The 57,671-nt window shown below is 42.4% G+C and carries 48 protein-coding genes and 2 tRNA genes; 46 read left to right on the top strand and 4 right to left on the bottom strand.

Annotation, left to right across the window (positions count from 1 at the left end; all coding sequences use genetic code 11):
* From WC848_06110 to hypE, 18 genes are all read left to right on the top strand, one after another.
* On the top strand, positions 1-243 hold a 243-nt coding region (locus WC848_06110; protein MFA5962229.1), incomplete at its 5' end, for a hypothetical protein.
* Positions 244-270: 27 nt separating this feature from the next.
* Positions 271-687 (top strand): hypothetical protein, encoded by a 417-nt coding sequence (locus tag WC848_06115; protein ID MFA5962230.1) that lies wholly within the window; start codon positions 271-273, stop codon positions 685-687.
* A gap of 137 nt (positions 688-824) precedes the next feature.
* Entirely contained in the window at positions 825-2,405 is a 1,581-nt protein-coding gene (gene argS / locus WC848_06120) for an arginine--tRNA ligase (GenBank protein ID MFA5962231.1), read from the top strand.
* A 62-nt stretch (positions 2,406-2,467) separates the two neighbouring features.
* Positions 2,468-4,846: a beta-propeller domain-containing protein gene (locus WC848_06125; GenBank protein ID MFA5962232.1), complete on the top strand. Its 2,379-nt coding sequence runs from the start codon at positions 2,468-2,470 to the stop codon at positions 4,844-4,846.
* A gap of 101 nt (positions 4,847-4,947) precedes the next feature.
* Complete coding sequence (locus tag WC848_06130; GenBank protein MFA5962233.1) at positions 4,948-5,697, top strand: dolichyl-phosphate beta-glucosyltransferase; 750 nt, start codon at positions 4,948-4,950, stop codon at positions 5,695-5,697.
* A 161-nt stretch (positions 5,698-5,858) separates the two neighbouring features.
* Complete coding sequence (galT, locus tag WC848_06135; protein MFA5962234.1) at positions 5,859-6,878, top strand: galactose-1-phosphate uridylyltransferase; 1,020 nt, start codon at positions 5,859-5,861, stop codon at positions 6,876-6,878.
* 7 nt (positions 6,879-6,885) lie between these two features.
* Positions 6,886-7,368: a small multi-drug export protein gene (locus WC848_06140; GenBank protein MFA5962235.1), complete on the top strand. Its 483-nt coding sequence runs from the start codon at positions 6,886-6,888 to the stop codon at positions 7,366-7,368.
* Between the two features lie 51 nt (positions 7,369-7,419).
* Entirely contained in the window at positions 7,420-8,181 is a 762-nt protein-coding gene (tpiA, locus tag WC848_06145) for a triose-phosphate isomerase (protein ID MFA5962236.1), read from the top strand.
* Positions 8,182-8,192: 11 nt separating this feature from the next.
* Complete coding sequence (locus WC848_06150; protein MFA5962237.1) at positions 8,193-9,056, top strand: class II fructose-bisphosphate aldolase; 864 nt, start codon at positions 8,193-8,195, stop codon at positions 9,054-9,056.
* 117 nt (positions 9,057-9,173) lie between these two features.
* A complete protein-coding gene (locus tag WC848_06155; GenBank protein ID MFA5962238.1) occupies positions 9,174-9,626 on the top strand; it encodes an NAD(P)H-dependent oxidoreductase subunit E in 453 nt (150 codons plus the stop codon).
* 197 nt (positions 9,627-9,823) lie between these two features.
* On the top strand, positions 9,824-11,080 hold the full coding sequence (locus WC848_06160) for an NADH-ubiquinone oxidoreductase-F iron-sulfur binding region domain-containing protein (GenBank protein ID MFA5962239.1): 1,257 nt from the start codon (positions 9,824-9,826) through the stop codon (positions 11,078-11,080).
* Between the two features lie 88 nt (positions 11,081-11,168).
* Positions 11,169-14,324, top strand: a complete 3,156-nt coding sequence (locus tag WC848_06165; protein MFA5962240.1) for a hypothetical protein — start codon at positions 11,169-11,171, stop codon at positions 14,322-14,324.
* Between the two features lie 32 nt (positions 14,325-14,356).
* Entirely contained in the window at positions 14,357-14,902 is a 546-nt protein-coding gene (locus WC848_06170; GenBank protein MFA5962241.1) for a hypothetical protein, read from the top strand.
* Positions 14,903-15,009: 107 nt separating this feature from the next.
* Positions 15,010-16,059 carry a 2Fe-2S iron-sulfur cluster-binding protein gene (locus tag WC848_06175; protein ID MFA5962242.1) on the top strand — a complete coding sequence of 350 codons (1,050 nt, stop codon included), beginning with the start codon at positions 15,010-15,012 and terminating at the stop codon, positions 16,057-16,059.
* A 9-nt stretch (positions 16,060-16,068) separates the two neighbouring features.
* Positions 16,069-16,293 (top strand): HypC/HybG/HupF family hydrogenase formation chaperone, encoded by a 225-nt coding sequence (locus tag WC848_06180; protein MFA5962243.1) that lies wholly within the window; start codon positions 16,069-16,071, stop codon positions 16,291-16,293.
* Between the two features lie 13 nt (positions 16,294-16,306).
* Positions 16,307-17,344, top strand: coding sequence for a hydrogenase formation protein HypD (gene hypD / locus WC848_06185; GenBank protein MFA5962244.1), 1,038 nt, complete (start codon positions 16,307-16,309; stop codon positions 17,342-17,344).
* Between the two features lie 36 nt (positions 17,345-17,380).
* Positions 17,381-17,758, top strand: coding sequence for a four helix bundle protein (locus WC848_06190; protein MFA5962245.1), 378 nt, complete (start codon positions 17,381-17,383; stop codon positions 17,756-17,758).
* A gap of 26 nt (positions 17,759-17,784) precedes the next feature.
* The gene (gene hypE, locus WC848_06195; protein MFA5962246.1) at positions 17,785-18,768 is read left to right on the top strand and encodes a hydrogenase expression/formation protein HypE; all 984 of its coding nucleotides are present in this window, start codon (positions 17,785-17,787) and stop codon (positions 18,766-18,768) included.
* Between the two features lie 10 nt (positions 18,769-18,778).
* Here the strand turns inward: hypE and WC848_06200 are convergent, their stop codons facing one another.
* Positions 18,779-19,525, bottom strand: a complete 747-nt coding sequence (locus tag WC848_06200) for a helix-turn-helix domain-containing protein (protein MFA5962247.1) — start codon at positions 19,523-19,525, stop codon at positions 18,779-18,781.
* A 218-nt stretch (positions 19,526-19,743) separates the two neighbouring features.
* Here WC848_06200 and WC848_06205 point away from each other — a divergent pair, with 218 nt between their 5' ends.
* Entirely contained in the window at positions 19,744-20,883 is a 1,140-nt protein-coding gene (locus tag WC848_06205) for a hypothetical protein (GenBank protein ID MFA5962248.1), read from the top strand.
* Positions 20,884-20,938: 55 nt separating this feature from the next.
* Here WC848_06205 and WC848_06210 read toward each other — a convergent pair whose 3' ends face one another.
* On the bottom strand, positions 20,939-22,273 hold the full coding sequence (locus WC848_06210) for a hypothetical protein (protein MFA5962249.1): 1,335 nt from the start codon (positions 22,271-22,273) through the stop codon (positions 20,939-20,941).
* A 93-nt stretch (positions 22,274-22,366) separates the two neighbouring features.
* Here WC848_06210 and WC848_06215 point away from each other — a divergent pair, with 93 nt between their 5' ends.
* The 16 genes from WC848_06215 to WC848_06290 all read left to right on the top strand — a co-directional run bounded on the left by WC848_06215 (position 22,367) and on the right by WC848_06290 (position 39,835).
* On the top strand, positions 22,367-23,269 hold the full coding sequence (locus WC848_06215) for a hypothetical protein (GenBank protein MFA5962250.1): 903 nt from the start codon (positions 22,367-22,369) through the stop codon (positions 23,267-23,269).
* Complete coding sequence (locus tag WC848_06220) at positions 23,266-24,216, top strand: matrixin family metalloprotease (GenBank protein ID MFA5962251.1); 951 nt, start codon at positions 23,266-23,268, stop codon at positions 24,214-24,216. The genes WC848_06215 and WC848_06220 overlap by 4 nt, the downstream gene beginning before the upstream one ends.
* A 21-nt stretch (positions 24,217-24,237) precedes the next feature.
* Complete coding sequence (locus WC848_06225) at positions 24,238-25,887, top strand: hypothetical protein (protein MFA5962252.1); 1,650 nt, start codon at positions 24,238-24,240, stop codon at positions 25,885-25,887.
* A 63-nt stretch (positions 25,888-25,950) separates the two neighbouring features.
* Positions 25,951-27,528, top strand: coding sequence for a hypothetical protein (locus WC848_06230; GenBank protein ID MFA5962253.1), 1,578 nt, complete (start codon positions 25,951-25,953; stop codon positions 27,526-27,528).
* Positions 27,529-27,576: 48 nt separating this feature from the next.
* Positions 27,577-29,259, top strand: coding sequence for a hypothetical protein (locus WC848_06235; GenBank protein MFA5962254.1), 1,683 nt, complete (start codon positions 27,577-27,579; stop codon positions 29,257-29,259).
* Positions 29,260-29,298: 39 nt separating this feature from the next.
* Entirely contained in the window at positions 29,299-30,846 is a 1,548-nt protein-coding gene (locus WC848_06240; GenBank protein MFA5962255.1) for a hypothetical protein, read from the top strand.
* Between the two features lie 44 nt (positions 30,847-30,890).
* Complete coding sequence (locus WC848_06245) at positions 30,891-32,150, top strand: Ni/Fe hydrogenase subunit alpha (GenBank protein MFA5962256.1); 1,260 nt, start codon at positions 30,891-30,893, stop codon at positions 32,148-32,150.
* A gap of 82 nt (positions 32,151-32,232) precedes the next feature.
* Positions 32,233-32,607: a desulfoferrodoxin gene (locus tag WC848_06250; GenBank protein MFA5962257.1), complete on the top strand. Its 375-nt coding sequence runs from the start codon at positions 32,233-32,235 to the stop codon at positions 32,605-32,607.
* Between the two features lies 1 nt (position 32,608).
* A complete protein-coding gene (locus WC848_06255) occupies positions 32,609-32,881 on the top strand; it encodes a hypothetical protein (protein MFA5962258.1) in 273 nt (90 codons plus the stop codon).
* A gap of 19 nt (positions 32,882-32,900) precedes the next feature.
* Complete coding sequence (gap, locus tag WC848_06260; protein ID MFA5962259.1) at positions 32,901-33,905, top strand: type I glyceraldehyde-3-phosphate dehydrogenase; 1,005 nt, start codon at positions 32,901-32,903, stop codon at positions 33,903-33,905.
* A 95-nt stretch (positions 33,906-34,000) separates the two neighbouring features.
* The gene (locus WC848_06265; GenBank protein ID MFA5962260.1) at positions 34,001-35,572 is read left to right on the top strand and encodes a D-aminoacylase; all 1,572 of its coding nucleotides are present in this window, start codon (positions 34,001-34,003) and stop codon (positions 35,570-35,572) included.
* 4 nt (positions 35,573-35,576) lie between these two features.
* On the top strand, positions 35,577-36,980 hold the full coding sequence (murD, locus tag WC848_06270) for a UDP-N-acetylmuramoyl-L-alanine--D-glutamate ligase (GenBank protein ID MFA5962261.1): 1,404 nt from the start codon (positions 35,577-35,579) through the stop codon (positions 36,978-36,980).
* Between the two features lie 67 nt (positions 36,981-37,047).
* Entirely contained in the window at positions 37,048-38,850 is a 1,803-nt protein-coding gene (locus tag WC848_06275; protein MFA5962262.1) for a chitobiase/beta-hexosaminidase C-terminal domain-containing protein, read from the top strand.
* A 247-nt stretch (positions 38,851-39,097) separates the two neighbouring features.
* Positions 39,098-39,171: transfer RNA gene (locus tag WC848_06280), tRNA-Ile, on the top strand.
* A gap of 28 nt (positions 39,172-39,199) precedes the next feature.
* Positions 39,200-39,272 (top strand) — tRNA-Ala (locus tag WC848_06285).
* Between the two features lie 305 nt (positions 39,273-39,577).
* Complete coding sequence (locus WC848_06290; protein MFA5962263.1) at positions 39,578-39,835, top strand: hypothetical protein; 258 nt, start codon at positions 39,578-39,580, stop codon at positions 39,833-39,835.
* A 91-nt stretch (positions 39,836-39,926) separates the two neighbouring features.
* Here WC848_06290 and WC848_06295 read toward each other — a convergent pair whose 3' ends face one another.
* On the bottom strand, positions 39,927-43,463 hold the full coding sequence (locus WC848_06295) for a DNA polymerase III subunit alpha (protein MFA5962264.1): 3,537 nt from the start codon (positions 43,461-43,463) through the stop codon (positions 39,927-39,929).
* 585 nt (positions 43,464-44,048) lie between these two features.
* Here WC848_06295 and WC848_06300 point away from each other — a divergent pair.
* The 3 genes from WC848_06300 to WC848_06310 all read left to right on the top strand — a co-directional run bounded on the left by WC848_06300 (position 44,049) and on the right by WC848_06310 (position 46,580).
* Positions 44,049-44,753 (top strand): ribonuclease HII, encoded by a 705-nt coding sequence (locus WC848_06300; protein ID MFA5962265.1) that lies wholly within the window; start codon positions 44,049-44,051, stop codon positions 44,751-44,753.
* Between the two features lie 165 nt (positions 44,754-44,918).
* Positions 44,919-46,085 (top strand): glycosyltransferase family 1 protein, encoded by a 1,167-nt coding sequence (locus WC848_06305; GenBank protein ID MFA5962266.1) that lies wholly within the window; start codon positions 44,919-44,921, stop codon positions 46,083-46,085.
* Between the two features lie 183 nt (positions 46,086-46,268).
* A complete protein-coding gene (locus WC848_06310; GenBank protein MFA5962267.1) occupies positions 46,269-46,580 on the top strand; it encodes a rhodanese-like domain-containing protein in 312 nt (103 codons plus the stop codon).
* 73 nt (positions 46,581-46,653) lie between these two features.
* On the opposite strand, the gene WC848_06315 is transcribed toward WC848_06310, so the two are convergent.
* The gene (locus WC848_06315) at positions 46,654-47,028 is read right to left on the bottom strand and encodes a hypothetical protein (protein ID MFA5962268.1); all 375 of its coding nucleotides are present in this window, start codon (positions 47,026-47,028) and stop codon (positions 46,654-46,656) included.
* Positions 47,029-47,190: 162 nt separating this feature from the next.
* Here WC848_06315 and WC848_06320 point away from each other — a divergent pair, with 162 nt between their 5' ends.
* From WC848_06320 to WC848_06355, 8 genes are all read left to right on the top strand, one after another.
* A complete protein-coding gene (locus WC848_06320) occupies positions 47,191-47,640 on the top strand; it encodes a hypothetical protein (GenBank protein MFA5962269.1) in 450 nt (149 codons plus the stop codon).
* 11 nt (positions 47,641-47,651) lie between these two features.
* Positions 47,652-49,454, top strand: coding sequence for a hypothetical protein (locus WC848_06325; GenBank protein MFA5962270.1), 1,803 nt, complete (start codon positions 47,652-47,654; stop codon positions 49,452-49,454).
* Between the two features lie 65 nt (positions 49,455-49,519).
* Positions 49,520-50,989 (top strand): hypothetical protein, encoded by a 1,470-nt coding sequence (locus WC848_06330; protein ID MFA5962271.1) that lies wholly within the window; start codon positions 49,520-49,522, stop codon positions 50,987-50,989.
* Positions 50,990-51,004: 15 nt separating this feature from the next.
* Complete coding sequence (locus WC848_06335) at positions 51,005-51,421, top strand: hypothetical protein (protein MFA5962272.1); 417 nt, start codon at positions 51,005-51,007, stop codon at positions 51,419-51,421.
* Positions 51,422-51,906: 485 nt separating this feature from the next.
* On the top strand, positions 51,907-54,765 hold the full coding sequence (ileS, locus tag WC848_06340; protein ID MFA5962273.1) for an isoleucine--tRNA ligase: 2,859 nt from the start codon (positions 51,907-51,909) through the stop codon (positions 54,763-54,765).
* Between the two features lie 178 nt (positions 54,766-54,943).
* The gene (gene rfbC / locus WC848_06345; protein MFA5962274.1) at positions 54,944-55,498 is read left to right on the top strand and encodes a dTDP-4-dehydrorhamnose 3,5-epimerase; all 555 of its coding nucleotides are present in this window, start codon (positions 54,944-54,946) and stop codon (positions 55,496-55,498) included.
* 17 nt (positions 55,499-55,515) lie between these two features.
* Positions 55,516-56,523 (top strand): dTDP-glucose 4,6-dehydratase, encoded by a 1,008-nt coding sequence (rfbB, locus tag WC848_06350; GenBank protein ID MFA5962275.1) that lies wholly within the window; start codon positions 55,516-55,518, stop codon positions 56,521-56,523.
* A complete protein-coding gene (locus tag WC848_06355) occupies positions 56,513-57,379 on the top strand; it encodes an SDR family oxidoreductase (protein ID MFA5962276.1) in 867 nt (288 codons plus the stop codon). Before rfbB ends, WC848_06355 begins: the two co-directional genes overlap by 11 nt.
* Positions 57,380-57,671 lie beyond the last annotated feature (292 nt).

The following is a 57,671-nucleotide window of genomic DNA, read 5'->3' on the forward strand; positions in this document are numbered from 1 at the left end:
AAAGATTCTACGAATGGTTCCTTTACCTGCACCTACGACAAAAACGGCACCTATGCTCCTAGTCTGAAAGTGACCGGACCAAGCTGTCTGGCAACTCCAGTTGCTAAGATTAATGTCAATAATACTGCCAAAGATTGTCGCCCGGATGCTCCCGACTGTGCCTCCTATACTTGCAAGGATGTTTCTTGCAATGATGGTTGTAATTTGCAGGTGGGGGAGAAGGATTGTGTGGGGAGGAGATAATAATAATAATAATAATTAAAAAATAATATGAATAAAAAACAGGTCGTAGTTCTCAGTTTAGCGCTAGTGGTTCTATTTGGAAGCATCTATTTTGTTGCCAGAAAGATAAGCGATGGAAATCGGTCAATTAATCCGAAAAATATGACCAACGATAAGAAAGAGATTCCTGTAAATATATTTAGTCAAGATGCGAATAACCAGCAGTCGAGTGCGAATGATGTTTCCGGCAATATAGAAAAAATTGCAGAAAAAACTCTTACTATAAAAAATTCCAGGGAGTCAGTCAGTGTCAATATTAATGGCGCCACTCCAGTGATGATTTCTGTGAATGGTAATAATACAGTACTTGGTCAAATAGCTGATATTAAAAAGGACGATGTGGTCAGAGTGACTTATGATGTAGCTACAAAAAATGTTAAAATGATTTTAGTGATACGGCCATAGATGCTTGAAAGAATTAAGTAGCTATCTAGCGTTAAAGAATAAAAAAACCAGAATGAGTCTGGTTTTTTTTATTGAAAATGGCCTAAGAAGGATGGAACTATTGATTTTATCCTATTTTCCCTTTATACTAGCTGCATATGCGAGAAGTTTTAATTGAAAAATTACACAGCATTTTTAGCCGGATAAGTCCGGATTTTTCGCTTTCTGAAGGGGAAATCGAAATTAATTATCCGCCGGAAGAGTTTGGGGATTATTCGACAAATTTAGCGCTCAAGCTGGCAAAAAAACTGGGGAAAAATCCGCGAGAAATTGCGGAACTGCTGAAAGCTGAATTGGAGAAGGGGGATTTGGATGAGGGACTAATTTCCAAAATTGAAGTGGCAGGAGCGGGCTTTTTGAATTTCACTTTGTCATCAGGAGCGCGCGGGAATGAAATTGGGAAAATAAATTTGGCTGGTGGAGAGTATGGCACAGGGAATTCGGGGAAAGGCAAAAAAATCCACTTGGACTTTGTCAGCGCCAATCCGACCGGACCGATTCACTTGGGGAATGGTCGGGGGGGGCCATTGGGAGATGTGTTGGCGAATGTACTGATAAAGAATGGTTTTTCTGTTTGGCGAGAATATTATGTCAATGATTTTGGCAATCAAATCAAGGTGTTGGGACATTCGATTCTCAAAGACGCAGAGGCGCAATACCGGGGAGAATATATTGATAAGTTAGCAGAAAAAAATAAAGAAACCGATCCATTTTTAGTTGGACAAATTGCGACCAAAACAATCCTGAAAGAAATGATTAAGCCGGCAATGGAATCATTGGGAATACGTTTTGATGAATATTTTCGTGAGAGTTCACTTCATCAAGACGGCGAAGTGGAAAAAGCTTTTTCGCAGTTGAGAGAAAAAGATCTGCTCTATGAAAAAGATGATGCACTGTGGTTCCGAGCGGAAAAATTTGGTGATGAAAAAGATCGGGTGGTGAAAAAAACAACTGGCGAAATCACCTATTTCGGCGGAGATATCGCCTATCATTTGAATAAATTGCAGACGCGAAAATTCGATCTGGCAATTGATATCTGGGGCGCTGATCATCATGGGGATGTCGCGCGCGTGCAAGGAGCTATGGAGGCATTAGGTTATCCTGGAAAAGTAAAAGTGTTACTTACGCAAAATCTTACTGTGCTTAAAAATGGCGAGGAATTTAAGATGTCAAAAAGAAAAGGACAATATATTTGCCTAGAAGATTTAATTGATGAAGTGGGGAAAGACGCCGTACGTTTCATTTTCTTAGCCTATTCTGCAAATTCTCCGATGATTTTTGATATTGATCTAGCCAAAGAAAAGTCCAATAAGAATCCGGTTTTCTATGTCCAATATGCTTATGCACGGCTCTCTGGAATTCTCAGAAAAACAGAAAAAGAAGCGGCAGGCGTGGCTGATTTTTCAATGCTCACTAATGAAAAAGAGATTGAACTTGTGAGGCACTTGATGCGTTTTCCTGATTTGATTGTAGAAATCGCCGAGAACTATGAAGTCCATCGCTTGACGCACTACGCAATAAAATTAGCGGATAAATTTCATAGTTTCTATCACACCTCGCGAATCTTGGACGAAGAAAAATCTTTGGCTTCTGCGAGAAGGGAGTTGGTCAGCGCGACAAAAGTTGTCTTGGGTGAAACATTGCGGCTGGTGGGGATTAGTGCGCCGGAGAAGATGTGACAGGCACAGCTTTTTAGGGCAGGCACAAAATTTTGAAATAAAAAATTAAATTTTAAAACAAAATGGAACCACAAAATAATGTGGAAGATGAAACTGCTCCGGTTGAGGTGAAAAAAGATCATCGGATCAGAATAATTTTGCCAGCTTTGGCTTTTTTATTTTTTGCGCTTCTGGTGGTGCAAAACTATTTCTATATCAAAAACGGAAGAGAGGCCAAGAAAGATAACCAAACAAATGGCGCGACTGAGCAGGCCGGGATGCTTGCGGAAAAGTTAGCTGATCAATCTAAGATTAAGAAATTTTCCAACTATCAGGAATTGCAAGATTTTGTAGAAAATAATTCCGGAGGAGATAATTTCAGTGGAAGGATCATGTCAAATATGGAGTGGACAGACGCGGCTGTGCCGATGGCGGAAAAAAGCGTCCAAGCGACTTCCGGGTTGGGGGGAGTGGATTATTCCCAGACGAATGTGCAAGTGTCAGGCGTGGATGAATCTGATCTGGTGAAGACGGACGGCGAATATATCTATTCTGTCGCGGGCAATACGCTTTTTATCACGCGGGCCAATCCGGCTGATAGCGCGGAAGTTGTGTCAAAAATTGAGTTTAAGTCAGTCCCGCAAAGCCTCTATCTCAAAGGAGATCGGCTGGTGATTTTTGGTGGCGATCAAGGCATTATGACAATGGATTATTATGCTCGTTTCAAGCGCAAATCGCCATATTCTTTTTTTAAGGTATTTGATATTACAGACAAGAAAAATCCGAAGCAGCTACGTGATTTAGATTTTGAGGGAAATTATTTGGAATCGCGGATGATCGGCAATTATGTCTATTTCCTTACCTCGACTTACACGCAATATTATGCTGGAGAAATTCCCGTGCCAAGAATATTGGACGATGGAAAGGAATTATATGACAGTCAAGATTTGGCTAAGTGCCCAAATTGTCCTGATGTTTACTATTTTGATATGCCCTACGATTCGGTCAACATGGTCAATGTCTCTGCGATTAATATTGATGACGAAAATGAAAATTTGACCAATCAGGTTTATCTGCTTTCCGGACAGCAGAATTTTTACGCGTCGCAAAAAAATCTCTACATCGCCTATACGAAATATTTGAGCGAGTACGATCTGTTTATGGGAGTGGCAAAAGATTTTCTATTAACGCGCCTGAGCGAGAAGGAGCAAGCGCAGATCCAAAAAATTGAGGCGGTGGATGATTCAATTCTTTCAAAACGGGAAAAAATGAGCAAAATCAACGCTGTTGTGGAGCGCTACTTGGCATCGTTGCCTGATGATGAGAATCAAAAAATAGAAAAAGAGCTGGAAGATGAAATGCAGAAAAAATACGCGGATATTTCCAAGGAATTAGAAAAAACGGTCATTCATAAAATTGCGATCGAAGGGGGTAGGATTGAGTATAAAAATTTTGGAGAAGTGACTGGGTCAGTGCTCAATCAATTCTCGATGGATGAGGACGAAAAGGGGAATTTTAGAATAGCAACAACTAAGAATCAGACATTTTCGCCACTGAATTTTTTTGGTGGATTTGGTGGGATTGGCGGTATGGAGAAAATGGCAGGCGATACAGCTCAAGATATTAAAGCTCAGCAGAATCAATCTTATAGCAATCTTTATGTTCTCGATGGGGATCTGAAAACAATCGGTGCGGTGGAGAATTTAGCCAAAGGGGAGCGGATTTATTCGGCCAGGTTTATGCAAGACAGGGCGTATCTTGTGACGTATAAGCAAACCGATCCGCTGTTTGTAGTTGACCTCGGGGACGCAAAAAATCCTAAAGTATTGGGTGAGCTAAAAGTGCCAGGTTTCTCCAGTTATTTGCATCCTTATAATGACACGACACTGATTGGTCTGGGGAAAGAAGCGGAAGAAAATAGTTCCGGTGGGGTGACGACGAGAGGGCTTAAGCTTTCCTTGTTTGATGTGAGCGATGTTTCTCAGCCCAAAGAGGTTGATAAGTACGAGCTTGGTTCGGCCGGTAGCAATTCACTGGCTCTTGATGACCACAAAGCATTCCTTTTCTCTCGTGAGAAGAATTTGTTAGTGATTCCGGTGACGCTGACCGATGACTTGGTCAACACTTCAATGCCTTGGCAGGAAGTGTTCAACGGAGTGGCAGTTTTCAAGGTGGACAAAAATGGTTTTACGCTTCAAGGAAAAATCAGTCAAAATAATAAAACCGGTACACAGTTAGGTTATGATTATTACAACAATGGCTTAAAAAGGGCATTATATATTGAAAATAATCTTTATACTGTTTCAGATCAATATTTGCAGATCAACAAATTAGACGGCCTGGATCTCATAAAACGTGTACCGCTCAAAGGCGAGCAAGATTTTCGGGTCGTGCCCAATCCGGAGCCAGTAATGACGCCGATGTTCAAACCATCAAATTATGAAGGTGATTTGGCCGAATGAACCCGGTTTGGATTTTTTAGGGAAAAGAGGCTTATTTCGTCTTTGAATTTTTTGTGCTACAATAAACATAATCAAATTAACCAATAATTTTCATAAAAAGCATGAGTGAAAAAATCTATCTTTCTGTTGTGATTCCGGCGTACAAAGAAAGCAAGCGGATTGGAATAAATCTGGAAGAATGTGAAAAATACTTCAAGGATAAAAAATATAGCTATGAGATTGTCGTTGTCGTAGACGGATCGCCGGATGATACTGCGGAAGTGGCGCGCAGTTATGCCAGTAGATTTGAAAATTTTAGAGTAATTGAAAACAAGGATAATCACGGAAAGGGTTATGTTGTGAGACAAGGGCTCTTGGAAGCAGTGGGAGAATATCGTTTATTTTTCGATGCAGATGGTTCAACGTCCATCAATCATCTGGATGCATTTTTGCCAGAATTTGAAAAAGGATATGACGTAGTGATGGGTTCGCGTGACATTGAAGGAGCGCATATTCAAGTCCATCAGGCAAAGTGGAAGGAATTATTCGGAGACACGGGAAATTGGGCGATTAGAATTACGTTGGGACTTTGGGGTTATCCAGATACACAATGCGGGTTTAAGATGCTCAGCGCTAAGGCGGCCGAGGCGGTGGCGAGTCGGATGGTGGTTGATCGTTTTGGATTTGATTTTGAACTGGTAATGCTTGCGAAGAAGCTGGGCTTCAAGATTAAGCAAATGCCAGTGAGCTGGATGAATGAAGCTGGATCAACGGTAAGCCTTACCGGACCAAATGGCTATTTTCAGGTACTTTGGGATTTATTTAAAACAAGGATGAGACTCTGGGGTGGAAAATACAAAATCAAAAAATAACATCAACCTGCTTACGTATTGGCCTTAAGAAAATTCTTTATAGCGCGGTTTTCTCTTTTTGTCTGGCCTTGCGCCGGTCTACTAAGGATTTGGATGCTAAAAAAGTCGAACGTCAAAAATTTTCTTAAGGCCGATAAGTAAGCCTCAATAAATAAAATTTTTTGGAAAACGAAAAAAACAAAACAAAACCAACAGAGTTGCGCCAAGATTTGATCACCGGGGATTGGGTGGTGGTTTCGACGATCCGTGCTAAACGGCCGGATGAGTTTGCCAAGAAAGAAGCGGACGGCGAAAGTGAATGTGATGTCGCCAACTGTCTCTTTTGTGACCCAACTGCTTCTGGTCAAGAAAAGGACGTTTTGCTCTATGGAAACAATGAGAATGATTGGAGTCTGCGTGTTTTTCCCAACAAGTTTCCGGCATTTTCTCGGCCGACTGGCGGACAAATTAATCACAAAGAAGAAGGCCCTTATTTCAAGATGGATAGTGTGGGTTATCACGAAGTGGTTGTGACCAGAGATCACAAAAAGCACATCGGGCGGATGGATCCGATTATGGTAGCGGAAGTGCTCGATGCCTATCAATCACGTTACATTGATCTGATGAATAAAAAGTCGGTCAATTACGTCGACATTTTTCACAATCATGGGAAGAGGGCGGGCGCTTCGATTCCGCATCCACATTCGCAACTGATGGCTATCCCGGTCGTTTCTCCCTATGTAGATTCGGAGCTGGATGGAGCGGAAATTTATTACAAGGCGAATAAACATTGTGTCTATTGCGCTATGCTAGAATGGGAGCGGGAACATGGGAAGCGGATTGTGTTTGAGAATGAGGAATTTATCGTCTTTTGTCCCTTTGCCTCACGGTCTAATTTCGAAATGTGGGTGATACCTAAAAAACATAAACCCTATTTTGAAAGAACGACGGAAGAGGAGAAAATGGCGGGAGGAGAGGCCTTACAAAAAGCAATTTATAAGTTAGACAAAGCACTAAACAATCCTGATTTTAATTTTTATATACACACATCACCGTGTGACGGAAAAGATTATCCGCATTATCATTGGCATATCGAAATTTTGCCGAAACTGAATATCTGGGCGGGATTCGAAATTTCAACCGGGATTGAGATTGTTACGATTACGCCGGAAGATGCCGCGGAATACTTAAGGGGAATGTAAAAACTTTATGCACGAAATGATTATTGGCTGGTTTACCGGCTTTCCTAAGGAACTGGCAATATTTCTTATCTCGGCCATTCCTGTGACTGAACTGCGTGCGGCGTTGCCATTGGCTTATACTGTCTATGGAATGGGTGCTTTTTGGTCTTGGTTCTATGCCGTGGCGGGCACCTTTTTTACTATGATAGTGATTGTTTTAGCACTTGATCCGATCGCAAAAGTTTTATCCACGTACATAAAATTATTTAAAGTTTTTTTTGATTGGTTGTTTGAGCACACGCGAAAGCGTGCCGGGGGAAAGATGGAAAAATATGGAGCTTGGGCGATTTTTATTCTGGCGGCCACTCCAATCCCGCTGCTTGGCGGAATGACAGGGGCGTTAGCTGCTTTCATTTTTAATGTTCCATTGAAAAAATCATTGCCCCTTTTACTTTTTGGCACGATGGTTTCCGGTGCGATTATTTTAGGAATAACTGTTTATTTTAACTAAAAATACAGCAGAGACGAGGCAGTGCCTCGTCTCTACGGGCTATATCGTATTATGAAAAGAATAATTATAGGTAATCTAAAAATGAATATCGTTTCTATTCAGGAACGAGACCAATATTTGAAATCGTTTAAAAAAGAATTGCTGGAAAAGAAGTTAGTCAATACGGAAATTGTGCTTTGTCCGCCAGTAATTCATCTGGAAAGTTTTAAAAAAGTGCTTGGTAAAAAAGTTATTCTAGGTGGTCAGAATTGTTTTTGGGAAGATAAAGGCTCATACACTGGAGAGATTTCTCCTTTGATGCTCAAGAATTTTGATTGTGACTACGTAATTATTGGGCACAGCGAACGGCGGAAATATTTCGGGGAAAATAATCAATCAATTAATCAAAAGATTTTGGCCAGTCTCAAAAATGGCCTTAGCCCGATAATCTGTGTGGGCGAAACGAAAGCGGAAAGGCAGTCTGGTGAAACGATGCGCGTGATTACCAAACAAGTCAAGGAAGCGTTCGCGGGAGTGGCTTCGGGAAAGTTGGAAAAAATAGTCGTAGCCTATGAACCAGTTTGGTCCGTTGGGTCAGATGCGATTCCAACCAGCAATGAAATTATGGAAGCGAAAGTTTTGATCCAAAAAATTCTTTCACAGAATTTTTCCAAGGGCTATGTTGAAAAATTAAGAATAGTCTATGGCGGATCGGTCAGTGCGAAAACCGTTAAGCAAGCTTGTGTCGACAGTGGAATGGAAGGAGCACTGATTGGGAGAGAGTCATTGACACCGAGGGATTTTTTGAAAATAGTAAAAATAATAAACGGATAATTGAAAAATATATGATTACATCAGTCAAGGAAATCCTAACTAAAGCCAAAAAGGGTGGGTATGCCGTGGGTGCCTTTAATACAGTAAATTTGGAAACGACGCGGGCGATTGTGGAGGCGGCTCAAGAGATGCGTTCCCCAGTCATTATCCAAGTTACGGAAAAAACGATGGAGTATGCGGGAGGTCGGGGAATTTTTCATCTGATAAAAAATGATGCACAGTTTTATGCGCCGGAAATTCCAATTGGAATCCATCTTGATCACGGAAAAAGTTTTGAAATAGTCGAGCGGGCAGTGGCGATCGGGTTTACCTCTGTGATGTATGACGGTTCGCGCAAGGTTTTTGCGGATAATTTGGAAGTTACTAGGAAAGTGGTCGGCTTTTGTCATGAAAATGGCGTGGATGTTCAGGGTGAATTGGGTAATGTGCCTTATTTAGGTGAAGCGCAGATGGGGGAAATTGATTGGGACGAGTATATGACTGATCCGATGCAGGCAAAAACGTTTGTGGATGAGACAGGAATTGATGCTTTGGCAGTGGCAATCGGTAATGCACATGGATTTCTCAAGGAAAGAGCGCAGCCGGATTTTGATCGGATGGAAATGATAAATAAGAATATCAACATCCCTTTTATTTTGCATGGAGCGTCGGATTGGGAAAATGGACGAGTTGTGAGTGCGATTAAAAATGGTATCAGCTGTTTTAATGTGGACACAGCCATTCGAATCGCCTTTGTGAATAATCTGATCAATTCGGTCAATGAGCAAGGAGAACTGGGTTTTGATCTGCGAAAGCTGTTGGGTGGTGCGAGGGACGCGGTGAAGGAAACAGTGAAATATAAGATTAAAATTTTTGGCAGTGATGGGAAGGCCTAAGTCAAGATGCAATAGGCATCAAACAGGAAACAGGAGGAATGTAAAAAATAAAACATTCAAGATAAAAAACTGAAAATTCAATTTCAGTTTTTATTTTTTACGTGGTATAATATTAATATGCAAAAGTTTTTGACCATAGAAAAGATATTGCTCGAGTTTGACCCGGAACTGAAAAACATACTTCCAGCGTTAAAAAAGGTTAATGCTAATTTTGGTTATGTCGGAGAAAAAGAAGCCGGAGTTGTGGCCCAATATTTTGAGTTACCGCTGGCTAAGGTGTATGAAACGGCCAGTTTTTATGATTTGCTCCAGACGAAAAATCCGCCAATTCTAGCTATCAAGGTTTGCTCGGGAAGTGATTGCAGCCTGGAGCGATCAGGCGTAATCATTCAAGAGATTGAAAATTATTTTCACATCAAGGTTGGGGACGAATTTAATCTAAAGGTGCGCTTGGAAAAAATTAGTTGTTTGGGGCGTTGCGGTGAAGGGCCGATTATGGTTGTGAATGGAAAAGTTTATGAAAAAGTGACGGCGAGCGGGGTGCATCGGATTTTGGGGGAATGGAGCTGATACTTCATTTTTTTGAGTGTCATCCTCGCGAAGGCGGGGATCCAGGCACCTTAGGTTAAAAATAAAGAGAAAAAGAATTATTGAAATTCAAGACTTGCTGAAATAGAGAGTTAGTCTGACTTACGGCTCGATTTTCTAAGGTTTAAAACTAGTGGAACCTAGATTCCCGCCTTCGCGGGAATGACACAGCTTATTTCATGCAAAAAAATCCAAAAATCATAACCGAACATTGGGGCAAAATTGATCCGCTAAAAATAGAGGATTATTTGGCCGTGGGTGGTTACGTTTCGCTTAGAAAATTTATCGAAGTGCTGGAACCACAAAAAGCGCTGGAGGAGGTGAAATTGTCAGGCCTTTGTGGCAGGGGCGGGGCGGGATTTTTGACTGGAGCGAAATGGGAGATGGCAATGGGGCAAAAAAGCAAGGAAAAATATTTTATCTGTAATTTGGACGAATCAGAGCCCGGGACATATAAGGATCGGGCAATTGTGGAAAATAATCCGCATTTGCTTTTAGAGGGAATAATTATTTCTGCTTTGACGATCGGTGCAAAAAAAGCCTATATCTATATCAATGGAAATTACGCAAAGCAAGCAGAAATTTTAGAAAAAGTTATTGCGCAGGCCGGTGAAAATAAATTTATAGGATCCAAGATATTAGGTTCGGCATATTCACTGGAAGTGGAAATATTTTCCGGAGCTGGCGCATATATCTGTGGAGAAGAAACGGCTTTGATTAATTCCATGGAAGGCAATCGCGGTGAACCAAAACTTCGTCCGCCATATCCGACAGAAAAAGGCCTTTTTGGCAGACCCACAGTAGTGAATAATGCGGAAACGGTTGCTAATATTCCATGGATCATAAAAAATGGCGGCAAAAAATATGCCTCTATCGGTCTTGAAGCTAGCCCTGGAACAAAATTATTCATCCTGGGTGGCGCGGTAAAAAACAAAGGTGTTTTTGAGGCGCCGACCGGCATCACGATTCATGATGCGATTGATAATTTGGGCGGGGGACTTTTGCGGGGAAAAGAATTTTGGTTTGTGCAAATCGGCGGTGCATCCGGACGGTTGGTTTTAGAGAAGGAATTAGACCAAAAATTGGGTTATGGAAAAATGTTGACAGAGACGCCCCGCCCGGGCGGGGAGTCGCTACAAATAGGATCCGGTGCAATTTTGGTTGTAGACAAGTTAGTTAACATCTATGACTTGCTTTTGTCTTGGACGGGATTTTTTCGCCGAGAGTCTTGTGGAAAATGCATTCCGTGTCGAGAAGGAACTTTCCGACTCAATGAAATTATGGAGCGATTGGCCGATGGAGAGATCGTTCCACGCGACAAGGAAGCGCTCGATGATATTTTGTGGACTTTGGAAAACACTACCTTTTGTCCATTGGGGAAATTTGCGAGCGTGGCAGTGCGAGATGCGGTTTCTAAAATTGGAATTTTAAAATAGAATAACCTAAAATATTTTTTCAAAAAAAAGACAGATTTTAATATGTATGGTATTGTGTAATTATATAAAAATAAATTTAAAAAAGAAAATGAAAAAAAAATTAAAATTCATATTTACGTCAAGCATCTTATCGATTTTATTGTTGCTTGCTTCCCTTTCTTGCGCCTCAGAAGTTCCATTTGATTCATCTTCAACTCAAGATTTAGCAACTCCAGTTGAAGCTCAAAAAGCTATCGCCATTGCGACAGTAAATATCTATAATACTAAGCTGGTTTCTCAAGATAACAGTAAACTGAAAATTTCTTTTCAACTTTCTAATCGCGAAAAAGCCCAGCCGGCAGTTAAGTATGCCGTTCAGCTGATTGGCAAAGAAGCGGAAAGCCAATATGTGGCGGATGAACAGATTTATCCGGAAGTCATCTCTCTGGGCGAGCATGAGACTGCTTCCAAAGAAATTGAATATTTAGCTCCGAACTATCTTACCGGCACCTTTCGCGTTTTAGTGGTTTCCCGCAATGAAAATGGCCTACCCTTCTCCTTTGCTCCAGTGGGTGAAGTGGTTTTGCAAGGAGAAGCTAATTTTCTGGAAATACTACCCAACTCTTGTTTTCTGACGGTAGAAGGAGAAGTGAGCGCTAAAAAGTATACCATAAGGCAGGGCGTCGATATTAAAAGCGAGGAAACATTGCTGGCTACTTGTAACATCATTAATCATTTTCCAACAGCTATTTCTTTCACTCCAAGCATTGAAACTCATCGGCGTATCACAGTAGGAGAGTTAGTTCCGGATAACAATGAACCACAAAAGAAGTTATCTCTGGGAGCCGGAGAAAAAAAGAGTTTCTCCTTGAGTTTGCCCAAAGCGACGGCTCCTCAAGCCTATGATGCCGTCTTGAAATTAAAAGACAGCACTGGTACTATTTCCAATCAAGTGGCTTTTCACTATGTGATCAGGGGAGCAAGTGCTACGATCCAAAATCTCATCTTGGACAAGAACTTCTATCAAAAAGGTGAAATAGTTAATACTACTCTTTTCTTCTCCGGATCAGCAGAGGGTTTTCCCGGTTCTCGTTTTGAAAAAGAAAAGAGAGAGGAATTCTTGATGAATATGGAGATTAAAGATGCAGCGGGTATTCCTTGTGTTACTTCTCAAGAGGCAAGTTTAGGTGAAGCGGATACTGATAAGACCTTTAGTCTTCCTGCCGTGGCTGATTGTACTGATCCACTTGCTATGGTTATCCTCACAGACGCCAAAGGGAACCTTTTGGACAAAAGAGAATATCAATTCAAAAGTAACAATCAAACAACAACCGCAATTTCATCAGAAACCAAACAAGGACAAAAAAGTGTGATGGCCTATGGTATTATTTTTATTGTCATTCTCACGATTATCGCCCTGGGAGCCATTTTTTTCAAGAAAAAGTTTTTGATTGTTTTTTTCTTAATCTTCTCTGGTATTTTTTGGAGAGGGGAGCAGGCGCGAGCAGATACCCTCGGTAACTTTGTCATAGGGCTAAACAAGTCTGTCTATGCTCCAGGAGAAACAATTATTGTCACTGCTACGGATAATCAGGCGCAGTGTTTAAATGCCGGGCATATATATAATGATTTGTTTGTTACGATCAATGGAATTGAGTACGTAGTATTTCTAAATTCCAGCGGAGAGGGTATTAGTACAACAGTTTATGCTTCTGCTCCAGCAGCGCCAGGTAGCTACGTGGCTTCGTTTAGGTGGCCGACAATTTGGGGTACATACGATATTCCTTATATAGTAGTTGCACCTTGTGTACCAAGTTGCGCTTCTGCAGCTAGCTATTGCACCTGGGAATCTATTTCCGATGGTTGTAGCGGAAGCTGCACTGGCACAAGGTTGCCTGATTGCTCCGGTCGTGGTGGTGTTTGTGTCGGCGTTAACTACCCCGTTGCTTGCGGAACTTGTACGGGTACAAAACCACCACTTTGTTCCGATGCTAATCTGCATTGCACTACAGAAACATACGCCAGTACAAACGGTTGTGGAAACTGCACCGGCACCTGGGATTGCACTTTGCCAACGTGTTCCGCCTCCTTTAGTCCAACTCAATTGACAACGGCCGGCACTTCCACTTTAACTTTGGATTCTTCTGCGACCGCTGATAATGTCTATGCTTTTTGCAACGGCCCAATTGCCGGTGGCTGGTGGAGTGCCACTGATTTCTCTTCTGGGGTTTGGTTTGCCGCGGGACAGATCGGAACAGAAACTTGTACTTTCCAAACCTACAATCGCTCATTAGCGGGCGGAGCCTGCAGTGCAACAGTCACAACCTACCCGGCGGCTACTGTCAACATCACCGCCACGAGCCCGATCCCCTTCGGCGGTAGTCCTACTTTTAACCTTTCCTCGACCAATGCATCGTCCTGCACGGTCAGCGTCGACGGAACGATAATTTCCAGCGGCCCGGTCAATCGCTTATTCACATATGGCCCCTATCTCGTTGCCGGACTGCACAACGTTAGTGCCACTTGTCTTAATGCGATCGGTGCACCGGCTTCTGCTACAACATCTTTCATTGTTGAACCTGCCCCCGTCGCAACGATTACTGTAGTACCCAATCCCGTTGCTTGTGGCAGCAGTACTATCATCTCTCTTGCATCGACCAATGCGACTAACTGCACAGTCTCACTGGATGGAGTCGCATTTTCCAGTGGTCCAACAACTTTAGTCACTTCCAGTGGTCCGTTTTTTGTCTCAATGACACATTCCGCATCAGCCCATTGTGTTAATGCTGCGGGTTATCCCTCTGATCCAGTTGTTCTTTTCTCCGTCGGCGCCTGTCACGCTTGCGGTACAGCTGCCACATTCTACCCTTACTCACTGGGCTTGTCTGATTGGCCAGGGGGAGTCACCTTCTGTGCTCCAGGTGTACCCAACCCGACTAATCCCAGCTTTCCCGTGCTTACCCACGTTCCTCCTAATACAAAAACCACTTGGCTGTGTGAGAATCCATGGAATGCTGCGGATAATGAGTCTTGTACAGCCGAAAGGCAATGTCAACCAGATGGTACTACGCGGACTTGCGTGCCTGATGATTCGACCTACTGCACCAATCCAGCCACACTTAAATTGCGTTGTGGCAAAGACATACCCTATCATTGCCTAGATAGTTGTAATGAGCCGGCGCCTGCTCTTTGCATATCAGACCCTTGCCCAACGATTCAATGCGCCCCATGTGATGCAGGTGAGTGGAAAGAGGTGAAACCTTGATTTACCAATTAATTTATAAATAAATAATAAATATGGATAGAAAAAAAATCATTATTCCCATCATTGCTCTCATAATACTTTTTGGCGGAGCCTTGTTTATCGCACAAAGTTTGAGTAATAAGAAGGCAGGAGTTACATCGCAGTCAGTCATTGATACTGGAAAGAATCAGTCAGTATTAACTCCGGAGAATGTTCAAAATCCTACTACTCCGGTAAGTCCCGGAAATCAAGGGTCGCCATCAGCTTCAGGATTACCTATTGATCCAAATAACCCAGTAAATAAAGAGTTGAAGCCTGGTACAAAAGCAGATTTTGGTACAATTGATAGAGTGGATGATAAAAGCGTAGTGCTGAAATTAGCAGATAAATCAATTACAGTTAACATTGCTTCTAATACGATCGTTACCAAAAATAGTAGTAATGGCAAGGTAACGACAGGAAGTCTTTCCGATCTAGCCGTTGGTGATCTGACTAAAGTGAGTTATCATGAAGACACTAAAAAAATTATTGAGATTGTGGTTATGAAGATTGACTTGCCGGATGACACCAAGAAACTGATTGATTTGCCTCAGCCATAGATAAATTTCTCGGAGATATTTGGATTTAGGGTGCTTGATGAAAAGTTGAAAAACACCGGAATGATTCGGTGTTTTTCTAATTCAACGCTTGGTGGTATAATTCAAATATGCAAATAAAAATCAACAATAAAAAATACAAGGTAAAGTTGGGTGAGACTGTTTTGGATGTTTGCCGGAGAGAAAGAATTCCGGTCGCTACGCTCTGTTCTTTTGAGGGACTTGCTCGTGAGGGAGATTGTCGCTTGTGCCTGGTGGAATTGGGCGAGACGGGCAAATTAGTGACATCTTGCACAACGAAAGTTTGCGCTGATCTGGAGGTGCAGACAGATAGCGAAAAAGTCCAAAAGGCGCGTCGGATTAACCTCGAGCTACTTTGGGCGGATCATGCGGGAAAGTGTTCCACTTGCAAGAAAAATCGGATGTGCGAATTGCAAAAACTGGCTGAGGAATATAAAATTGAAAATTTCCATTTTGTACCAAGAAAGGGTGAGATGACGAGCAGTGAAGAGCAAAAACTACTGCGGGATAATTGGTCGCGAGTCGTCGTTGAAAACCAAAATCCTTGCATTTCGAGGAATTCTGAATTTTGCGTGGAATGCAAAAGGTGTGTCAATATCTGTCCGGAACATAAATTTGGTTTTAACCATCGGGCAGGGGATGTGGTTGTTGGTACGCCCTATGAAAAAGTCTTGGAGTGCAGTTTTTGCGGAAAATGCGTCGAGGCGTGCCCGGTAGCGGCGCTGACTGATCAGAATGATTATGCTAAAATAATCGAAGATTTGGAGGATTTGAAAAAGTTTTCCGTGGCGGTGGTGGATCTGGCTATGGAAGAAAAAATAAAGGCGCAGTTGAAAGATATTACCCAGGAAAAAGATTTGAAAAAAATATTTTTTGAGTTGGGTTTTGAAAAAATTATCAATCTTTCTGAAAAAGAACAGCACAGGGAAGATGAAGTTTTTGCCAGCATTAAAGCTGATTACGCTAAAAAAGAAAAAATTGATCCCAGAAATATCCGTACGTTTTTCGTTTCTTCCAAAATCCAAAAAAAAGCCCAAAAAGGCGAATATTTGGATTATATCCTTTCGGAGCGGGAGGTGGCGAGATTGGTGCGGGATAAGAAAAAAATGATAGCGGGTAAAATCGCACCTAAGAATTAGAAAAGTAATATGTGCCTGGCAATTCCGGGAAAAATTATGGCAATTAAAAATCAACTGGCGACAGTTGATTTTAATGGCATTGAGAAAGAAATTAACATTTCGTTGGTTTCGGTAAAAGTTGGTGAGTATGTGATGGTGCACGCTGGTTTTGCGATTGAGAAGATGGACAGTGAGTATGTGAATGAGATGCAGGGGTATTTGAGTAAAAAATCCAAAATATCAAATTACAAATGACAAATAAATATCAATGAGCAGTTTGGATCAAATTCTGAAAAATATTCATGAAAATGCCGAGAAAATTGGACGCCCTATTCGCCTCATGGAGCTTTGTGGTACGCATTCGCAGACAATTGCCGAGCATGGAATCAAGAAATTAATGCCGGAAAATATCACGCTAGTTTCTGGGCCAGGTTGTCCGGTGTGCGTTACGGATCAAACTGACATTGATGTGGTCGTCGGTCTTGCGCTTGCGGGAATTCCGGTGGCAGTCTATGGCGACACGATACAAGTGCCGGGAAATGTGATGAGCCTAGAAGAAGCAAAAAGAAACGGCGCAGATATTCGGGTCGTTTATTCAATTTCCGAGGCGGTTGAGATGCAAAAAGAAAAATCGAATCTGGTTTTTTTTGGTTTGGGTTTTGAGACGACGACGGGGATGACGGCTTGGGCGATTAAAAATGGACTGACCGTTTACAGCGCTCACAAACTTTTTCCGCCGGCGATGGAAGCACTTTTGGCCAATAAGAAAATAAAAGTTGATGGGTTTATTGATCCTGGGCACGTAAGCGCGATTATCGGAACGGAAGTTTTTGAGAAATTCAAGATTCCGCAAGTCGTGGCTGGTTTTTCCGGCGAAGATGTTTTGATTGCAATTGATAAGTTGCTTGGCCAAATTTTGGAAAACAAATCTCGCGTGGAAAATGTTTATGGCCGGCTGGTGAAAAAAGAAGGTAACAGAAAAGCGCTAAATTTAATCAATGAAGTTTTCGAAGTTAGTGATGCAAAATGGCGAGGTTTGGGAGAGATTAAAAATTCGGGGCTAAAAATTCGGAAAAAATATCAAGCGCAAGATGCGCAGTTCGTGCACAAAAAGTTGATTGAAAAAATAAGAAAAGAGATTAAAATTAAGCCAAGCGCTTGCCAGTGTGGGCTAGTGCTCCAAGGTCTTATCGAGCCAAAGGCTTGTCTGTTATTCAGGAAAGCTTGTACTCCGGAAAGCCCGCAAGGCGCGTGCATGGTTTCGGTGGAGGGGAGTTGTAATGTGGAATTCCGCTTCGCGGAATAAATTGTTTTATTGTTAAATTGTTGAATTGTTAATTTTGTGGAGAAAAATTATCTTAAATTGAACGACCTTAGCTCCTATAAGATTGCCTATAATTTAAGTAATTATGTTTGGGATATTGTGGTTAGTTGGGGTTATTTTGAAAAAGATACTGTGGGCAAGCAATTCGCAAGATCAGTCGATTCGATTTCAGCTAATATTGCGGAAGGTTTTGGTAGGTTTGGAAAAAAAGATAAAATTAACTTTTATAGGTATGCTTTTGGATCAGTAAAAGAATCTTTAGATTGGAACGAAAAATCAAAAAAGAGAAGTTTATTAAAAGAAAAGGAATACGAGTATATTTTAAGTGAGTTGCAAAAACTACCCAAAGAAATGAACGGCTTAATCAAATTTACAAATGACAAACTGGAACGATGACAATTTAGTAATACAGCATTGCAACAATGAAACAATTTAACAATGTAACAATGGAAATGGGGGGTGGCGGAGAAAAATCATCTCAGCTTATTTTTGGAATAAGAAAATTTTTTCCAAAAGCGATTAAATGGAAAAATACCCAAGACGATGGGGCTGCTTTTAGTCTCGGAAAAGAAAAATTAGTCTTCACAACAGATGCGTTTATTGTTGATCCGCTTTTTTTCCCAGGTGGGGACATCGGGAAAATCGCTATTTGTGGGACAATTAATGATCTCTCAGTGATGGGCGCGGTACCGATTGGGATCTCGCTTAGTCTTGTGATTGAAGAAGGTTTTCCGCAGAGTGATTTGAAAAAAATTATGCAGTCAATCGGGAAGATTTCCAAAGAGACGGGTGTACCGATTGTGACGGGGGATACAAAAGTGACAGAAAAAGGCAAGATCGACAAAATTGAAATTACCACTTCTGGCGTGGGACTCGCTTCAAAAATTATTGAAAATGGTGGAGCGAAAGTGGGCGATGCGATCATTACTTCTGGCAATCTTGGCGAACACGCCGTGGCGCTACTGGCTAGTCGGTTCAATTACCGGACAAAAATAAAAAGTGATTGCCAGCCAGTCACGAAAGAAGTTCAAAGTATCTTACCGTATCTTACTTCTTGCAAAGATCCGACGCGCGGTGGTGTGGCGGCGGTGCTCAATGAAATGGCGGAAAAATCTAAAATGAGATTTATTTTAGACGAAAATAATCTGCCGTTTTCCAAAGAAACTGTCGCGCTTTCTGGACTCTTGGGGATTGATAAATTTTCCTTTCCGTCCGAAGGCCGGTTTGTGGGGACTGTTCCCCAAAAAGACGCTGAAAAAGTGCTTAAAATTCTTAGAAAATATAATCGTGGAGCCAAAATTATTGGTTCAGTTGTGAAGGGCAACGGAGTTTATTTGAAGACCATAATCGGCAGTGAGAAAAAAATTGAGGTGCCGAGGGGGAAATTGATTCCGCGGATTTGTTAGGCTCAAAATGTTACGGCTTAACCGCTGACTTCCAAGCTAACTCAAACATTGTCCTATAGGCATTGGCGATGTCGTTGTCTTCGATGATGACACCGTAGTAATTTTTTTTGACGGATAGACTAACTACTTTGTTGTCATAGATGATATTATCCACGCTGGAAAAGAAGTGTGCCCCTGGAAGGATGCGAACATTTGAGGTGGGATTTTTTTGACTGTTCACTTTTTTGGCGTAGTTGCGATCAAAAAGAGTATTGTTCACAATTTCTCGCGAGCCTTTTAGATAAGCAAAACTGACTTTGCTGATTTTATTATAACTTTCCATAAATTCTTCAAAAATATCCTTAATCGAGCCGAACCAAAGTACCTCTGTTTGGCTTTTTAGTGTTTCTTCATAGATTTTTCTGATGCCAGCTTTTCCTTCATAAGTGACAATTTTGGGTTTTTCATTTTTGCTAAAATAGTTATTTTTGAGTTCCGGCAAAATTCTTTCAATGGAGTTCTTTTTGGATTCCAGCAATTGGACTAACTTTTCCGGTTCTTCCGGTAAATAATATTTCTTTTTGCCCTTGACGATGGTTTTCACGAGGCCGGCCTCGGTTAGATTTTCAATGGTAATATAGACCGTTGGTCTTTTGATTTCAGTTTCCTTGGCAATCGCCAAAATTGTACTATGGCCACAGCGAAGCATCGCTAAATAGATTTTGGCTTCATTGGCACTTAGGCCATAGTCGATGAGGGTTTTTTGTAATTCTTTCATGGTAATAGTGTAGCAAATATGCAAAAAATGTCAATAATTATGACATTATTTGTGGTTAGCTTAAGGAATAATGCCTAGCCATAGCTACGATATGCAAATTAGCATATCTGCTATGAAATATTGCGTTGACATAATGTGGGTTATTTCGCTATATTAGCTTATCGAAATAAAAAACATTCGAATAGTAATCTTAACAATAAAATAGTAAGGAGAGGCGAATGAAAAGAATAAAGCGGGCGATGTTAAGGATTTGCGAGTTGGCAAGAGAGGGGCTTGTTCCTTTCGACAAGTTGGAAGCGAGTATATATCGTCACGACCCGATGGTTCTTGTAGATTGTGTTAGTATCTCTGAGTTTGATTTTCCCAAGGGGACAGTGAATATTTCACAGTGTGAGCAGCTTGAGATGAACGGACCTGTCGAGTTTGATATTTCAAAACTCAAACAAACATTTCACCCAAGGCAAGTCGCTGGTGAAATGATTCCATTCAGTGACGTGTATTTATATCTTGAAGAAAATAAGCTTCTTGATGATTGCCTGGGTTTTTCTGAACTCCTTGCGATTAAGAAAAAAGGATATGATTTTTTCAGCCAGCACGTTCCTTATTACGAAGGACCCGGTGCGTTATTGATTGGCTGGAAGACAACTATTAGAGGAGCCAATGGTGATTTTCACGTCATAAGTCTTGGTAGCGGTGAATTTTTTTGGGTAGACCTTAATTATTTTCACTGTCTTCCAATCTTTCCAGCGATTTATTTTCCGGCTGATACAAAAAAGGAACAGAGAAAAAAAATCGACAGAGAGACGCTACTATCAAGATTTGAAAAATTAGTCAATAAGGGACTCATCCCTCTCGATGAGCTTCAAGCAACTATTGACGACTATGACCCAAAGGTTCAGGTAGATCGGAATATTATTCTGCCAGACCTAAATGGGGACTATCCCGTATTTGTGCACGAGGCATTTCTCCCAAGATGCTCAGGTCCGGATAGCTTTAATATTTTAAATATTCGTCCTTGGGGTCCATCAGAAAAACCAAATAGTACTTTGTGTTTTAGGGAGCTGCAAAAAAGGCTCAAGGCAGATGGCTTGCTTGAAAAATGTTTGGATTTTTCCGAGCTTGTAGCAATTCGCAAAAGGAAGAGTCGTGAATTTGTTGAAAAATATATCTACCTGAATAAAAACCTATCCAGTATGATATTCGGATGGAAAACGACCATTAAGCTTCATGATGGAAGAATAGCCGTACCATATCTCATGGTGAATGCTTTGGATTTGGGTGGTGTTGAATGGATGGGATTTAAGCAGGAAGACGAGTTAAGAATTGATCTTTATCATGTCTTTTACCATGCTGCATAAGATATTACACAAACACAAGAGGGAACTCCATGCATTAACTTTTGCATGGAGTTTTTTATTTTAAAAGTAAATAATAAACAACCTGCCCAAAAGAAAGTCCGGCGTCGCCACGTGGGATTTTTTTGTTTGTGTAGGCACCTTTAGAAATTAGATAGTCAGAAATAATTTTGTTGTTGGCGATACCGCCAGAAAAGAATATGTCATTCTGAGCGCAGCGCAGCGTAGCCGAAGAATCTGCTATTGAATATCGCTGGTGGTGTTCGCTGGAAGATCCTTCGGCTTCGTCCGAGTACGGACTTCGCTCAGGATGACAATTATGTTCTATTATTTCATGCAATCCTTGGGCGATATAAAGTTGTGCCGTAGTGGCGAGGCGTTTCTTGTCTTTGCGTAAATTTTTAACTAAATATTCAAACAAAAAAGTGGTATTTAAAACTTGCTTGCCCTGCGAAAGCATAATTTTTGGTTTTAAATCCGCGTATGGTTTTTCAGAATTAGCTTCGAGGAGTTCGATCGGCTCGTGTTTATATTTCCGTTCATTTTCGCAAAAACCCAAAAGCAATGAAACGGCGTCGAGAATTCGTCCAGTGCTGGAAGTTTCCAGGCAATTGAAATTTTGCTGGAGCTGATTGTGAATTAGCTCAAATTCGTTTTTGGAATAATATTTTTTAATGTAATGAAAGATAGTGTTTTTTCTTTTCAGCTCGTCCTTGCCCTCATCTGTCACGTACTCGTGACATCCTCTCCCGGAGGGCGAGGAGGATGCGGAAAAAACTTTTTCTAAAATACCAATGAGCATCCGCGCCGGTTCTCTCACTGCCAAATCACCGCCAATAAGTATTTGATTTTCAAGGTGGCCGATTCTATTGATTTTAACTTTATTTTTGGAATTTTTTTTAGAAATTAGATAATTAGATAAATTAGAAATTTTAAATACTTCTCCTCCCCAAATCTTTCCATCTTCGCCGTAACCTGTACCGTCCATGGCAACTCCGTAGAAACAATTTTGAACCTTGCCTACCGGCAGGCAGGTTTTGAATTTTGAATTTTGAATAATTCTATCTCCGATAGCGGAAAAAATATGGGCGAGGTGGTGCTGAACTTGGATGTGTCTGGCTTCGTATTTTATGCTTAAAGCCTCACCCCAAGTCGAAGTAAAATATAGAGGATGGAGATCAGTGAGAATTATGTCTGGCTTGAACCCGTGGTTTTTTAAAAATTCCAAAACCGCATCCTGATATTTTTGCCAATTTTTTTCATCCAAAAGATCGCCAAAGCTCTCTGAGAAATAGATTTTCCCAGCTTTGAAGATACAAAAATTTCCGTCGGATTCAGCTCCAAGGGCGAGGATCGTCTTTTTGGTATTTTGGGGAAAAAGATGTGTGTCCATATGAATAAGTATAGCACAGGGTTTTTGCTTAGTTTTTTTCATAATTTATGCTAAAATAGAGGAGTAAAAACATAATTTATTCAATCTAAAATAATGCCAATCAAAAATAAACCAGAAACAAAAAAAGCGAAGCCAAAAAAAAATGTAGCGACAAAAATTAAAGTACGAGTGATAAAAAAAATACTGACGCCGAAGATTAAAGCAGAGGCGGTAAAAAAATTTGCCAGTGGAAAACCGCGCGTGGCCATTATTAGCCTCACTTCTTGCGAAGGTTGTCAGTTTGTTCTCCTTGACCTTGGTACGCGCTTTTTGGAATTCACAGAAAGCGTGGAGTTAGTTGATTTCCGCTTGATTGAGGACATGGAGGATGATGGTGGAATGCTGGATTTGGTGCTTGTAGAAGGCAATCCAGTGACCAAGGCGAATGAAAAAACCTTGCTCGAAGCGAGAAAGAGAGCCAAGGTGCTGGTGGCGTTGGGAAACTGCGCGGCGATGGGTGGGGTGCCGGAGATGAAAAATTATCATGAAGGTGTGAGTACGATTAAGCATGTCTACAAGTATCTGCAAGGAATTAATAATCCGGCTATTCGCGAGATTGATAATCTGGTGAAAGTTGATTTCGTTTTTCCAGGTTGCCCGATCAATGGGGAGGAGTTTTTGACTTATGTTCCAGAATTGCTCAAGGGAAATATTCCGATTATTCCGGATCAGCCGGTTTGCGTGGAGTGTAAAAAAGCGGGAAATCGTTGTCTGCTTCTCGACAAAAAACCCTGTTTTGGTCCGATGATTCTGGGTGGCTGTGGGGCGACTTGTCCTAGTTCGCGGGCGCAATGCCAGGGTTGTCGCGGACTGCGTCCGGCAGGCAATGTGACAGCGATGCGCGCGGCGCTAAAAAATATGATGAGCGATGAACAGTTTCAGAATATGACCGAAATTTTTGGGCTGCGTGATGATTTGGAAGCCAGGGAGCGTAAGGATAGATTAGTAAAGAGATGAAAAAATTTTTTCAATATCTGGCAATCGTCATCCTCTTTTCAACTTGGGGGACAATGCTTAAGAATAAAACATCTTTCCGTGAAGCTGTACTTGATGCGAAAGAAGCTATTTCGGAAATGACCGGAATCGGTTTGCCATGTTCCAAGCCGTTTAAATATGCGATCGGTTCAGTCGATCCGAAATTCGGTCTGAGTACGAATGAGTTTCTAATCCAAGCACAGGAAGCGGAAAATATCTGGGAAAGCCAATCCGGGAAAAATTTATTCGAATATGATCCAAATTCCCAGTTTAAGATCAATCTGATTTTTGACTCAAGGCAGGTGCAATCCAATGAAGCCGATAAGCTGAACGAGAACCTTGACCAGCTGGAATCGTCGCATAAAAAAATCACTGATCAATATGAGAATTTGAGTGGAACATACGAACAAAAAACAGCCAAATACAATGCAGATGTGGCGGATTATCAGAAAAAGCTTGATGCCTATAACAAGGCGGTCGCAGATTGGAACAAGAATGGGGGATCAAAAGATGAATATGCTGAGCTAAAAGAGGATAAGGAAGATTTGGAAAATTTATACGAAAAACTAGAGAAAGAACGCCTGGAAGTAAATAGTTTGGCGGGAAAAACTAATGCGCTGGTTTCCAAAGAACAAAAAGTGGTCAACGAATATAATACTAATGTCTCGACATATACAAATAAATACGGAGGCGGACAGGAATTTGAAAAAGGGCTCTATGATGGCGAGGAGATCAATATCTATCAATTCAAGCAAACGACTGATCTGCGCTTGACGCTCGTGCATGAACTTGGTCATGCGCTGGGCATCGGACACGTCGAAGACTCCAAGTCGATTATGTATTATTTAATGGGGGAGCAGGATATGGAAAATCCGGTACTTTCAGCGGAAGATCTAGGCGCATTGAAAACTGTTTGCAAGTTTAAATAACTCACCGGGTTATTTTTAAAAATGACAAAATTAAAGCTAAAACCGAAACTGTTTTTCTGCTTCATTGTATTTTTTAGCATTTTTGGTCTGGCTAAAAATTCCCATGCTGCTACCTACTATATTGACTACTCTAACGGGTCTGATACTAACAATGGAACTTCGACCTCGACTCCTTGGAAACTGGCTCCGGGGATGCGCGGATGCTCGGTTGGGGATACAGGTGGAAATTGTAATGCGAAGCGAGTTTCTGGTGGCACTCCTGGAGACCGGTTTATTTTTAAGGGAGGTGTAACTTGGCCACGTGCAGCGTTAAGTTTTAATTGGTATTTTGGTTCTGGTACAACAGCCAACCCGATCTATTTCGGGGTGGACAAAGCTTGGTATGCCGGAGGCGCATGGTCTAGGCCGGTCATGGATGCGGAAGATAATGAACCATATCCTAGTCCGGAAAATTATTACACCATGATGGCTATTTATGGTGACGGGTTTGTTGTTGATAATTTAGAATTCAAGGGGTTGGCTCAGTTGGCAGATACCAATCCAATCTATCCAGGGATGCTGACTGTTGGCACATCAATAGCATCAGTACAGGGTATTGAGGTGAAAAACTGCTACTTTCATGGTTGGAGCCATGGTGGAACGGCAGTGCATGACAATATGATGGTACTCAGCACGGTTTTATGGGACACTCCAGATATGAATCTTAAAATTCATGATAATGTTTGGGATGGTTCTGATACAACAAAAGACATGGCGCTCGCATATAAAGGATCGGCCGGACATTTTTACAATAATTATGTCGGTGATATGTCCAATATGTACGTTGGTGTTAATGAGGGTTATATGTGGGGCAATTCTTTTATAAACATCGGCATCGGACGAGGGATAGATTGTACTTTCATTAATGGTGTGAGTGATTATTTCTCGTTTGATTGCACGACGCATGGAAATACAGACGAAACTTATGGCACACACTATGGCTATTATAATAATTATTCAGATCATGTCGGCGGGGGAGCAAATCTGATCTATTATCCAGAACCGTCCGGTTCGACGACGGTCTTTAATAATGTAGTTGTGGATGATGGCAATCAAACAATGCAGCTAGGCGCGCTGTATATGACGCCAAGTAATACTTTTGGGTATAATATTTTCAATAATACTTTCCAGGTTACCGCCACCAATGGAACAATTAATGGAGGAACGGGCGGAGGAGATGGATCAAGATTTTCATTTGCCAAAATTCAAAATAATCATATTATCAGTAGTCCAATCGGCAGTTCAATCAATATGTCAAACATAACAACGACCACAACACAAGACCACAATCTTGATCAAACAGCAGAAGTCGCTTTGGCGGCCGGTTATTTATCGACGCAAACGCATCCTTATTCTCCGCAGGCGTCGAATAGTAGTACGGTAAATTCCGGGACAGTCCTTTCGTTAATATGTTCTGGATTATCTGACGTTGCCCCGTCACTTATTGCCACAGCCTGTCTTAGCGATACGACTCTTGGTGTAACTTATGATGCTGTTAATCACGCAGTTACTGGTGATGGCAAGGCGGCAATTCTCCGCGGAGCAAGTTGGGACATCGGTGCCTACGAATATGCCACAGGAACAAGCGACACCACTCCACCAACAGCTCCAAGTGGACTCAACGTAGACTAAAAGAGGTAATGAGCATGTTACGTAACAAGGCAAGTAACAAATTCGGTGGTTTGTTTTAATAAAATGCAAAATGACAAATTGAAATTCAAACTCTTTTTTCTAGTAGTAATATTTTATTGTTTTTTTGGATTGGCCAAAAATTCCCATGCTGCCACTTACTACATTGACTATGTTAGTGGATCTGATAGTAACGATGGTGCTTCAACTTCGACTCCCTGGAAATTAGCTCCAGGGATGCGCGGATGTTGGGTGGGTGATACTGGGGGTAACTGTAATGCTAAACGTGAAGCGGGTTTTTCTGCCGGAGACCGGATTGTTTTAAAGGGCGGAGTCACATGGCCTAAAGAAGCACTCTGTTGGGATATGTATTTCGGCGGTGGGTCAACTGGAAATCCGGTTTATATTGGAATAGATCAAACATGGTATGCTGGCCCATCGTGGAGCCGTCCCGTAATAGATGCTGAGGGCTCGACAATTTACACAAGCCCTGAAAACGTAAGTAACACAATGGTGCGTTTCTACAACGATTATAGTATTATTGATAACTTGGAATTCAAGGGGTTATATCAATTATATGGAGGAACTAATGGCCCGCGCCATATCATGCTAACCACTGGAAATTATTCAGAGATAAAAAATTGCTACTTTCATGGATGGGGACATGGGGGAACTGCAACAGCGGACAATCTGTTTATAGTCAGCGGATGGGGGATGGATTCATCCTTGCATCATAATGTGTGGGATGGATCAGACACTACAAAAGATATCGGCGAGGCATGGTATGGGACAACTGGTCATGTGTATAATAATTATTTCGCATACATTCAGAATGGTGGAATAGTGGCAACTGCTGAAACTGTTTATGTATGGGGCAATACATTTTTTGAATCAGCTTATAATTATGCAGACTTCGATCCTAGCGCACATCATCAGACTTTTGAGAACTATGGAACTACTTATTATTATAATAATTTTACACACAACATAGGTGGTGGGGGTAACGTACTAACATATGGGATGCGCAACAACGACTACATATTTAATAATGTGATGTATAATAATAATACCCAAGTTTTACAGCTAGGGAATGATCCCAATGAAGGTGGTGGATATGGAATTTATGCTTTTAACAATACAATGCAAAGGGCTGAGGCTTCATACATAGTTGGTAGCCCTGCAAATGGGCCTGGGATGATAACCGTTCAAGACACTAGCAATAATCATGTGGTAGCTCCTGGTCCGGATTATATATATTGTAACTCGACCTATGTTACTAATTGCACATCTAATAATGTTCTGGCTCAAACTGTAGCAGTAGCGACAAACGCCGGATACACTTCTAGTAGTACATATCCATATCTATGGAGTGGGGTAGGTAGTGGCGGGACTGTAAATGCTGGTAGCGATTTAAGTTTAATCTGTTCTGGCATGACAAATAACGGACCGTCTACTCCGTCGGCGGATTGTCTTAGTGACACTACACTCGGTGTTGTTTATGACGCTACAAGTCATACTGTTACTTATCCATTTAAGAATCCAGTGGTGCGCGGAGCAAATTGGGACATCGGCGCCTACGAATACGCAGCAGAAACAAGCGATACCACTCCACCAGTAGCACCAAGCGGACTCAATGTAGACTGAAAGAGGTAAACAATCTGTTACGTAACAAGGTAAGTAACAAATTCAGAAATGCAAAAAGACAAATTAAAATTCAAACTATTTTTTCTGGTAATAATATTTTATTGTCTTTTCGGATTGGCAAAAAACTCTCACGCCGCGACCTACTATATTGATTACGCCACAGGGTCGGACACAAATAATGGAACTTCCAAATCCACGCCCTGGAAACGCGCCCCGGGGATGTATGGCTGTTTCATAACAGATACTAATGACAATAATTGCCGAGCCAGGACACATTCAATGGCTAGTGGTGACTCATTTATTTTCAAAGGCGGAGTTATTTGGCCGGCGGACGCACTGGGAATGAACTGGTATTTCGGAAATAACACCTATTTTGGCGTTGACCAGACTTGGTATGATTCAGCCGGATGCAGCGCGGCAGGCTACTCGGGGTGGTGTCGTCCCGTATTTGACGCGCAAGGAACAGAGCCCCATCTTAGTCCGGAAAACTATCATTCGATGCTGGCAGTTTGGGGCTCTGGACAGACGATTGATAATATGGAATTTAAGGGCATGGCACAATTGCATGGCACTGACACGAGCGTGAATGGTTGTGCGGGGATAGCGGGGAATGGATATGGTATAAATGTGATCAGTATCAATTATGGCGGCCCGGCGCCACACGCCACTGTCAAGAATAATTATATCCATGGTTGGTCACATGGTCCGGTATATAATAAAGGAGATTGTATCTGTTGGAGTGTCCAGCATACAGATTGCAATGCTTGGGCAGGGGGTGTGGATAAGGATTTGATCGTTGCTGATAGCTCCAATTTTATATCATTTTATTCTGACGTTGTGGATTACACTTCCCAGTTCTATGATAATATTGTTGACGGATCTGACACTACCGGGGACATGGGTTGGAATACGGTATCGGGCGGTTGGGGGCATGTTTACAACAATTATATAGCGTATGTCCAAAACGCAACCATCGCTGGAAATGCAGGTTATTTTTGGGGCAATACGTATTATGAAATCGCCTATACTATTCCCGATTTTGACGTCTCCCAACATCATCAAGTATTTGAAAATATAGGATCACCAACGTATTTTTGGAATAATTACATTAGTCATTCTGCCGGAGGAGCAACTCTGATTATTTATGGAATTGATTCTGTCAATGATTACATATTTAATAATGTAATTATTTATGGCAATGATCAAATAAACCAATCAAGCGATGGTGCGCTAGCCACCTATGTGTTTGGCAATACGTTGCATACCGCGCATGGTAGTAGCAATTTGTATGCAGTTGCATCTTTGGGGCCTGTGTATGCTAAAAATAATCATATTATGACAGACAGTTCATCTTTTATACAGACAACATATGGAGGTGAAGCGACTAATAATGTTGAAGAAACTCCTGCCCAAGCTTTGTCGTATTTTTCAAATGCAATATATCCTTATTACCCTAATTCAAATGCACCTTCAATAAACACCGGAGTTGATCTGACTTCTTATTGCAACTTGTTGGTCGATAGTAGTCCATCAATGCCGCACACTGACTGTCTCAAGGATACTACTCTGGGAGTGAATTATGATACTTCTACACATACGGTAGCTTATCCTAAACGAACTCCATTGAGTAGACCGCAAGGCTCTGCTTGGGATATCGGTGCCTATGAATACGAAACTGGCGGAGGGGACATTACTCCGCCTGGAGTACCGAGCGGACTGAGTGTGAGTTAAGAGATGTAAGTAATTTGTTACGTAACAAGGTAAGTAGCAATGGGATTAATCATTTTTCATAAAATGCAAAAAAATAATTTAAAACTAAAACTCTTTTTTATTATAATTATAATTTGTGGGATTTTCGGGCTGGCGGAAAAAACTTTCGCGGCTTGCACAGGATCAAGCCCTACATGGACAAGTTCTTCTGATTCTGCTTCTGTTGCAAGTTGCGTTTCCAGCGCATCGGCTGGGGATACTATAAATGTTTCTGCGGGGACGTCATCGTGGGGAGCTTCTGCTGTAACAATACCCGCCGATAAACCTCTAAATATAATTGGTGCTGGAACAGACAATACTATTATAAATATGACAGGAAATTATGTATTTACTATTTTACCCTACGTAGGGACGATTCAAAATCCTGCATCAAGGATTAGTGGATTTTATTTTATATCTCCTTCTGAAGCTAAATATTCTTGTATAAAAGCGCAGGGGCAATACTGGAGAATAGATCATAATAAATATAGTAGCATTGATACCTCAACAACAACCGCTTTTTTTATTGAAGCCACTGGTATTAATACGGATGTTCAGCCATATGGACTGATTGACCATAATACGATTATTAATGGTAAGATAGACGGCATGGGGGGAGCTAATTCTTACGATGAAACGAGCGCATGGCTTGATGCGATTGATTTGGGAGGATCAACGGCGGTCTATGTTGAAGACAATACTTTCTCAACTAGTTATCCAACTGTTACAACAAAGAAGTTAATGCTTGATGGTGGGTATGGCTCTAAGATGGTGTTTAGATATAACACAGTATCAAATGGGGATGTGCAGGAACATGGCTTACAATCCGCAGGAGATCGCGCCAGCAGAAAAGTTGAATTTTACGGCAATACTTTTGATTATTTGAATGATTCAGGTTTTATAGCTATGGAGTTTTTGTCTGGAACTGGCGTGGCATTTTATAATGAAATTACAGGCGATGTACCTAGTTATGGATTAGGTTTTGAATATAAACGTGAAGGAACGAGCGTAGGGTGTTTGGGTCAGTGCAATGGAACCTATGCTTGGGATGGTAATGAATCAGGGCAAAGCGGATGGCTTTGCAGGGATCAGCCGGGTACGGGAGGCGATTCTTCAAGGTGGGTAAATTATGATGAGTCTTGTTCTGGGACACCCACTGCACAGATAAAGATGCCGATATATGCCTTTTTGATGAAAGGTGCCATAAATGATATATACAACTTTAGTCCGACGCATGTTGTAGCGAACCGGGATTATTATTATACAGACGACACTCATTGTGCGGCTGGCGGTGCATCCTGCTCGGCTGGAGTTGGTGTTGGAACTTTAGCACAAAGGCCGTCATCATGTACTACGGGCGTAGCATATTGGGCAACCAATCAATCAACATCTAATTATTCTGGCATGGTAGGAGCAGATCCATCAACTCCAATAAATGGTACGCTCTATAAATGTACAGCAACCAACACTTGGACAGCCTATTATGCTCCCTATGCTTATCCGCATCCTTTACAAGGAGAAGCGGACACGATATCACCGGCTGTTCCAAACGGACTGAGTGTGGAGTAGATTTTTAGCTAGTCTTATTTTGAAAAATAAAGTATAATTTAGTTATGAATATCAAAATCAATCATATCGCAAAGATGGAAGGGCACACTGGCTTTATGGCAAGTGTGCTGGGTGGTGATGTTAAGTCGGCGAAATTGGAAGTGCAAGAAGGCATCCGGCTGATCGAAGGCGTACTCATTGGGCGGGAATATCAAGACATGCCGCTCATTGCTCAGCGCATCTGTGGAATTTGTCCGGTGGTGCATAATCTCACTTCGGTGAAAGCTTTGGAAAACGCGATGGGCGTGACGGTGACGCCGGAGACGAAAAAACTGCGCGCGCTTTTGGAGGACGCCCAGTTTATCCATTCACACGCCTTGCATCTGTTCTTTTTGTCACTAGCGGATTTTTTGGATATGGACAATGACATCGAACTGATTAATAAATATCCGGAAGAAGCGAAAAAGGCCATACGGATCCGTGAGTTTGGAATGGAGATTGTGAAAGTGGTGGGCGGTCGCGTGGTGCATCCACTGACCAATGAAGTCGGCGGATTTAAAAAAGCGCCGGATCGCGAAGCGCTGAAAAAGCTGGTTAAAGATGCGGGTGAAATTTTGCAAATTGCCTTGGAGCTGGGAGATTTTTTTCGCGGAATCAAAATTCCGGATTTTTCGCGAGTGACAGAATATGTTTGTCTCGACAAAAAAGGCGAGTATGCGATTTATGACGGAGACGTGATTTCCAATCTGGGACTGCACATTCCGGTGGAAAAATTTGAAGCGAACTTTTTGGAATTGCAAAAACAAAACGAAGTGATCAAAAGAGTTGAGCATAATGGCCAGAGCTATATGGTCGGCGCGATTGCGCGGGTGAATAATAACCGCTCCAGGCTTCGAGAAAATGCGGCCCAGTATTTGCGCAGTCTGGGATTGACTTTTCCGGATTATAATCCCTTTCATAATATTTTAGCGCAGATGGTGGAAGTGATTCATTGCGTCGAGGATGCGAGGCGGATTATGCTGGAACTTTTGAATAGTGATTTGAATGAAGTTGTCACGAAAAATTATACCGTGAAAGAAGGTGTCGGCGTGGCTGCAGTGGAAGCGCCGCGTGGAACCCTCTACTATCACGTCGATGTCGATACGAAAGGGTATGTAAAAAACGTCAACATCATTACACCGACTGCACAGTTTTTGTGCAATCTGGAAGACGATATCGCCGACTATATCCCGCAAATTTTGAAATTAAAAGACAAGGAAAAAGAGAAAAAATTGCGCGCATTTATCCGCGCTTATGATCCGTGCATATCTTGCGCGGTGCATTAAATCAGAACCACTGATTAACACTTGATTACACATGATTTCACTGAATTTTTTGTAACTTTGTTAATTTTTAATAAATAATAATATGACCGAACTAAATCAAATCTACAAATGCAATATTTGTGGAAACATCGTTGAGATGGTGCATGCCGGAGCGGGCGAATTGGTCTGCTGTGGGGATCCGATGGAGCTGAAGCAGTCCAAAACGGAAGATGAGGGCAGAGAAAAACACAAACCGGTAATTGAAAGAACGGACATTGGTGTGATTGTGCGCATCGGAGAAGTGCCTCATCCCATGATCAGTGAGCACTATATTGAGTGGATCGAAGTGGTGACGGAACATCGGGTGTATCGTAAACACCTTGAGCCGGGGGCAGAACCGCAAGCGGAATTTTGCCTGGAAGCGGAGCATATCACAGCGCGCGCCTATTGCAATGTGCATGGACTGTGGCAAAATTAATATGCACGATTTCATTTTAGCTAAAGAAATAATCGACGAACTGGGGGTGATTATGGCGGAAAAAAAGCTAGACAAGATTAAGAAAGTCAGTCTGGAAATCGGGATGATCAGCCTTGCGCATGATGGGCATCCGGAGCACGTCGAAGATATTAGTGTGGAAAATTTACAGTTTGGCTTGGCTAGTATCGCAAAGAATACGCCGCTTGAAAAAGTGAAATTTGCGGTCAAGAAAGTAGCAGGGGAGCATTGGAGAATAACAGACATCGATGTCTAATATATTTTAAAATAATACTATGACAAAAATTGCAATCAACGGTTTTGGCCGGATCGGCCGGCTGAGTCTTCGCATCGCTTTCGAGAAAGAAGGGTTAGAAGTGGTCGCTATCAATGATCTTACGGATCTCAAAACGGCCATGCATCTTTTTAAGTATGATTCTAGCTTTGGTCATTATAACCACGAAGTGAGCGTAGACGAAGAAAATTCCGAGTTGATCATTGACGGAACACGGATTAAATTTTTTAGCGAGCCGGATCCATCCAAGTTGCCTTGGAAAGAATTGGAAGTGGATACTATTTTGGAATGCACCGGGATTTTTGAAAATCGGGAGAAAGCCGGAAAACATATCACAGCAGGGGCAAAAAAAGTAATTTTGAGCGCTCCGCCCAAAGATGATATCCCGGTTTATCTGTTGGGAGTGAACGAAAACGAATATGATCCGAGCGAGGACATCATTTCTAACGGTTCTTGCACGACCAATTGTCTGGCACCGATGATCAAGGTTTTAGATGACAATTTTGGACTAGAAAAAGGATTTATGACAACGACGCATTCATATACTAATGATCAGCGCATCTTGGATTTGCCACACAAAGACTTGAGACGCGCCAGGGCGGCGGCGTTGAGTATAATCCCAACAACAACCGGGGCAGCAAAAACTGTTGGAAAAGTTCTGAAGCACCTGGAAGGGAAATTGGACGGTATTTCTTTGCGAGTTCCGACACCGGTCGTTTCTATCGTTGATTTTATCTGTACGCTCAAGAAGGAGGCAACTGTGAAGGAGATTAATGAAGCCTTTAAGGAAGCGGCTGAGGATAAGATGAAGGGAATTCTAGCTGTCAATGATGAAGGTCTCGTCTCGATGGATTTTAAGGGCGACGCGCATAGTGCGACTGTTGATATTCCGCTCACGATGGCTAATGGAAACTTGGTGAAAGTGGTCGGTTGGTACGACAATGAATGGGGATATTCTAATCGGTTGGTGGAGATGGCAGAATTTATTTCAAATCAGAACCACTGATTCGCACTGATTAAGATGATTGCACTGATTATGAATGCGAAATTCAATCAGGTGTAATCAGGAAAATCATGTGATAATCTGTGGTTTAGAATTTTATGTTCGATATCCTCATTAAAAATGCCAATATTATCGATGGAACCGGGATACCGGCCTTTTTGGGTGATATTGGGATAAAGGATAGTAAGATTGCACGGATCGGAGAGCTTGGTGATGAGCGGGCGACGATAGAGTTTGATGCAGAAGGGAAAACAGTATGCCCGGGGTTTGTCGATGTGAATAATCATAGCGATACTTATTGGCGAATATTCCTGAGCCCAGATTTGGAAAGTTTGATCTATCAAGGTATAACGACAATTATCGGTGGAAATTGTGGAACATCACTAGCGCCATTAGCTACGCCAACAACGATCGACGCGATTCAGAAGTGGGTGGATATCAAAAAAGTAAATATTAGCTGGTTGCGAGTTAAGGAATTTCTGGCCATCCTTCGGGATAAGAAAATCTCTCCTAACTTTGGGACACTGGTTGGACACGCAACGCTTCGGCGAGGAATCATAGGAGATGAAGTGCGTAGTCTTTTGCCAAGAGAGATTGAGATGCTCAAGAAAAATTTAAAGAAAGCAATGAAGGAGGGCGCTTTGGGAATGTCAACAGGACTCATTTATTCTCATGCTCGGCTGGCTCCGCTCGAGGAGCTAGTTGAACTTGCAAAAGTTGTAAAGAAATATGATGGTGTCTATGCGACGCATATCCGTTCTGAACAGAAAGACTTTCTTGAGGCAATCGAAGAAGCTTTAGAAATTGCGAGACTTTCCGGCGTCAAGTTGCATATTTCTCATTTGAAAGTGATCGGTGAAAAATATTGGCCAAAAATGGAAGCAGCTCTGGAGATTATAACAAGTGCGAAAAAATCCGGCGTGGATGTGACTTTTGATGTTTACCCTTACACAGCGACAGGATCGGTGCTTTATTCATTTTTGCCTGTCTGGGTTTCAGAAGGTGGAAAAAAAATAATGCTCCACCGACTGAAGGATCCGGTCATTCGTGCCAAGGTGGTTTTGGAGATGCGAGAATCGGGATTTGATTATTCTAAGATTAAAATTGCAATATCTCCGCTCAACAAAACTCTGGCGCGCCGTGATGTTTCTGAAATCGCCCGCAGTCAAGAGAAGTCCGTCGAGGAAGCTATAATAGACATTCTAGTTGCTTCTGAGGGTATGGTAATTATCACCGTTGAAGCATTAAATGAGGAAAACATCAGACAGTCTCTCAATCATTCACTTTCAATTGTGGCGACAAATGGTTCCGGCTATGATATTTCTCATTCCAAGACGGGCGAGCGGGTCCACCCGCGTAATTTCGGAACCTTCATAAAAGTATTGGAAAAATACGTCAGGACAGAGAAGCTTTTGAGTTGGGAAGCGGCGATCCATAAGATGACCCAGGCGCCGGCTGAAAAGTTTGCGCTCAAAAAACGCGGGGTCTTGAAAGAAAATTATTTTGCTGATATAGTGATGTTTGATCGCAATAAGTTAAAAAGCCCGGCAACTATTGAAAATCCGTACCAGTACTCTCAGGGTATTGAGTTAGTCATAATCAATGGAGAGATCGTGCTCAAGGATGGTGAGTATGCTGGAAATAGGAACGGCCAAGTGCTTTTGCGCTAAAAACATGATGAATATCAACGACTTGAAAGGAAAAAAAGTGACAGTAATGGGACTGGGAATACATGGCGGGGGAGTCGCGACGGCTAGATTTTTAGCTTCTCTCGGCGCGCGCTTGGTTGTGACGGATCTGAAATCAAAAACAGAGCTGGTAGAATCAGTAAAGAAACTGGCCGATCTTAAGAATATTACTTTCGTTTTTAATCAACATCGACCGGAAGATTTTTCTCAAACTGATCTGGTGGTGAAAAATCCGGCGGTGCCTTGGAATAACAAGTATATCAAATTAGCCTTGGATAATAAGATTCCGGTGGAAATGGATTCCAGTCTGTTTTTTCGTCTGTGCAAGAATAAGATCATCGGCGTGACTGGCACGAAAGGCAAAACCACCACATCCAGTCTGATCCACGCTATCTTAAAAACGGCGCAAAAAGATGTCATCAAAGTGGGAATTAGCCAAGTGTCAGTCCTCGACAAATTAAAGGAGTTAAAAAAAGACACCATTGTGGTTTTTGAGATTTCCAGCTGGCGTCTTTCAGCTCTCGGTCGAGCGAAGCTTAGTCCTGAAATTTCCGTCATTACCAACCTGTATCCTGATCATCTTAATTATTATGGTTCGATGGAAAAATATATTGCGGATAAAGAAAATATTTTTTTGCATCAGAAAAAAACCGATTTTTGCGTCATCAATGTGGACAGTGAGCTGCTGGAGCAGAGTCGCAAGAAAATTCCAGCGCAGGTCGTGGAATTTTCTAGACAAGATATATCTTCGGAATACGGCGCTTCCATTAGAGAGGGTGGAGTATATCTGAAAAATAAGGCGGGGGAGAAAAAGATTTTAGAACTCTCAGAAATTACTCTGCGTGGTGCGCACAATCAAGAGAATATTTTGGCGGCCATCGCTGTTGCAGGAATTTTTGGCGTAGAGCCAAAAATTATCAAAAAAGCCATTGTGGAATTTGCCGGTAATCCGCACCGCCTGGAGTTGGTGCGAAAATTATCTGGCGTGGCCTATTATAATGATAGCGCGGCAACAACACCAGAGAGCGCGATTTCCGGCATTAAATCTTTTACTGAACCGCTAGTGCTTATTTGTGGAGGAGCAAACAAAAGCTTGGATGTCTCTGGCTTGGCCAAGGAAATTGCTAATAACAAAAATATAAAAAATTTAGTTTTTTTAGCGGGCGAGTCGACTGATCGGATGATTGAAAGCTTGCAAAAAGAAAGTGGTGTCCAAAAGGCTGAATTTTTGATTGCCAATTCGATGGCCGAAGCGATCAGGCTGGCAAGAGAGCAGGCAATTTCGGGTGATGTGGTTTTGTTATCTCCCGGTGCAGCAAGTTTTGGAATTTTTATCAACGAGTTTGACCGGGGGAATCAATTTCGGGAGATTGTGCGAGGATTGAAATAATTATGAGCTTGTGAAATTGTTTATTTCTAGTATAATAATAAATATGGCAGTTAAATAAAAAAAGAACATGAAAAATAAAAAATTCCTTAATAAAAATAAAAGATTTTATTTGTTTGTTTGTTTGTGTTGTTTTGTTTTTTTAGGAAAAGCTAATTATATACAAGCCGCCTGGGAAGAAGTATATGACTTTTCTTCGTCAATCGAAAGACCACAAATTGGTTTTGATTCTTCTGGTGAATTTCCTTTCATTGCAGAGCCATTATCTTCAGAAATAAGTTTTCCCCAATTCGACGGCTCTTTGTTTGGGGATGTTTTTGCATCATCAATTTCGGATGATTTTCATGATTCCTATCGGCCAAGAAATATAAAATTAGTCAAAGCCGCATCTTCTGGTGATTTTTTTCTGACTTACCAAAAAGGAATAAGTGATACTTCTGGGTTAATTATTTTAATGAAACTAGTGGATGAACAATGGCAAGAAATATCCTCTATAGATAGTGCTGAAGTTGATAGTGGATTCGTCGATATCAATAGTTATGATATTTCAATAGCACCAGTTTCAAATGATGTGTATGTTTCCTATATAACTTCCAATGCTCAGTCTCAGACAAAAATAAAAATTGCTAAGCTTAATGGCGGTGTATTTGATTTTATAGGAAGTTGGGATGGGGATGAGGAAGTAAATTCTATTTATTATGATCCCCAAGATATTAATATAAGCGTACAGCCAACAACTGGTGATTTATTTTTGTCGCTTGGTTATTCAATTGGAAGCTCGTTTCCTCTTCATGTCCATACTATTCCTTATGTAAGAAGGTATTCGTCGGGAAGCTGGTCTGATTTTAATACAGATATTTTTCCTCAGGAAGCCTGTTCTAGAGTTTCTAAGGTTCTTTTCGATCAGGGATCCAATGATCCGATTTTGATTTGTTCTCAGTTTTACGGAGTAGGTGCTTATAAATTTTCCGGTTCAAGTTGGTCAGAAATAGGGTCAGATCTTAATACCAGCGAAAATCAGTTGAATTATCTCTATGATGTCTATGCTAAGATGGATACGCATAATAGGATTTTTCTTGCTTACACTAAGCAGACCAGTGCAACTTATGGTTGGCCTAATTTGGCAATCCTTGATTTAGAAGAAGTCGGTGGTGACTGGACGAATATAGCGGTTGATACTGCCGATGGCTATAATGTCTATGACCTAGTATTGCAACCGGTAACTTTAGCTCCCTATGTAATTACGGGAAATGAAGCCGAAACTGATTATGTACTATCTCGTTATCCTGGGGAATTTGAGGTTTCTCCTCCGGATGCTTACCCTGATAGCGCATTGACGCATGTAATCCCAATTTCCGTAACACTTTCTTCGTCAACTTCAGGCGCCTCAATCTACTATACAACAAATGGTACAATTCCCACCACAGGATCGACTCTCTATTCCGGAGTGATTAATATTTCCAGTACTACTATACTAAGGGCAATTGCAGTTAAAGATGGATGGGTAAATAGCAATGTCGTTGCTTATTATTACACAGTAGATCAAGTTGCCCCAGTTATTACAAATGTGGTGCTGAGCAATATAACTACTACGGGGGCTAATGTAGCTTTTAATACAAGTGAGAATGTCATATCGACAATGATTGAATATGGACCTGATACGAATTATGGCTATAGCGTGGCGGGTAGTTCTTATTTACTTGATCATTCTATTAATATTGGCTCCCTTAGCCAGAATACGCATTATCATTATCGAGTAGCAGCTTTGGATTATGCTGGTAATTATGGCTATGGAACTGATGGAAATTTTACCACTCAGACTGTCGGTGATGTTACTCCGCCAATACCACCAGGCGGACTTAGCGTGAATTGAATATATCTATTTCAAAAGATTATTTTCAGGGTCGAAACGATACTGAGTTTGCGTATTCTCCAGAATTAATCTTCAATACGCATAGTTTATTTTTCGTTCATTTAGTCTTCATGAGAGTGAAAATTTTTTGGACCAATCTTGACTATAGATAAGATTGCTTTTGGTAAACGCGTCAGTCCTGCCATGGCCTGGACAAATTGTTTTTTGTTGTCTATAATGACAAATAGTTGTTTTGGGGGGTAAATATGGGCGATTAGCTCAGTTGGTTAGAGCGCGTCACTGATAATGACGAGGTCGGAGATTCGAGTTCTCCATCGCCCACGTGAAAGTAAGATTTAGTTAAAAATAAGGGCCCTTAGCTCATTTGGTAGAGCACCTGCTTTGCAAGCAGGGGGTGATCGGTTCGAGCCCGATAGGGTCCACTAAGTATTCTCCGTTTAGCCAAGGATGGAAAAAACGCTTGACAAGAGCGTTTTTTTGTGCTAAAATTACAGGTTGGTAAAAAAGATTGCAAAAAATGGTTTTTAGTGTAAAATGAGAAAATCGAATCAGTAGAGATATTATTTTGTAAACAGGATTTATTGAATAATATTTCAGATGATTTTAATTGATAGATAATATTTGTAACGACAATTTATCTATTGGAACAGTTCTTTGTGATTGGAAGCGCCTCGCACGAGGCGTTAGTAGAAAGGAGTTAACTCTCAAAAGAAGGAGATAGCTATTAATGGCAAAGGGAGTCACTACCGCGTATTCCGCGGGAAAAGTTAACCAACTAAGGATTAAGGTTAGGGAGGAGCTTGAGAAGGGTATCGATCCAGCTGGACGTTACATTCTGGGCAACATGGCCTATCTAACACGAGAAGCGATTGAAAGAGTGCTCATTGCTGAGTATGAAAAATCGCTTGGGGAAATGGAATTAAGTGAAATTCTCAAAAAGTTCGTGTTGGAAAATAAGAATTATCGGGTCATGCTTGATCAATAATTACTTGTTATGTCTAAGTTTTTAACCTTAGCGAAAAAGAGAGCAGGCCGACGTGTCGTCCTGCTCTTTAACATTTTCATGGCATGTCTTGCTAATAACTTTCCACCATCGCCCCTGGAATCAGTTTTTTTATTTCATTTTCCAGATCAATACTTTTCGATATGCAGTAGGGGGTTTCTAGTTTCGTGCCGCTGATTTTGAGATAGACTTTTGTGTCGCCGGGTTGGCATTTTCCAAAATGGGCAGAAAGAGTTTTTAGAGTTTCTTGGTCGGAGGCTTGGGGGAGAGTTACAATAATTTTCGGCTTTTCATTTGGTACTGCTTCGACGGTATTTTTTTGTGCCGGAACGGCGGGCGCCGGGTGGGTGCCGTTGGTTTTTTGGGTGGCGATGATGCGGGCACGCTGTTCCATTTCTTGCTGGTTTATCACCTTAGCACTGTCGACCAAGAGTTTGAAGCTGCCATCTTTGTCGGAAATTTTTCCTGAAGCGAGGAGGACTTTGTCTTCGGTCCAAAGTGAGCCGGTGGCTTCGAGGACTTTGGGAAAGACGAGCAACTCAATATTGGAATACATATCTTCAATCGTGGCAAAGAGCATTGTTTTTTGGTTTTTGAGAAAAATCTTTTTGATTTTCGTGACTACTCCACCGAGCGTAATTTCTTGTCCGACCAGATCTTTGCCAATGTTGCGGATGGGAACAGCAACCGAATCGATATAGGCTTGAAAATCAGCGGCTGGGTGGCCACTAATGTAGAGCCCGATCAGTTCTTTTTCCCAGGCCAGTTGTTGTTTTTTGGTAGCAGGAAAAGTGGGCAAGAGTTGGATTTCCGGACTGGCTAATTCGGCTTCTCCAAAGAGACTGACTTGGTTGGAATTTTTGTTTTTCTGGAAATTTTTGGAATGGGAAAGAATGTTTTCAATTGATGCGACGATCTGGTTTCTCTCGCCCAAATCTTCCAAAGCGCCGACTTTGGCTAAGGCCTCGATCGATTTTTTGTTGAGATCTTTTGATTCGACCCGCTCGATAAAATTAGCGAGACTCGTGAAGCGTCCACCTCTTTTTCTTTCTTCGACAATCTCGTGCGCAACGGTATGCCCGACATTTTTGACGGCGTTCAGTCCAAAACGGATCTTCTCAGATTTAGTTTCCGGATCGATTATGACAGAAAATTCTTCGAAACTTTCATTGACATTTGGTGGCAAGACTTCGATGCCCATTTCTCGACATTCAGTTACTTCGATGGCGACGCGGTCAATATCATCTTGGTCGGAAGTGAGGAGTGCGGCCATAAACTCGGCCGGGTAGTGCGCTTTGAGATAAGCTGTCTGATAGCCGATGAGGGCATAGCAAGCGGCGTGGGAACGGTTGAACCCATAACCGGCGAATGGTTCGATATAGGCAAAAACTTTTTCGGCCACTTTGCGTTCTGTGCCGAGCTTCACTGCGCAGTCGATAAATTTAATTTTTTGTTCGGCAATGAGGGCGAAGATTTTTTTGCCCATCGCTTTACGCAAAACATCCGCTTCGCCGAGCGTGAAACCGGCCAAGGCTTGCGCGATCTGCATCACTTGTTCTTGATAGACGGCCACGCCATAGGTCTTTTCTAGGATCGGTTTTAATTTCGGGTGGAGATATTGGATCGATTTTTCGCCGTGTTTTCGGGCGATGAAATCGGGAATCCAGTCCATCGGTCCTGGTCGGTAGAGGGCAACCATGGCGATGATATCTTCAAAGACAGAGGGTTGGAGCAGCTTTAGATAGCGTTTCATTCCGGAACTTTCCAATTGGAAAACGCCAGTTGTCATAGCTTTTTGCAGAAGTTTGAATGTGTCCGGATCGGCTTCCGGAATATCATCAATTTTGAGATCAATATTTTTGGTGCGTTTCAAGATCCGCATCGCGTTTTGCATGATAGTAAGATTTTTCAATCCCAGAAAGTCCATCTTGAGAAGTCCGATCTTTTCTACATAACTGGATTTGGTCGAAGAAGAATATTGTGTAACTAAACCTTCTTTTTTGCCTTGCATTTTTTGTACGGGAGTATATTCCGTTACTGGATCTCGGGTAATGACGACGCCACAAGCATGCATCGAAGCGTGGCGCACGACGCCTTCCAGGCGTTTGGCGCTATCGATCAATTTTTTAGAGTCTTCGCCGGAAGCATAAAAATCTTTGAACTCTTTGACATTTTCCAAAGCTTCGGCCATCGTGGAAAACATCGGAATGAGTTTGGCAGTCTTGTCGCAAAAGTCATAGGGGTAATTGAGCGCGCGACCGGCGTCACGGATGGCGGCGCGGGCAGCCATCGTTCCAAAAGTGATGATCTGGGCGACATGGTCGTTGCCATATTTTCCCCGAACATAATCCAACACTTCATCGCGTCGGTCGTCGGCAAAGTCCATATCAATATCAGGCATCGAGATTCTTTCCGGATTCAAAAATCTTTCAAACAGCAAATCATATTTGATCGGGTCGAGATTGGTGATTCCGATTAGATAGGAAACAAAACTGCCAGCGGCACTGCCACGGCCCGGTCCAACGACGATGCCCTGATCTTTCGCCCAGTTGATCATATCTTGCACGATGAGAAAGTAGGAAGCAAAGCCGGTTTTTTCAATTATGGAAAGTTCATATTCCATCCGATCGCGGTGAACTTGCATGACATCTTCCGGTTGGTAGCGTTTTTGCATCCCTTCCTCAGTCAGTTTGCGCAGATAAGTCTCGGTCGTTTCGCCTTCCGGTACGCCAAAATATGGCAGCTGCGTTTCGCCCAGTTTAATTTCTAAATTACATTTATCAACAACTTCTTGGGTATTGGCCAATGCCTCCGGAACATGTTTAAAATGGTCAGCCATTTCCTCTGGGCTTTTGAGATAGAGTTTGAAATCCATCATGTTCATGCGATCTTTTTCTTCCACCTTGCGGTTCATTTGGATGCACAGCAAAATATCTTGCACGGGTGCGTCGGCTTCATTGACGTAATGAATGTCATTGGTGGCGACGAGGGGGATATTGCATTTTTTGGAGATGCTAATCAATGCGTCATTGGCGATTTGTTGCGGAGCAAAATTGGGATGATGCATAAGCTCCAAATAGAAATTTCCGGCGCCAAAAATATCCTGGTATTCTAGGGCTAAGTTTTCGGCTTTTTCCAAATTGCCGGAAACGGCGGCGGATGGCACTTCGCCTTCCGTGCAAGCACTGAGCCCTATGAGTCCTTCGGAGTGAGAGCGGAGCACTGTTTTGTCGATGCGGGGTTTGTAATAAAATCCTTCGAGATGAGCGATGGTGATGAGGCGCATCAGATTTTTGTAACCCGCTTCATTTTTAGCCAAGAGGATGAGGTGATGACGTTTACGATCGGCCGAGTCAGGATTTTTACTGTGCAGATCGGTCGGTGTGATATACATCTCGCAACCGATGATCGGTTTGATTCCGCGCGCCTTGGCTTTGATATAGAACTCGATCGCGCCATAGAGCACGCCATGATCAGTGATCGCAAGCGATTCCATCCCAAGTTCTTTGGCGCGGTCGAGAATATCATCGATCTTGGCCAGGCCATCAAGGAGAGAGAAATGGGTGTGGACGTGGAGGTGAGTAAATTTTGGGGATAAAATTTCTGACATAATGTTATTTGTGATTTTATTTATATCCTCCTCTCCCCTCGGGAGAGGATGTCCGAAGGACAGGTGAGGGCAAGGGTAATAATAAAAAGTAAGAATGTTCTAAATAGGAAAGTGATAATTTAATCAAACGCCCTTTCCCTCATCCGGCCTTCGGCCACCTTCTCCCTAAGGGCGAAGGGGATATGGGTAGAAACAAAAAACAAAAAACACCCCGCAGAGCGTCTTATGATTTCTTGGAAATTGGAAATTTGGATTTTGTCATTTAGTTTTAGCTATCCTCAGCGCCCGGACGAATCCGTGGGGTTTGCAAGATAGGTTATGTAACTATTATAGCATATCTGTGCGCCGTGGTATACTGGGGGTATGATTGAACCGTGTCATTCCCGCGAAGGCGGGAATCCAGGCACCTCAGGCTTGAAATATGGAGAAATCGGATTGTTGAAATTCAAGATTCACTGAAGAAGATCGTTTGTCAGACTTGCAACTCGATTTTCAAAAGTTTATAGATAGTGGAACCTGGATTCCCGCCTCCGCGGGAATGACAAGGAAAGAGTTTTGAGTTTAAAGATATGAAATACGTCGTATATGATTATTGCAAATTTTGAACATGAAGAGAATTTATTGGCTTCTGGCTATGATTTTGTGTTGGGGATTGATGAGGCGGGGCGTGGACCTTTAGCCGGTCCGGTCGTAGCAAGCGTGGCGGCAATTAAGGATTTTAGGAGCTTGGACCTGACTGACAAGCGTTGGAATTTTATCCGTGATTCTAAGGCGCTTTCGGAAAAGCAACGTGAGGTAATGTTTGATTTTATCCACGAGCACTTTTACGTGGGCGTGGGAATTTGTGATCACTTAACAGTTGATCGGATAAATGTATTGGAGGCGAGTTTTCTCTCAATGAAAAAAGCGCTTACTGATCTTCAGAATCAGCAGAAAGATTTGACGCGCGATAAAAAATGCATCGTGCTCGTCGATGGCAATAAGCTTATCCCTAGCTTTTCCTTGGAGCAGTTGGCGATCGTGAGTGGGGATAAATTGGTCAAATCGATTGCGGCGGCATCAATCATTGCCAAAGTGACGCGGGATCGGATGATTTGTGAGGCGGATAAAATCTATCCTGAATATGGTTTTTCTAAACATAAAGGTTATGGCACAAAGATGCATATGGAAGCGCTCAAAAAGCATGGACCTTGTCCGATTCACAGGCAGAGTTTTGAGCCAATGAAAGGCTGGACGAATAGGGCAAAAGGGTGCTATTATAAAGGCGTAAAGTATCAGATTAATCCTTAACCTAATAGGTACAGGACTTACACATTTGCCAAAAAATTATTCTCAAAAGCGCGGTTTCCTAATTTTGGCTTGCCCTTGCTGGTTTACCAAGAGTCTAGGATGCTAAAAAAGACAAACGTGCGAACAACTTTTTGGCAAACGCGTAAGTCCTAAGATAAAAAACATATGAAAATAGGAATTGATGCACGAACAATATTAAATCCAGAGAAAGGCGAAGCGATCGGTGCCGGGCACTATGCCTATCAGCTGATCCGCCATCTTTTGGAAATTGATAAGGAGAATGAGTATGTTTTGTTTTTTGATTTTCGTGTGCGGGAAAAAGATGTCAAGAAATTTTCTCGTGACAATGTGAAAATTAAATTCTATCCATTTTCTGATTACAAAAAATATTTGCCGGGAGCATATAGCGAAATTTTGGGCACCGCCACGCTCGCGAAGGAAAAATTGGATCTGCTTCACAGCACTTCACCGATGAGTCGGATCCCGAGCAGCTACCGAGGAAAGACGGTAGTCACGATCTATGACTTAGCGGCGGTCAAAGTGCCGGAAGTTTTTCCTGTGATGGCACGGACAAAAGCGAAAACGATGCTCAATATGGCGGTCGGAAAAGCGGATAAGCTAATCGCGGTTTCCAATTCTACCAAAAAAGATTTGTGCGAGCTGTTTGGTTGCGCTGATGGCAAGGTGCAAGTGATCTATAGTGGATTCGACAAGCGTTTGTCAGAAAAATCCGCTCTGCCAAGAATGGAAGTTTTGAAACGCTATGGAATGGAAGCGGAGGATAAATACGTGCTATTTTTGGGAACGATCGAACCGCTGAAAAATATCTCGCGCCTCTTTGAGGCTTTCGCTGGATTTAAAAAACGCTTCACAACTACAGGCAAAAATTTCAACTATAAGCTGGTCATGGCTGGCAAGCGGGGGTGGCTGGCGGCCGAACATAAACAACTGACCAAAGATTTAGGGATTGATAAGGAAGTTATTTTTACCGGTTATATTATCGGGGATGATTTGGCGCCACTCTTCGCTCAGGCTGATTTTTTCGTGATGCCATCGCTCTATGAAGGCTTTGGCACGACTGTGCTTGAAGCGTTCGCCACCGGCGTTCCGGCGATTCTATCCAACGTTTCTTCTATTCCGGAAATTGCCGGAGACGCGGCGAAGCTTGTGAATCCGCTGGACGTGAAAGAGATCACCGACGCGATGTTTGAATTTTCGCAAGATGAAAATTTGAAAAATAGCTATCGCGAAAAAGGTCGCGTACAAGTGGAAAAATTCAATTGGGAAAAGACGGCGAGAGAAACGTTAGAGTTGTATCAATCTCTAAAATAATTTTTACTGATTTTTTGTGTCATCCCTGCGGAGGCGGGGATCCAGGCACCTCAGGTTTTAAGAAAAAGAAAAACAGAATTTACTGGTCAGTAATAAAAAGTCAGAGGATTTGTAATTCGATTTTTTGTAATTCATAACTAGTGGAACCTGGATTCCCGCCTTCGCGGGAATGACACAGCTTAGATGGAAAAATTCTGGAAATCAATTTCGGCCGTAGAGGCGAAAGAAATCATCAAACAAAAATCCCACGCTGGGGATTTTTGTATTTTGGATGTGCGGACGGAAAAAGAATTTTTGAGCGGCGCAATTCCTGGCGCAATCAATCTGGATATCTATGCCCAGGACTTTTCTCAAAAACTTAATGCATTAGATAAAAATAAGACCTATCTAATTTATTGTCGCTCGGGCAATCGGAGCAAGTCTGCGCTTTCCTTGATGAAGCAATTGGGGTTTCAATATGTGTATGAGTTGGATGGGGGAATAATCAGTTCCTAGTTAAGTTGAGGAAATAAAAAAAACAGGCATTGGCCTGTTTTTTGCTGGTATTGATTTATGTCGCAGTAGCTGCTTATTCAGTGCAGTTACTTTCACACTCGGCATTTTTCATCGAATCATTCGGGAAAGTCTTTGCGCATTTTTCTACGCAAGACTTGCAGGTGTCAAATTTAGCGGTCTTTTGCAATTTACACTCGCCATTGATAGTTTGGCAACTGGCATATTGGCGGCAGTTGTCGCCAAAGGCATACATCGAATCGCAAGCCGCGCTGGTGTTTGGACCGCAAGTGATATCAAGTCCGTGGCAATTTTCCATTCCGCATTTTCCGGAAACTTGCGGAGGATTGACTGGTTGGTTTGTATCTGGATTATTTGGTCGGCTTTGTCCGCAGCCGGTCAAAAACAGCAGGGCCATAGACAGTGTTCCCAGTGTGATGATTTTTTTCATATTTTTTTATGATTAATAATTATTTAGTCAAAAAACGGAATTTTTTATGCTTTTATTATAGCAGGTAATAGTTGTAGTGTGAATAGTGACCTTGCGAATTTTTTGGTTTATGGTACTATATTGGTAAGATACAAATTTAATTAATCAACTAAAACAAAAAAAATGGACAAAAAGAAATTAGCTCTCGTAGCCTCATTGATTTTACTAGTTGGCGCTTTAGCTCTCGTACTTTTAGTGAAAACCAAGAATCAAAATGAACAGGCAGCGTTAAGTGGAGAAAAACGACAATTAAGTAATCCGGTAACAGCATTACCGATTGAAAATCTGACTAAATTAGAAAAAAGCTCTAGCGCATCTGGCCAAGCAATCGCTGGAAAAGTGAAATTGATCCAGGAGGATACGCTGGCAGTGGAGGATAGGGATGGGACATTGAATGGCTTTGGCATAAGCGGTTCAACTCCGGTTTTTTTTGTCGAGGAAGGGAAGGCGGATGAACTGAAGCAGATGGCCGATCTGCGTATCGGTGACTCGGTTGAGATTTCATATGACGAAGCGACAATGGAGGTCGGCGCTATCAACGTCTTAGTTGGAAAAGGGGATAATAATAAATAAATCTAAATAAAATGAAAAAAAAATATTCAAACTTGTATTTAGTTCTCTTCCTGCTCCTTTCCCTGTCTCTTTTTGGAATTTCCGATTCACAGGCGGCCGAGTTTCTTTGTTCACCAAGCAACACGACTGGCTATATTTCTCTTCAATATGGACCTTCTGGCTCGTCCGTACCCTTTACTCCGCCGACAACAAGTCATTTTGCTATTGGAGGTGGGCTTGCAAAGAATGGTCCTTGCTATAAGGATGGAAAATTCAGAGTCTTTGTCTTACCAGGAACAAAGGTTCTTAATATTGACGGAAACAACTCCATGCAAAATACGCGGCTTTATTTCATTTCTCGGTTCAATAAATTTCCTGGCAAAAAAATAGCAGATCCTTTTTCTGATGCTAATATTTTAAAACTTCCTTATGGGGGAACAAAACTGAAAACATTGAAGGATGGAGATTATCATTCTACTAATGCCAATGGAATATTTAGCATTATAACTGATGGTTATTCGTATCCTATTGCGCCCAATGAGGCAGGCTGGGTATACGTGGACGCTGACTTTGGATCAGGAGCTAGTATCAGTTACGCTAACGCTACGGGAGATATCGACTTGGATGCTTTTAATGATTGGTATAAGCATTCCGGTTCTAATTCGGATGGCTCTATTAATTGGGAAAAGGATGTTGAGAGTATGACAACCTATGCCCCGATCAATAATCATAGGACGGATTGCAATAAAGAGACTTGTGTTGGAAACTCTTGCTGGGATGGCGCGAAATTCGTTGTTGGCACCAAGACCACTGGTTGTGCTACTGGGACAGCAACAGCCGATCCAAATCCTGGCAAAATAGGAGCAAGGATTAGTTCAGTAATAACTTGGAAATCGGAGAATGCTTCAGTGACAACATATGCGATAGGTGAGTTTGAAAATAGGATGTCCCCTGCTCGCGGAAGCACCTTAAGTGGAAATAGTGGTAGCTTTAACTACACAGAGCGTCGTAATACGGATTATCGCGTGTTCACTTTTTTTCCGCGAAACTCTTCAAATGATATGCCGGGTACGCCATATTTCGTCAAGGTTGACTTTAAAAAAACTGGGGGCTCTCCTAATTGTGCTGCCGATACCTGCGTAGGTAATAATTGTTATGATGGATCAAAGGATATCCCTGGCACAAAAACCCAAGGCTGTGCCACCGGCACAGTCAGTTTCGCACCAACGGCGGTTACGCCTATTTCCGAGAATCCTCCCAAAGAATTGACTTACTTAACCTGGTCTTCCATTAATACTTCCAAGCTAGAAGTGGCCTGCACCGGACCAACCACCATCGCCAGAGCGGAGATTCAGAAAAGTTCCACTGAATGGATGACTGATGCTGCCAAATCAGGACTCTATACCAAGCCCGCCGGCGCTCCTGATGGTTACCCTGGATGGTTCCATGTTGGCACCAGTGGCACATTCGCCTGTACCTTCTATCCTACTAACCAAGCTGATGGTAAACCAGGCACTCCTTTCAAAGCTTCGGTTGAAGTCAAAAAACCTGGGGGTAGTGATTTTTCTTGTACAGGAACTGTTCCTACCAACGCCACTAAGTGTACTGACGATGATACTGAGCTAACAGCGACTCTGCCTTGGCAATCCGTAGGAACTTCTGCTTCTGCTTGCACTGCCACTAGAAAATGCGAATACTATGGTGCTTCTTCTCATAGTGGTGATATTTGCATTCCCGATGATCCAGACTGTGCAAATCATACTTGTAAGGACGTTTCTTGCAACAATGGTTGCAATATGCTAGAAGGGGTGAAGGATTGTATTGGAAGGAGGTAAAAAGTAAAAACAAACAAAATTTAATAAATAAAAATTAAAATAAAAAAATGAGGGTTATAAAAAATTTGAATTGGCTACTAATCCTGGGCGTGTTACTTTTTTTTAGTAACTCTTTAGCGCTTGGAGATACTGGGGATCAGCAAGGGTGTGACTTTTGGTATCCTTGGTCATGTAATCCGTCCTCATATTGCGTGGGGGAAACTGCTCCGTATGAGTGCAACCACAATCCTCCATGTTGCGATGCTGAAACACTTAGTGGTTTGAATTGCGCTGGTACGAAACAACCGGATTGTTCCAATTCTGGTAGTTATTGCATCGGGAAGAGTTATCCTAGTCCTAATGGTTGTGGCACATGCAACGGCACAAAGGGACCGGATTTTGATCAATCGGCTTGCTCCGCCTATGGCTTGAACTGCGGTACGTATGACGCCGGTTGCGGTTATAGCGTTAATTGTGGAACTTGTACATACCCCAATGTTTGCACTGATGGCAGGTGCTCTTGTGTTCCTGATTGTTCCGGTGCTGGTAATGTTTGTGCGGGAGTCCATTATCCCGATCCTACCGGTTGTAGGGCCTGTATCGGCACAAAAGGACCCGATTTTGATCAATCTGCCTGTTCCAAATTTGGCTTGACTTGTGGCATATACGACGCTGGTTGTGAAAATACTGTTAATTGTGGAACATGTACACCTCCGGCAACTTGCGTGAATGGTCATTGTGAGGGCAATGGAGGTAACGGTTGTATTCCCGCTGGTTGTCCAGCCGCTTGTGCAACTACTTGTTTAGGTGAATATTGTGGGTTTGATTGTTCTACACGATGTTATGGAACGATGATTTGTGATACTGGAGAAATTGGCGTCAAATGCGGTGGATCATGCACGAAAAACAGCGAATGCTTCACCGGACTCTTTTGTAATCCATATACGCACAAATGCGATGATGGTGATGCTTGTATTCCCCCTGATTCCTGTTCCCCGAACAACCCTAACTGTGGCGCCAATGTTTGTATCGGAGCGCCAGACTGTTGGAATGGCTGTGAGTTTGAACATGGCACAAAAAATTGCTCAACTTGCGGGCTTACAGTTACTCTGACTGCCAATCCAACTTCCGGTCCCGTGCCTTTTACCACTACCTTGACAGCTACTCCCAGTATCCTTCCAGTTAGTAATTATACCTATGAAAAAAGCTGCGGAAGAACAGGGACGATAACAGACGGAAACAATACAACTACAAACAAGTTTAAGTGCACATACGACACAGTACCATGTCGCAGCAGAGAAAGCGCTAGCGTGATAGTGAGAAAAAAAAGCGATCCTGACTGTACGGATTCTGATTCTGCTACTATTGCATTGGAAGCTTGTGTTCCTTCGCATGATTGTGTTTCAAATTGTAATGGCAATACTGATTGTGGCTATAAGACTGATCGATGTGTTCCGACAGGTTGTTCTAATAGTTGTGATGGCGTCACCTGCACTACAGAGACCAATTGTGGATTATGCGGTTCCGGAGAGTGGAAAGAGGTCAGTCCTAATTAAAAAATAAAAAACACTATGCAAAAAAGCAAACAAATCCTCATCCTCATTTTTGCACTTATTGTCCTCATCAGCGGGATCTATTCTGTCGCTAGAAAAATCAGCGAAAAAAACAAGTCAGCCGTTTCCATGACAGAGAGGACGTCAAAGACAGAACAAGATGAACAACGTAAAAAAATACTCGACCGGCAAGTGCCAGACGCGAACAATCCTGACCTAGCAGGCACCATTGTCAATATCAAAGAAAAAACCATGCTTATCAAAGGAGTGAATGAAACAGTTTTAGTCAACATCTCTGGCGCTACTCCTGTCACGCTGATAGATAAGAACAAAAAAGAAACCCTTGCGGGTATGGCCGACCTGGAACGGGGCGATGCAGTCAAAATTACCTATGACAAGGATAAAAACGTTACAATGATTTATCTTGAGCAATAGGGCTTGTGGTTGGTTGCGCGGAAATGATAGCGATAAAAAAACACCAGGGATGGTGTTTTTTTTGTTTTTCTCTTTGATGTTGCCAAAAAGCCAAAAATGGACTAGAATAAGCTTACAACTAAAAAGACGTTTGAGGAACTATCAATTCCGAAGTCGAAGAAAGAACTTTCGCCGAGTTCGCGCGAAAAATTAGACTCTTCCGGGTAAGCCCGTCAACGCTGTAATTAAGTCTGCCACAGGTGGAAAATTAAGGTGGTACCACGATTTATTCGTCCTTATGCATTTTGTTTGTATGGGGATTTTTATTTTTTAATTTTTCTGTCATCCTGAGCGAAGTCCGTAATCGGACGAAGTCGAAGGATCTGCCTAAGGTTATCGCGGGGCTTTTTAATTTATTGTAGAGCTAACGATTACACAAAGTAGATCCTTCGACTCCATAAATTTTCCGGAGAAAATTTATTCCGCTCAGGATGACAATCATGAGTATGTTTAAAAAAGTCGATTCAAGGAAAAAGTATTCCGAGATGGAAAAAGAAATTATTGAGTTTTGGAAAGCGGATGGTACTTTTCAAAAATCGGTGGAACAGCGGAGTAAGGATAAATATTACAGTTTCTATGATGGACCGCCATTTATCACGGGCGTGCCCCACTATGGCACGCTACTTTCTTCGATCGTGAAAGACGCCGTTCCTCGTTATTGGACGATGAAGGGTTTCCGCGTGGAGAGGCGTTGGGGTTGGGATTGTCATGGGCTGCCGGCGGAGAATATGGTGGAGAAAAAGTTAGGCCTCAAAAGTAAGAAAGACATTGAAAAAATTGGGGTGGCAAAATTCAATGAAGCCTGCCTGCGAGAAACTTCGCAGATCGCTTCCGAGTGGGAAGATGTAATTGATCGCATCGGTCGCTGGGTGGAATTCAAAGGCGCCTACAAAACGATGGATAAAGGGTATATGGAATCGGTCTGGTGGGCGTTTTCAGAACTTTTCAAAAAAGGCCTCATCTATGAAGATGTGCGCGTATCGCTGTATTGCCCGCGTTGTTCCACGCCACTTTCAAACTTTGAAATCGCGATGGATAATTCTTATGAGATGGATAGTGATCCTTCGGTGTATGTGAAGATTAAGGTTAATGGCGAGGAAAATACATATTTCTTGGTGTGGACAACGACTCCTTGGACACTTTTGGCCAATGTCGCGCTAGCGGTTGGCGGAGGAATAGATTATGTCAAAGTCAAAACCGCTGAGGGAAATTATATCTTAGCAAAAGAACGAGTGGCGAATGTTTTCAAAGAGGGCGAAGTTGAAATTGTTGAAGAGCTTAAGGGTGTGGATTTAGTTGGCAGGGAATACGAACCAATTTTTCCCCACGAAATTGAAAATGGCTATCGCGTGATTGCAGGAGATTTCGTGACGACAGAAGACGGATCGGGTATCGTGCATATTGCGCCGGCGTTTGGTGAGGATGACTTTAATGTGAGAAAACCGAATAATCTGCCGATCATCATGAACGTGGATGAGGAAGGGCAATTCACGGAAGGGGAGTGGCAAGGGCAGAAAGTCTGGGAGGCGAACAACGATATTGTGAAATGGCTGAAGGAGAACGGATTTCTTTTCAAACGCGAACAAATCACGCATAGCTATCCGCACTGTCATCGCTGTCACACTAAGTTGATCTACAAAGCCCAGCCGGCCTGGTATGTGAATGTGGACAAAATCCGTCAGAATCTGCTCGACGAAAATGAAAAAATCAATTGGTATCCGGAATTTTTAAAGCATGGCCGTTTTCAAAACGGGATCGAAAGCGCCCCGGATTGGAACATCTCACGCGACCGCTATTTCGGCACAGCTATTCCAGTTTGGAAATGCGAAGCGCAGGATTGTGGAGAAATTAAAGTTGTTGGATCATATGGCGAGCTGAAAGAATTATCAGGAGTAGAGTTGCCAGATTATCACCGGCCGGGCGTCGATGAGATTACTTTCAAATGCGAGAAATGCGGCGGGGAAATGCGACGGATTCCGCAAGTATTTGATTCTTGGATCGAGTCCGGTTCGATGCCGTTCGCGCAATTTCATTATCCCTTTGAAAACAAAGAAGTCTTTGAAAAAAGTTTTCCAACTGATTTTATCTCGGAATATATTGCCCAAACTAGAGCATGGTTTTATGTGCTCCACGTCGTTTCGGTGGGAATTTTCGGGAAAATCAGTTTCAAAAACGTCGTGACGACCGGAACGATTGCCGGATCGGACGGCAAGAAAATGTCGAAATCTCTGGGCAACTATCCCGATTCCAATATTATCCTGGAAAAACACAGCGCCGATGCTTTGCGCTTTTATCTCTTGTCTTCGCCGCTGCTTAATGCGCAAAATATTAGTTTTTCAGAAAAAGCCATTCAGGACATCCAAAGAAAAGTGCTCTCTACTCTTTGGAATAGCTATTCCTTTTTCACGCTCTACGCCGGCGTAGATAAATGGGAGCCAAAAAATAAACTGGGCACGGTGTCAGACTCCAAAAATCTTTTGGACCGCTGGATCGTTTCTGAACTTCACAAATTGATTGGCGAAGTTGACACGAATATGCAAGGCTACGACTTGGTCAAAGCCACCCGTCCGTTTGAACTATTCGTGGACAATCTTTCCAATTGGTACATCAGGCGCTCTCGCAAGCGTTTTTGGAAAAGTGAAAATGATGGCGACAAAAACAGCGCCTATGAAACTTTGCACTATGTGCTCGTGATGCTGGCCAAAACAATGGCACCGTTCACACCGTTCATCGCAGAGGAGATGTATAAAAATCTAACCGGTGACGAATCGGTGCATCTGGTGGAATTTCCAACCAGTGATGAGAAATTGATTGATGAAAAATTAAATGCCGAGATGAAAAAAGTGCGTGATGTAATTTCCGAAGGCTTGCAACAACGGGCACTCAATCGAATTAAAGTCCGCCAACCATTGGCTGGGGCGACGATCAAGCACAAAATCGAAAACGCAGAATTGGTAGAAATTATGCAAGAGGAGTTGAATGTGAAAAGCGTTACAGTCTTGGAAACGCAGGAGGAAAATATTAAACTCGATCTCGAAATCACGCCCGAGCTAAAACTCGAAGGCACAGCGCGCGAGCTGGTGCGGGCGATCCAAGAGATGCGAAAAGAGGCAGGCTATGAAGTAGATAATCACATCAAAATTGGCTATGTCGGGGCAGAGGAAGTTTTCACAAAATTCGGCGACCTCATCGCCAAAGAAACTTTAGCGAATGCCATTTCCGCTGGTGAGTTGGCCGAGGCAGACCTCGAAAAAGAAGTTTTGATTGATGAGGTGAAGTATGGTATTTTTATTATGAAGGATTAAAAAAATCCTCCTCTCCCCTCGGGAGAGGATGCCCGTAGGGCAGGTGAGGGTTTTTACCTATGCAGATAAGACTAGCAGTTGAATCGAGGCACTATGGTTATGGGCAGCACCCTCATCCGTCCTTCGGCTACCTTCTCCCGGAGGGCGAAGGGGATATTAATAAGGTTTTGCTTAACTTATGCTTGAATTTCAAAAAACAAAAATCGAAGGAGTGTTTTTGATTAAGCCTCAGGTGATCGGTGATCATCGCGGGTTCTTTTTGGAAGCTTATCGTGAAGAAGAATTTTTGGCGGCGGGGATCGATGTGAAATTTATCCAAGACAATCATTCTTTTTCCACGGAAAAAGGCGTGCTGCGCGGATTGCATTTTCAAAAGCCGCCTTTTACGCAAGCGAAATTTGTCCGGGTGATCAAGGGTCGGGTGGTCGATGTGGTTGTCGATCTGCGCAAATTCTCTCCAACGTTTGGTCAGTGGGAAAGTTTTGAACTTTCTGAAGATAACTTTCAGATGTTGTTCGTTCCGCATGGGATGGCGCACGGATTTTGTTTGGTAACGGAAAATACCCATTTTGTCTATAAGGTGGACAACTACTATCACGCCGAGAGCGACGGGGGAATCCTTTGGAATGACCCGGACTTAGACATTACTTGGCCAGTCGAAAAACCGATCATTTCAGAAAAAGATCAAAGACTGCCCACTTGGAAAGAGTTTTTGAAAGAGAATCCGTTTTGAAATTAAAAATAAATCTTATGAAAATACTTGTCACCGGCGGAGCCGGTTTTATCGGCTCGAACTTTATCCACTATTGGACAAAAAAATATCCAGCTGACCAAATTGTTAATTTGGATAAATTGACCTACGCGGGGAATCTATCTAATTTATGCTCAGTGGAAAAAAATCCACACTATAAATTTATCCAGGGGGACATTGCGGATGAAAAATTGGTGGAGGAGTTATTTGCGACGGAAAAATTTGATTTGGTTGTGCATTTTGCGGCGGAAAGTCATGTCGATCGTTCGATTCTCGATCCAGACGCTTTTATCCAAACTAATATTATCGGCACGCATAATCTTTTGCGCGCGGCGCTCAAAAATAAAACTCGTTTTCATCACGTTTCGACCGATGAGGTGTTTGGCTCTCTGGGAAAAACCGATACGGCTTTCAATGAAAAGACCCCCTACGATCCGCGCAGTCCCTATTCCGCTTCAAAAGCGGCTTCTGATCATCTGGTGCGGGCCTATTTCCATACCTATGGTTTGCCCATCACGATTTCCAACTGTTCCAATAACTACGGACCGTTTCATTTTCCGGAAAAACTGTTTCCACTGTTCATCACTAATCTCCTGGAGGGCAAAAAGATTCCGCTCTATGGCGATGGCGGTGCGGTGCGCGACTGGCTCTATGTCGAAGACCATTGCTCGGCGATCGACGCCATCATCCAAAAGGGCAAGATCGGTGAGACCTATTGCGTCGGGGGAAACAGCGAAAAAAATAACAAAGAAGTGACGGAGCAGATCTTACAACTGATGGGCCAGGGCGAAGATAAGATTGAATACGTGACAGATCGGCCCGGGCATGATCATCGTTATGCCATTGACGCGACGAAAATTAAAAACGAGCTTGGCTGGGAGCCAGCCACGACATTTGAGGAAGGTTTGGAAAAAACGATCGAGTGGTTTCGGGAAAATGAGGCGTGGTGGAAAAGCATCAAGAGCGGGGGATATCAAGACTACTATCAAAAGCAATATGGAAAATAAAAAAACGAAAGTGCTCATCATCGGGGCGCAAGGGATGTTGGGGCGGTCGCTGGCGGAAGTTTTTTCCGGCGATAGATATGAATTGCTACTTTGGGACCGCGAACAGATTGATGTGGCGGATGGAAAAATGGTCGCGACGCTTCTTGAAAAAGAGAAGCCGGAGCTGGTCATTAACGCTGCAGCGCATAACGGCGTGGACAAGATTGAGGAAGATGACGCAACGTTTGAACTGGCCAAAAAAATCAACGGCGAAGGCCCATTGAATTTAGCACTGGCGAGCAAGGCAGTGGGGGTGGTGCTGGTGCATTTTGTTTCGGACTATGTTTTTGATGGCGTAAAGGGTGAATACGTCGAAATGGATCTGCCTCATCCTATTTCTCGTTATGGCGAAACAAAACTAGCGGGGGAGGAGAATGTGCGAAAAAATTGGGAAAAGCACTATCTCATCCGCACTTCTAAAATTTTTGGCCCGCCGGCGATTTCAGAAGGAGCAAAGAAAAGTTTTTTTGAAGTGATGCTCGGACTAGCCAAGACGAATGCAAGCCTCAAAGTTGTGGACGCGGAAAGGTCTTGTTTTACTTATTCTAAAGACCTGGCAGTGGCAGTGAAAAAACTGTGGGAAGAAAAATTTCCTTTCGGGATCTATCATATCGTGAACGAAGGACCGGAAACTTGGTACTCTGCACTCCAGAAAGTTTTCGTGATTGCGGAACTCCAGAATGTTGAAATCATTCCTGTTTCGAGCGATACTTTCCCGCGACCAGCCAAGCGGCCAGCATCATCGGTTTTAAAAAATACTAAATTCCCCAAGCTTAGGAATTGGGAGGATGCGGTGAGGGAGTGGATGGGTAAGTAAATTTCTAAATCCTAATTTCTAATTTCTAAACAAATCCCAATTTCCCAATGACCAAATTTAAAAAGTAAAATCTAGCCTGAAAAAGGCTGGATTTTTTTATAAAAAAAGAGACCCATGAAAAGTGCAAGGACTCCATGGGTCAAATATATTTTTACGCTATCTCGATTTTTTACACAGAGTTCTGTGTGAATTTTTTTCGAGACATCGAAATTTGTTCGTCCCTGTCAACAGGGCTCTTGGGTGGAAATCCTGTTGACAGGGTATGTACCCAAAAAAGGAGGAGTAAATTGGG

This window comes from Parcubacteria group bacterium, from assembly GCA_041659505.1.
Classification (GTDB): Bacteria; Patescibacteriota; Minisyncoccia; order Moranbacterales; family UBA2206; genus UBA9630.

What these genes read in the sequence shown, in the direction of transcription:
- WC848_06150 (MFA5962237.1), top strand. Translation starts at nt 8,193, where the DNA reads ATGATTACATCAGTCAAGGAAATCCTAACTAAAGCCAAAAAGGGTGGG.
- WC848_06290 (MFA5962263.1), top strand. Translation starts at nt 39,578, where the DNA reads ATGGCAAAGGGAGTCACTACCGCGTATTCCGCGGGAAAAGTTAACCAA.
- WC848_06215 (MFA5962250.1), top strand. Translation starts at nt 22,367, where the DNA reads ATGCCAATCAAAAATAAACCAGAAACAAAAAAAGCGAAGCCAAAAAAA.
- WC848_06250 (MFA5962257.1), top strand. Translation starts at nt 32,233, where the DNA reads ATGACCGAACTAAATCAAATCTACAAATGCAATATTTGTGGAAACATC.
- WC848_06320 (MFA5962269.1), top strand. Translation starts at nt 47,191, where the DNA reads ATGGACAAAAAGAAATTAGCTCTCGTAGCCTCATTGATTTTACTAGTT.
- WC848_06200 (MFA5962247.1), bottom strand. Translation starts at nt 19,525, where the DNA reads ATGAAAGAATTACAAAAAACCCTCATCGACTATGGCCTAAGTGCCAAT.
- tpiA (MFA5962236.1), top strand. Translation starts at nt 7,420, where the DNA reads ATGAAAAGAATAATTATAGGTAATCTAAAAATGAATATCGTTTCTATT.
- WC848_06170 (MFA5962241.1), top strand. Translation starts at nt 14,357, where the DNA reads ATGGATAGAAAAAAAATCATTATTCCCATCATTGCTCTCATAATACTT.
- WC848_06230 (MFA5962253.1), top strand. Translation starts at nt 25,951, where the DNA reads ATGCAAAATGACAAATTGAAATTCAAACTCTTTTTTCTAGTAGTAATA.
- hypD (MFA5962244.1), top strand. Translation starts at nt 16,307, where the DNA reads ATGAGCAGTTTGGATCAAATTCTGAAAAATATTCATGAAAATGCCGAG.
- WC848_06315 (MFA5962268.1), bottom strand. Translation starts at nt 47,028, where the DNA reads ATGAAAAAAATCATCACACTGGGAACACTGTCTATGGCCCTGCTGTTT.
- WC848_06115 (MFA5962230.1), top strand. Translation starts at nt 271, where the DNA reads ATGAATAAAAAACAGGTCGTAGTTCTCAGTTTAGCGCTAGTGGTTCTA.
- WC848_06165 (MFA5962240.1), top strand. Translation starts at nt 11,169, where the DNA reads ATGAAAAAAAAATTAAAATTCATATTTACGTCAAGCATCTTATCGATT.
- WC848_06275 (MFA5962262.1), top strand. Translation starts at nt 37,048, where the DNA reads ATGAAAAATAAAAAATTCCTTAATAAAAATAAAAGATTTTATTTGTTT.
- murD (MFA5962261.1), top strand. Translation starts at nt 35,577, where the DNA reads ATGATGAATATCAACGACTTGAAAGGAAAAAAAGTGACAGTAATGGGA.
- argS (MFA5962231.1), top strand. Translation starts at nt 825, where the DNA reads ATGCGAGAAGTTTTAATTGAAAAATTACACAGCATTTTTAGCCGGATA.
- WC848_06255 (MFA5962258.1), top strand. Translation starts at nt 32,609, where the DNA reads ATGCACGATTTCATTTTAGCTAAAGAAATAATCGACGAACTGGGGGTG.
- WC848_06155 (MFA5962238.1), top strand. Translation starts at nt 9,174, where the DNA reads ATGCAAAAGTTTTTGACCATAGAAAAGATATTGCTCGAGTTTGACCCG.
- WC848_06180 (MFA5962243.1), top strand. Translation starts at nt 16,069, where the DNA reads ATGTGCCTGGCAATTCCGGGAAAAATTATGGCAATTAAAAATCAACTG.
- rfbB (MFA5962275.1), top strand. Translation starts at nt 55,516, where the DNA reads ATGAAAATACTTGTCACCGGCGGAGCCGGTTTTATCGGCTCGAACTTT.
- WC848_06130 (MFA5962233.1), top strand. Translation starts at nt 4,948, where the DNA reads ATGAGTGAAAAAATCTATCTTTCTGTTGTGATTCCGGCGTACAAAGAA.
- WC848_06245 (MFA5962256.1), top strand. Translation starts at nt 30,891, where the DNA reads ATGAATATCAAAATCAATCATATCGCAAAGATGGAAGGGCACACTGGC.
- gap (MFA5962259.1), top strand. Translation starts at nt 32,901, where the DNA reads ATGACAAAAATTGCAATCAACGGTTTTGGCCGGATCGGCCGGCTGAGT.
- WC848_06335 (MFA5962272.1), top strand. Translation starts at nt 51,005, where the DNA reads ATGCAAAAAAGCAAACAAATCCTCATCCTCATTTTTGCACTTATTGTC.
- WC848_06265 (MFA5962260.1), top strand. Translation starts at nt 34,001, where the DNA reads ATGTTCGATATCCTCATTAAAAATGCCAATATTATCGATGGAACCGGG.
- WC848_06125 (MFA5962232.1), top strand. Translation starts at nt 2,468, where the DNA reads ATGGAACCACAAAATAATGTGGAAGATGAAACTGCTCCGGTTGAGGTG.
- WC848_06140 (MFA5962235.1), top strand. Translation starts at nt 6,886, where the DNA reads ATGCACGAAATGATTATTGGCTGGTTTACCGGCTTTCCTAAGGAACTG.
- WC848_06310 (MFA5962267.1), top strand. Translation starts at nt 46,269, where the DNA reads ATGGAAAAATTCTGGAAATCAATTTCGGCCGTAGAGGCGAAAGAAATC.
- WC848_06300 (MFA5962265.1), top strand. Translation starts at nt 44,049, where the DNA reads ATGATTATTGCAAATTTTGAACATGAAGAGAATTTATTGGCTTCTGGC.
- WC848_06225 (MFA5962252.1), top strand. Translation starts at nt 24,238, where the DNA reads ATGACAAAATTAAAGCTAAAACCGAAACTGTTTTTCTGCTTCATTGTA.
- WC848_06295 (MFA5962264.1), bottom strand. Translation starts at nt 43,463, where the DNA reads ATGTCAGAAATTTTATCCCCAAAATTTACTCACCTCCACGTCCACACC.
- WC848_06305 (MFA5962266.1), top strand. Translation starts at nt 44,919, where the DNA reads ATGAAAATAGGAATTGATGCACGAACAATATTAAATCCAGAGAAAGGC.
- ileS (MFA5962273.1), top strand. Translation starts at nt 51,907, where the DNA reads ATGTTTAAAAAAGTCGATTCAAGGAAAAAGTATTCCGAGATGGAAAAA.
- WC848_06240 (MFA5962255.1), top strand. Translation starts at nt 29,299, where the DNA reads ATGGGATTAATCATTTTTCATAAAATGCAAAAAAATAATTTAAAACTA.
- WC848_06205 (MFA5962248.1), top strand. Translation starts at nt 19,744, where the DNA reads ATGAAAAGAATAAAGCGGGCGATGTTAAGGATTTGCGAGTTGGCAAGA.
- rfbC (MFA5962274.1), top strand. Translation starts at nt 54,944, where the DNA reads ATGCTTGAATTTCAAAAAACAAAAATCGAAGGAGTGTTTTTGATTAAG.
- WC848_06160 (MFA5962239.1), top strand. Translation starts at nt 9,824, where the DNA reads ATGCAAAAAAATCCAAAAATCATAACCGAACATTGGGGCAAAATTGAT.
- WC848_06325 (MFA5962270.1), top strand. Translation starts at nt 47,652, where the DNA reads ATGAAAAAAAAATATTCAAACTTGTATTTAGTTCTCTTCCTGCTCCTT.
- WC848_06220 (MFA5962251.1), top strand. Translation starts at nt 23,266, where the DNA reads ATGAAAAAATTTTTTCAATATCTGGCAATCGTCATCCTCTTTTCAACT.
- hypE (MFA5962246.1), top strand. Translation starts at nt 17,785, where the DNA reads ATGAAACAATTTAACAATGTAACAATGGAAATGGGGGGTGGCGGAGAA.
- WC848_06355 (MFA5962276.1), top strand. Translation starts at nt 56,513, where the DNA reads ATGGAAAATAAAAAAACGAAAGTGCTCATCATCGGGGCGCAAGGGATG.
- WC848_06175 (MFA5962242.1), top strand. Translation starts at nt 15,010, where the DNA reads ATGCAAATAAAAATCAACAATAAAAAATACAAGGTAAAGTTGGGTGAG.
- WC848_06235 (MFA5962254.1), top strand. Translation starts at nt 27,577, where the DNA reads ATGCAAAAAGACAAATTAAAATTCAAACTATTTTTTCTGGTAATAATA.
- WC848_06210 (MFA5962249.1), bottom strand. Translation starts at nt 22,273, where the DNA reads ATGGACACACATCTTTTTCCCCAAAATACCAAAAAGACGATCCTCGCC.